Source organism: Bacillus sp. T-10(2022) (assembly GCF_056502895.1).
On the sequence record NZ_CP113518.1, the window covers coordinates 1,392,559 to 1,450,229 of the forward strand.

Sequence of the window (57,671 nt, forward strand, 5' to 3'; positions counted from 1 at the left end):
ATGGACTAGGAATCAGTATATTACCAGAATTGATTTTACAGCGTATTCCTCACAAAATTATAGCGAAAGAGCTTGAAGTTCCTGCTTTTAGAAATATTGGCATTGCAACGAGAGAGCAAAAATCACTTTCCCTTGCGTCCAAGAGATTTTTAGAATATTTATCATATAGGAACAGTGAGTGAAAAAGTATGATGGAGAAATCATTTAATTACATTGTTAAAACACCACATCATTTTAATCCTGATTTCTGTTTCCAATTACTTAAACACACATGACAGTCTGTTTGAAAATCTCAAATCAGTGGTTCGTGCCTATAATCTGGTCCGAACTTTTTATGATACTGAAGAAAATGTTCAGACAGGCAACAATGCGTGTTTTTAAAATAGACCTCACTAGAACCTTAGCAAACGAAAGTATAAATAACTATCCTAATTGTTTCAGTAATCCTTCTTGCACTAAACTGCCCCTTTAGTTCTATAAGAAAATCAATAATCACCTTTTCTGAGATTAATTATGGTTGTCCATAAAATCTGCATCAAAGTAAAGATTATTCATAAGTTTGTTTACAATGCCGTTGAAGTAAGCAAATTGCCCTTTATGCATCTTAACTCCACTCTTAATCTTCATAGCAAATTTCTTGAATGCTTTGGTGCCGATTTCTATTTCCTGTTTCCTTGTAAATGCCCGTTTGTTAGTCGAATAATCCACCACTCTATTACATTGCTTAATTACCTTCCAGAATTCCTGTATAGTTTCAGCTTTTTCGTAGAATGAACCAACTAGGTTACTAAATACACCTGGAACCCAATGGGCTACGAAATTTGCTTGTTTCAAAGAGTTTTCTGGAGAATTATCCACATGAGAGAATTGAGCAACATCTTTACGTTTATTGTTTTTAATATTTTGTTTTAAGAAAGAAGTATTTGTTTTAATGGCCGGACACTTCTTGACCTCTTTCGCAGGGGTCTTGCCGGTCATATCATCTTTCACAGGCTGAATAATGATGGCATTGGCTGTTTGCATCATATCCTTTTTTCTCTTCATGGGTACCTGGCGGATCATGCCGAGGTCTTCAAGTTTTTTCATTAAACGTTGAACAGTTTTATAAGAGACTTCAAGCTTAGCTGCAATGGTATTCTTACACATATAGCTCACACCTATTTGTTTGCAACTGTGACGCTTTAAAATCTCTAACAACTTAATTAATCTAGCTTGTACATCTACACGTTTTACAGACACTCTAATGAAGTCTCGGTAAACTCGTACATTCTTATTTAATTCTTCTACGTCAATGAAAGATGATAGGTTGTTATATGCTTCTTCATTTGCGATTACATCAATACGTTTCTTCATAAACTATGTCTCCTCTTTGGAAACAAAAAAGCAACAGATTGCCAAATGTAAGCAAACTGTTGCTTTCAACTCTAAACATGATATAAAATACTTGCATAGAGTACAGCAAATGTTTGCCTATCGTGAGTAGGCGGACGGTTTAAGGGATGTTTCCAGCATCATTTAAACACGCTGTGCTTTTTTGTTTTTAATTTTCAAGAGGTTATTTTTAGTACTTTCATAATCTATGAAGGACGCAAGCAAGGCACAAAACAGCTTATAAACATCACACATAAAGCGCCTATTGCGATCGATCCGACCAGTTCGATTTTCTTCTTTCCCACTACATCTCCGTTGCGTCCTCAATGCATCTGGTTATCACATGAGCATGTGGTATCCTATGACCGCCTGGATTCCAAACATACTACCATCACATTCAGGAATAGACAAACCATCGATATAGCAGTATCATGCAGTTCTTTCGAAAACCAGCTGCACCGGACTTCTTTTTTAAAAACGAAATTGATCCAGAGGATTGAGGAAACAAAGAGGAAATCATTCTATCTGTTCACCGAAGCAAATGGGGTCAAGGCTTCAGAGGTACTGTCAAAGTATATACCGCGTTAAACAGTCAAACCAAAGCAAGCCCTTCTTATTAAAGAAGGGCCCAGGAATTAATCTTCAAATAATTCATCCATTAGATCGTCAATTTCTTTTCTTAACTTCTCAGTGCCCTCTTTGGAAATGGTGATGGTATCACCATCGATAATCAGCATATCTCCTACTTTTGCTCCCTTTGGGAGAGCGCTTTTAGGAAAATCCTTCATGTCACCACCATCGATTTCAACGACAGCGATCTTTCCTTCGAAGCGGTCAATAATTCCTTGTACCATTTATTTCACCGTCTTTACAGTAATTTTCTGACCTGTAGAAGTAAAAATAATGTTACCTGATTTATCTGTGCGATAAGTTTTGGCCTTCACTGAATTCAACCGTTTTATAACAGTGGAAGTAGGATGCCCATAGCCATTTTTTCCTACACTGATTACAGCGTATTTCGGTTTTGTTTTGTTAATGAATGCTGAACTAGTTGATGTTTTTGCACCATGATGGCCGACTTTAAGTACATCCACACTTGGTACCAGTTTTTTAGCCAGCATATCTGTCTCTGATTTTTCTTCAGCATCACCTGTAAACAAGAATGTTTTTTTGTCGTGTTTAAGTAAAAGGACTGCACTCCAATTATTTAAGTCAGACTTGGCATATTCTTTAACAGGTGCAATGAATTTAAGGGAATTATCCTTAGCTTTAGTGTTGATTTCCACGCCAGTCTGAGCTTTTTTTATTGTAAGCTTCTTCTGCTTAACAGCCGTTAAAAAGTCTTTATATGCCTGGGTAGTATGAGAAACTTTAGGGGCATACACAGATTTTACATTAAGCGATTTAACCACATAAGCCAGACCGCCCACATGATCCGCATCTGGGTGAGTGGATACTAATGCATTAAGTGTTTTCACCTTTTGTTTTTTTAGGTAGGCTACAACTTCGTCGCCCTTTCCTTTACCGCCGCCATCAATTAAAACGTTTTCGTTACCGGTTTGAATAAGGATGGAATCTCCTTGTCCAACATTGATGAAATGTACCTTTACATTTGAGGCTGCCTCAGTTGTTTTAAGTCCAGTAAATAAAGACAAAACAAGAACAGCAACCAGTAGAATATTTATTTTTTTCATTTTTCCCCTCCAAATAATAATTTACCATGTGTAATTCGAAAAATGGGGATTTGGACATAATTTTCTTTGTGATAAAAAAATGAAGCGGGTGTCAGAATTGTGGTTAGGTAAAATGGTCCTGGGTATTTATGGTGAATTGTCACTGGTGAAGAAGGGGAATGTACCTGAGTTTTCAATATGGAGAAGATGATATTCTACAGGCGGATAATGGAATGATTCTTTCATACGATCATTCATATCAATGTTTACTTTAGCAAAAGTCACAACCAAAAGCCCTTCTCATATGAGAAGGGCATCAGAATTAATCTTCAAATAACTCATCCATTAAATCTTAAGTTTCTTTTTTATGTTTCAGAGCCTTCTTTGAAAAACCATCGATATACAAACAGTTCCTCTTTTGCTTCCTTAGGATAGAGCATTTTTACAGTAATTTTCTAATTTGTAGAAGTTAGCTGCACACAGTTTAAGTGTAGGTATCATAAAGTTACTGAAATGTGTACAGCCTTCTTCTCTCAAATGGTTCAGAAATAGAGGGGGGGAGAATGCTGAATTTCAAATCACTTCTAAAATGAAACTACCTATTAAAGTGATAAAAAAACATGCTCTCCCAATAAAAAGTGCCTTTTTGGGGACCTTTAATTGCTTCTCAAGGTAATATATGTATCCAAAAATGAAAGACGTTCCTAATGTAAGAATAATGTAATCTACTTCAAAACCTAGAATTATATAGTTATATACCGGTATACTTCTAATATAACCAATAACGAATACTCCTATTGCAATATATCCAAGAATAGAATTCATTATAAGGCTGCTCTTTTTCATAATTTCCCCCGTCTTTATTTGGACTGCACTTCACAGCACCCGTATATCATTATTTAAAGCGTATTGCCGTAAATCAATATAAGGGTACGAAGATTTATATGTATAATTTCTGTCTCTATGTAACCCTTATTATCTCTTTCCGCTAACTCTTCGGGAGGCCTGTACTTTCCGTCTTCTTTGTTATGTGTTTCTTCTGGATAAATCCCTTTAACAAAAGTTTTGAAAATGAAAATCGGTGCAATATACTGTGTTTAGACAAAATACTTTCTGCTATTCCAATTAGATCTAATAGATTGTACACCATATATTAGTGAAATGTTGCTATGATTGGATATAATTAAATATGTTTAGCAATTAATCAAGAAGCATTTACAGAGTGTAGTTCAATCAGAAAATCAAATTCACTCGATGGAATATCATTTGCTGATAAAGTTTTAAATAAAAAACATTATCAGCTTATTCTTAACCGAAACATTCCGTTACGATAATTCCTATATTGACTGATTAAGCGTAACTTTCTCATATAAGATATTGGATGATCTAAGGCTCCAAACATCCACATTCATGGACACAAACATTTACGGAGGTTGCCTGTACCCGCTAATTCCTTGAACGGTGGTTTTTTTCGAAAAAGTAATGACATAACAAGTCTTCTGTTTTGTTGCGAAGGCGGGGATTGAAATAATTATGATGTTCCTCGTATCCTTTATATAAAAAACAATACATCGTGAAGGATTCATCGCGTTTGATTTCACTAACCTTAATATTCTCCTTGCGCAAATAGCGCCGTACCTCGGCAAGTTCGTCTTGAACCACTTTTAAAATATGTTCGACTAGCTCCGAATAGGGCCTTTTTAATTTAAACGGACTAATTTCGATGACCTTGAGATCCCGGTTTAAGACTGTAATAACCATAGGGAGGTAGATGGCTTTTTCAATCATATTTCGGTCATCTTCTGGAATGCGGGTCATCATGACCGCCCCTTTCTAAAATAGCGCGTTTTTAATAATAGTATGTATATTCCGTAAAATAAGAACGTGCGTTCTATTTTTATCCTAATGTATTTTCAGTGTATTTGCAAGCAGTTTTGATAAATCAAGAAATATTCGTTAACAAGATTATGTTTTCCGGAGATAGGGAAAGTATGAAGATATATGGATAATAATTCTTGCAATTTCAGGGGAAAGTGATATATCTAAAATAAACAGTTTTTAATAAGTTTATGCTGCAATGATGGCAGCATGTCGAGGGAGATAATTATGGATTTGGATACTATACGTGAGTGGTTTACACTTGATCATATATCGGCACTTATTCAGCAATATCGCTCATTCGGTCCAATTCCTGGGATCTTGCTGCCGATGCTGGAAGCTTTTTTGCCTTTTTTGCCCTTAGTGGTGTTCGTGCTTGCTAATGCAACGGCTTTTGGTCTCTGGTGGGGATTTTTATTTTCTTGGATTGGTGCGGTAGCAGGGTCTTTTTTGATCTTTTGGATTATTAGAAGATATGGTCAAATGAGGTTTTTCCGATTTTTGCAAAAGCATAAACAGGTGCAGAGGCTGATGGTTTGGGTTGAGAGCCATGGATTCGGTCCTTTGTTCATATTACTCTGCTTCCCTTTTACACCTTCGGCTATCGTTAATATCGTGGCAGGACTTTCAAAAGTCAGTATGCTGCAATATGGACTTGCAGTAGTGGGTGGGAAAGCGGTGATGATTTTTACGATTAGCTTCGTAGGTTACGATTTAGTATCATTGATTCATAAACCTGTGCGAACGATCATTATCGGAATCGTCATCTTTATCCTATGGTATGTAGGGAAAAGACTGGAAGTCAGGTTAAATAAAAGCATGAAGAGAGAAGAAGGACAATAAATTAATATATAAATGCAGTAGGGGTTGAACTAGATGGAAAAAACAAACAAGAATTCTTTATCCGATTGGATAAAACCAGCGATGATAGCTTTTGTTATTTACATCTTAATCCGTACATTTCTCTTTTCAAGCTATGATGTTGAAGGGAAGTCGATGCAGCCGACCCTTGAAGATGGAAATAAACTTGTCGTGAATAAAATCAATTACCAGATTCATGATATCAACCGTTTTGACATTATTGTTTTTCATGCGAATTCACAAGAGGATTATGTTAAGCGAGTTATAGGGATTGCAGGTGACCGAATTCGTTATAAAGATGATTGGCTTTACGTAAATGGTGAGAAAGTGGATGAGCCTTATCTTGAGAAATTCAAGGAAGGTTTCCCAGAACAGGATTTTACGGGTGATTTTACATTAAAAGAATTGACGGACATGACCAAAGTTCCGGAGGGCAAGCTTTTTGTCATGGGTGATAACCGTCTTGAAAGTGCTGACAGCCGTCACTTTGGTTATATACCGGTTGAAAATGTTGTCGGTAAAGTGGATGTTCGATATTGGCCGGTCAATGATTTCAATTTTAAATTTACAGGTGAATGATTGTGGAAGCCCAAAAATTATGTGGGCTTTTTCTTTTGGGGGAAAAATACGAACGTACGATTGGTGTTTTTTGAAGGGAAACGGTAAAATAATAGAAAGTAAATCTAATTGGAAACAGAAACCTAGTCATAGAGACGAAAGTATTTCTGGTATGATGGGTCTAGATATTATGTTGTAAGGGGGAAAAAGAGATGTCACTCCGTTTTTTACTGGGAAGATCGGGTGCAGGGAAAACTTCGAATATATTGGACGAAATCCGCTCCAAATTGACAGAAGATCCCGAAGGTAATCCAATTATCTACCTCGTTCCTGATCAGATGACGTTTCTATCTGAATATAAACTAATTAAAACACCAGGCCTTGCCGGAATGATCCGGACACAGGTTTTCAGTTTTAGCAGGCTTGCATGGCGAGTCCTTCAGGAAACCGGGGGGATGAGCCGGCTGCATTTGGACAGTGTCGGCGTCAATATGTTGATACGGAAGATCATGGATGATAAAAAGGAAGAGTTAAAGATGTTTCGTCGATCTGCTGATAAGCAGGGGTTCATTGCACAGATGGAGCTAATGCTGGCTGAATTCAAGCAGTATTGCATCCAGCCTGATGACATTCAAAACTATTTGGCAGAAACCTCACAGGCCGGCAGCGGCATTCAGGATAAACTGCATGATCTTGAATTGGTCTATCAGGCTTTTGAGGATGAAATGGTCAACAAATATTTAGACTCCGAAGACTACTTCACTTTGCTGATCGAGAAAATGCCAGAGTCTTCATATATAAGGAATGCGGATATATACATCGATGGTTTTTATAGCTTGACTCCACAGGAATTATTGATTGTGGAAGAAATGATGAAGTTGTGCAGGAGTGTAACGATCTCACTGACGTTAGATCAGCCCTACAGGCAATATGCACCGGATGATTTGCAGCTGTTCAGGCAAACGGGAAATCTTTATCATCACCTTTATCAGGCTGGATTGAGGAATGGCATACCGATTTCAGAAGATCGAATCTTAAAAGGGACGGAAAGGTTTGGAAAGAGTCCAGGGCTGAATCATCTGGAAACTTATTTTGCCATTCGTCCTGCACAAACGTTTGAGCAGTCACCTGATGTAACGATCGCCCAGGCAGTTAACCGCAGAGCTGAGATTGAGGGAGTTGCCCGGGACATCTTGTCGCTGGTCAGACAGAAACAGCACCGCTTCCGTGATATTGCGATTTTAGTCCGTAATGGGGAAGCATACGCAGATATTTTACAAACCGTTTTTCGGGATTATCAAATACCCTTGTTCGTCGATTCCAAACGGACGATGCTGAATCATCCTCTGATTGAACTGATTCGTTCCACTTTGGAGATCATCAATGGCTATTGGCGTTATGAGCCGGTATTTCGTGCAATCAAGACGGAGCTTCTATTTCCGCTGCAAAAAAATCACGATAGGATGCGCGAACAGGTAGATAAGCTGGAGAACTATGTGCTGGCCCGCGGCATTAAAGGAAGCAGGTGGACGTCCAAAGATCGTTGGACCTACAGGCGATTCCGCGGCCTGGAACTCGAGGACCGGAACCAAACGGATAAGGAAATGAAGCTTGAGCAAGAGTTGAATGAGATGAAGCAATTATTTACCGAGCCCATCTTGAAGCTCTCAAAACGTGTTAAAAAAGCTGCTAATGGCAGGGAATTGTGTGAAGCCCTTTATCTATATCTTGAAGAATTGCATGTACCTGAAAAATTGGAAAAGCTGAAACTGGAGGCAGAAGAAGCAGGTGATTTGGTATCGGCAAGAGAGCATGAGCAAACTTGGAATGCGGTTGTCGACCTATTGGACCAATTCGTTGAACTGCTGAGCGGGGAAGAGCTTTCCATGAAACAGTTTGCGGTAATCATTGAAGCTGGTCTGGAATCTCTTGAATTTTCTTTGGTACCGCCGGCAATTGACCAAGTATTGGTCGCCAGCCTAGATTTATCCCGCCTGGATGATGTGAAGACAGCTTTTGTTATCGGCCTGAACGAAGGGGTTCTGCCAGGAAAAGCTGTATCTGACGGAATATTTTCAGATAGTGATCGTGATGTGCTGCTGGCTGGTGGACTTGATGTTGCCCCAAGTTCAAAAGTGCGCCTGCTGGATGAGGAGTTTACAGCGTACAAAGCATTCACTACGCCTGCTGAGGCCCTTTATCTATCATATCCGCTTGCCGATGAGGAAGGAAAGGCACTTTTACCCTCATCCTATTTAAAACGGGTAAGGGACGTATTGCCTAACGTTTCCGAAGTGTATTATATGAACGATCCGTCCGATCTGCCTGCTGAGGAACAGGTGAAATATGCTGCGAATCATGATGTGGCCCTATCGTACCTGGCTGCCCAATTGCAGTTGAAAAAAAGGAACTATCCAATCCATTCACTATGGTGGGATGTATATAATGCCATTATTGATGATGAAAAGGCCGGTCCTTCAGCAACTAAGGTTTTATCGAGCCTTTTTTATCAAAATAGGACAAAGAAATTATCTGAGGAAACAAGTAAGCAATTATACGGTGAGAGCATTCTTACGAGTGTATCCAGGATGGAAATGTTCAATAGCTGCCCGTTTTCCCATTATGCCGCTCATGGCTTGAAATTGAGGGAACGGCAAATTTTCCGTTTGGATGCGCCGGATATAGGCGAGATGTTCCATGGAGCGTTGAAAATGATTTCCGATTACTTAAAGGAACATGATATTCCTTGGTCTACATTGACTTCGGAACAATGCTTGGAGCTGGCCAGAATTGCTGTGGAGAGACTTGCTCCTAAACTCCAAAATCAGATTTTGTTAAGTACGAATCGCCATCACTATTTACGCAGGAAACTGGAACACGTGATTGGACGGGCCTCGATCGTATTAAGTGAACATGCAAAGGTGAGCGGTTTTGCTCCAATCGGATTAGAACTCGGATTCGGAAAAAATGGCGAGCTGCCGCCACTTTCTTTCACATTGAAAAACGGTACGAAGATGGAATTGATCGGGCGGATCGACCGCGTGGATAAAGCGGAAGAAGATGAGGGTGTCTATTTGCGTGTGCTCGATTATAAGTCGAGTGAAAAGGAACTGAACATGAGTGAAGTATATTATGGACTCGCGCTGCAGATGTTGACATACCTTGATATCGTCGTCACCCATTCCAAGTCGCTTATTGGAAAAGAAGCGATCCCTGCCGGGGTTTTATATTTTCATGTGCATAATCCTGTTGTCAAATCAAAGGGAATGCTCAGCTTGGATAAAATTGAAGAAGAAATTTATAAAAGTTTTAAAATGAATGGACTTGTACTGGATCATTCAAATGTCATTCAAATGATGGATACCTCACTTGATATTGAAAATCCTGGTAAGTCGGATATCATTCCAGCTGGATTTAAAAAGGACGGATCGCTCCTTAAGGCTTCCAAAGTTGCCAGCAGGGAAGAGTTTTCGCTTCTGAATCATCATGTGCGCCGTATTTATCAGGAGGCTGGTGATCGAATGGTCGATGGTGATGTCGATATAACGCCATACAAACTAAAGGAAAAAACGCCGTGTACCTTCTGTTCCTTTAAATCTGTATGCCAATTCGACCAGTCACTGGAGGAGAACCAATTCAGGAATTTGGCACAGAAAAAACAAAATGATGTTCTTAAGCTATTAAGGGGGGAGGGTGAGAGCGATGAGTAAAACGAAAATTCCTGCTCTGCCAGGAGACGTGACTTGGACGGAAGATCAATGGAAGGCGATATGGGCTAAAGATCAGGACATTCTGGTTGCGGCCGCAGCAGGCTCAGGGAAAACAGCGGTGCTGGTCAACCGGATCATTCAAAAAGTCATTTCAGAAGAAGATCCAATCGATGTTGATGAACTGCTTGTCGTTACATTCACCAATGCCTCAGCTGCCGAGATGCGTCATCGGATAAGTGAGGCATTAGAAAAAGCGATCAATGATAATCCGCATTCACAGCATTTGCGTAAGCAGTTGAGCTTGATTAATCGTGCTTCGATTTCCACGCTTCATTCCTTTTGTTTAGAGGTGATCAGGAAGTATTATTATCTGACGGATATCGACCCGGGCTTCCGGATTGCAGATTCTACGGAGATCCAATTGCTTCGTGATGAAGTGATGGAAGAGCTTTTCGAGGAGCAGTATGGGCAAAGTGATAATGAAGAGTTCTTTAATTTGGTTGATGCTTTCACTAGCGATCGAAACGATGATGCACTTCAGAATATCGTTCGATCGCTGCATGATTTTTCACAATCGAATCCAGACCCGGACCGATGGCTTGATGGTGCCGCCAGCATGTATGAGCTGGCAGATGATGATGGGATTGATGATCTTTCGTTTATCGATTCATTGAAGTTCGATATCGGTTTACAATTGGACACCTCCAGGGATTTATTGGAACGCTCGCTTGCGTTGACAAAAATCCCTGGGGGGCCGGCACCAAGGGCTGAAAACTATATAGCCGATCTTGCCATGGTTGCTAAACTTTCAGAGTTGAAGGACCAATCCTGGAATGCTCTTTATGAAGAAATCCAAAACGTGAAATTTGGGACGGCAAAACGCCTTTCTGGTGCGGAGTTTATCAAAGAAATTACGGATGAGGCTACCAAGTACCGTGATAAGGCGAAGAAAATCATCAAATCGTTACAGGAAGAGTTATTTACCCGTAAACCGGAAAGCTACTTGAGGGATATAAGGGAGCTCAAGGGATATGTCGATACACTTGTAATGCTTGTTAAACGGTTTGACGAAAGATTCTTTGCTGCAAAAGCAGAAAAGAACTTGGTGGATTTCGCCGATTTGGAACATTATTGTCTTCAAATTTTGACAGGGGAAACGGTGGATGGTGAACGAAAACCTTCAGCGGCAGCCATTGAATACAGGAACCAGTTCAAAGAGGTGCTAGTGGATGAGTACCAGGATACTAACCTGGTTCAGGAATCCATTTTAAAACTTGTGACGGCAGACGGCGAATATGATGGGAATCTTTTCATGGTAGGCGATGTCAAGCAGTCCATTTACCGGTTCAGGCTTGCGGAACCGAATCTCTTCCTTGGAAAATACACACGTTTTACCCATGATGGTGTTGATTCCGGACTGAAAATTGATTTAAACCGCAATTTCCGGAGCCGAAAAGAAGTTCTCGATGGGACCAATTTCTTGTTTCAACAGTTGATGGGCATTACTGTCGGTGAGATTGATTATGATGAAGATGCCCAATTGAAAAAAGGCGCCCCATATCCCGAAGACGATCCAAACCCGATCGAACTCCATTTAATTGACGGAACAGCCGATCCGGAAGCACATTCGGAAATGGAAGGATCGGATGGCGGGTTTGAGGCCGAGGAGCTTGAAAAAGCGCAGCTCGAAGCAAGGCAGATGGCAAAGCTCATTAAAAAGGCTATAAGCGAAAAGCAACGGATATATGATACGAAAACCAAAAAGTACCGATCTGCCACCTATCGGGACATGGTCATTCTTCTTCGTTCGATGCCATGGGCACCGCAAATCATGGAGGAATTTAAAAAACAAGGGATTCCAGTCTATGCCAATTTATCAACAGGGTATTTTGAAGCGACCGAAGTGGCCATCATGATTTCCCTATTGAAGGTGATTGATAATCCGCAACAGGATATCCCATTGGCATCCGTTCTCCGTTCACCCATCGTCGGACTGGATGAAGAAGAGATGTCACAGGTGCGTTTATTCCATACAGGGAGCTACTACGAAGCGCTAGCTGATTTTTACAGAAAGAGTGACCCGGAAGAACATCCGGGGCTTTATGAAAAGGCTACTGCTTTTTATAAAAAACTAGTGAAGTGGAGGAAGCTTGCCAGGCAGGAGGCATTATCAGATTTGATCTGGCTGCTATACCGCGAAACGCAGTTTTATGATTTTGCAGGTGGGATGCCGGGCGGCAAACAGCGTCAGGCCAATTTAAGAGCGCTGTATGACAGGGCAAGGCAATATGAAGCAAGTTCATTCCGCGGTCTGTTCCGTTTCTTGCGTTTCATAGAAAGGATGCAAGAACGCGGAGATGATTTAGGGGCAGCTCGTGCTTTAGGAGAACAGGAAGATGTAGTCCGGCTGATGACGATTCACTCGTCAAAGGGGCTTGAGTTCCCGATCGTGTTCATTGCCGGTCTTTCCAAGCAATTCAATATGATGGATTTACGCAAGCCCTATTTACTGGATAAGGATTATGGCTTTGCGGCAAAGTATGTTAATTCCGAATTACGGATAACTTATCCATCCCTCCCTCAATTGGCTTTTAAGAAAAAAAAGCAGCTTGAATTAATTGCCGAGGAGATGCGTGTCCTCTACGTGGCTCTAACGAGGGCTAAGGAAAAGCTTTATTTGATTGCCAGTATCAATGATGCAGAAAAAACGCAGCAGAACTGGGAAAGTAATGCGGCACATGGAGATTGGCTATTGAAGGACTATGTACGGGCAGGTGCAAAAAGTTATCTTGATTGGATTGGTCCATCCCTTGTCCGCCATCGGGATTCTCTTGGGGCTGCAGGTCTTGGCTTGGAAATGGAGTCACACCCATCGAATTGGTCCATTTCCGTCATTCCAAGTGAAGAGCTTGCTGTTCTGGATGAGGAAGAGGCACTGGTTCAAGAGCAAATGCTTGAACATGTCCAGAAATCGGAGAAGGTCAGTATCGTTTCCGAGTTTTATGATGATATCAAGAAACAGCTTGAGTGGGAGTACCCCGAGCATGAGGCGACGGTGTATCGTTCCAAGCAATCCGTTTCTGAACTAAAACGTCAATATGAACTAAAGGACGAGCAAAGCTCCACAGAGCTATTGCGTAAATTTAAGCGGCCTATCACGAAGCGGCCGACTTTCATGCAAGAAAAGTCACTGACTCCTGCTGAAAGGGGTACGATTACACATTTAGTCATGCAGCATATTGATTTATCTAAAGAGATTACCATTCAGTCGATTCAGGAACTGATGGTTGACTTGATTCAACGTGAGCTGTTGACGGAGGAACAGAAAGAAGCTGTGGACCCTGAGACGATCGTCGATTTCTTTGACAGTGAAATCGGACAAAGAATGCTAGAGGCCGTGAACCTTCGCCGTGAAGTGCCATTTACGATGTCGCTGCCTGCAAAGGAAGCTTACAGCGATTGGGCAGCTGGAGATGAAGAGATACTAATCCAAGGTGTTATTGATTGTATCTTTGAGGATGAACAAGGTCTTGTGCTTCTCGATTATAAAACGGATACAATCACCGGACGTTTTGCCAGCGGGTATGAAGGGGCAAAAGAGATTCTTGCCGATCGATACCGGATGCAGCTTCAGCTTTATACGCGGGCTGTTGAAGGGATCATGAATAAGAAGGTAACCGGCCGTTACTTGTTTTTCTTTGACGGCTCGCATTTATTGGAAGTAAAAGAGTGAAGGAGTGTCCCATAAGTGGGACGCTTCTTTTTGGATAAATAAACAGAATAGTTTGAAAAGATATAAATGCTTACTATATACTAGTGGAGAAAAATACCTTTTTAAAGGAGTAGAGAAGAGTATGACGAGTGAGATCAAGAGCAAGGGATATTTTGGTGAGTTCGGCGGAAGCTTTGTACCGGGTGAACTTCAGGAAGTTATGGATATTTTAGAAACGGAATTCCTGAAATATAAGGATGACCCGGAATTCATTGAGGAGTTTCAATATTATTTGAAAGAATATGTCGGACGCGAAAACCCGTTAACACTTGCAAAGAATTTAACGAAAAAGGTTGGCGGGGCAAAAATATACTTGAAGCGTGAAGACCTGAATCATACAGGTGCTCACAAAATTAATAATGCGATCGGACAAATCCTGCTCGCTAAACGGATGGGTGCTAAACGCATCATCGCAGAAACTGGCGCTGGACAGCATGGTGTGGCGACTGCGACTGCATGTGCGATGTTTGGCATGGAGTGTGTGATTTATATGGGTAAGCTGGATACGGAGAGGCAGGCATTGAATGTCTTTCGGATGGAATTGCTGGGGGCAAAAGTCGTAGCGGTCGAAAAGGGACAGGGTCGATTGAAGGATGCCGTTGATGAGGCATTGAATGATTTGGTGCAAAACTATGAAAATACTTTTTACTTGCTTGGTTCAGCAGTGGGACCACACCCATATCCAACGATCGTTAAACATTTCCAATCAATCATAAGTGAAGAATCGAAGCGCCAGATCCATGAAAAGGAAGGAAAACTGCCAACTGCCATCATTGCTTGTGCAGGAGGGGGAAGTAATGCGATCGGTGCTTTTGCTCATTATATTGATGAAGACAATGTCCGTTTAATTGGTGTAGAGCCAATTGAAGCCCCAAGTATTTCTCAAGGTGTCCCGGCAGTATTGCACGGATTCAAAAGTTTGACGTTAGTGGACGAACAAGGGGAACCAAAACCGACATTCTCCATAGCTGCAGGTTTGGATTACCCGAGCGTGGGACCCGAGCATAGTTTTTTGAAAGAAAGCGGACGAGCGGAGTATGTGACGGTAAAAGGGGAAGAAGCTCTTGAAGCTTTTCAGGTATTATCCAAAACAGAGGGCATCATTCCGGCTCTCGAAAGCTCACATGCTCTAGCTCACGCCATGAAGCTCGCAAAAGAGTTAACAAGAGATGATATACTGATCGTTAATTTATCAGGCAGGGGAGACAAAGATGTTGAGCAAGTATTTAACATGTTAGAGAAATAAGCCGAATTTAAAAGCCTCCTGGAAATGGGAGGCTTTTTCTATGACTAATTATTCCCTGTAATGGGTTGGTCGACCCCATTGACATCAAGGACGTTGCTTCCATTCAGGCCATTGGCCGTAAAAACGATTGCAGCCGTGTTCCCTGAGCCGGATCCGCTAACGGATTTGGAGGAAGACTTAGGGGAAATGACGGCGCAATCACCGAATAACAGATTTCCTTGAGCGACATTAAATACTTGAACTGGGCCGATAATGGCGGGCATATGAACCCCTCCTTTTAAAATTTAAGTGTTGTTGGTTGAATCATCGATTGGTGTCTCTTCGGGTTTTTTAGGAACATCCCGAATATGCTTCACTCTTGATTCCATACGTGCATGGCCTACGTTCCCCACACCAACGACAGATGAGGCTGATATCCCGATTATATTGATATTGCCGACCCGTATGAAGGGATTAGGATTTGAAAAACTTGATATGACTGGTTCATTCAATCTCGGGATATAAAGTGGTTTCTTAAAAATGTCATAGTTCTCGAAATGAATATCCGCTGAATCGAAAGTTTCACTTTTCTTCTGAACGGCTATAGCCAGGGCATTTCCATCTATATATGAAGTATCCCCAATTTGCAGGGTGGAGCTGAATGATACCGTGTCGGATAATAAAGATTTTACTTTTGATATTCTAGAAAACATGTTATTTATCCTTCTGGAGAAAGAGGCACGAATGGCCCGATGATAAGGGATTCCGGCGGGGTATCGAATGCGGAAGATAATTGGACCGTTTGTACATCCCCTATGAGAAATAAAGCAGAGCTTGCTACACCGGTAATTTTTATATCACCTACACAAAGCTGGTGATTGGTTACATTAAACTCCATTTGGATTTCCTCCTGTCTCGGCTTGTGAATGGGTAATGAATTGGAATAATGCAGTTTGAATATCGGATTTCACCTTTTCCCTGATCTTTTCCTTGATATTATCCCGTTGCTGCGGTGCACGTTCGGCGTAAGAAAGATTATCGAAATACATATTGATTCGTTGATGAAGCTGGCGCTCGACGTCTTGCTTAATGAAGTCATGATAAGAGGGTTCCAATGATATTTTCAGCTGGGTTTCCGCATCGTTGATCATATTTTCCAAGTCTGAAAGTATATCGTTGTGAATTTCCTGGACGACGATTTCCCTGCCTGGAAATAGGTTAGGTGCTGGTTGGATGGGTTGGTTGTTGACGGCAAATTCATCAATGTTGTTAAGGTCAGTTGGATTTAAACCGATATTCAATGTTCCATCTAAAGATTCGACCTTTAACTGATCGAATTTATATTCAATTTTATCCACATGGATTGGCGGTTTATTTTTCAGCTCGGCAATTTCATCTGTCAGGCGTTTGAGTTCGTGTTCAAGTTTCATGATCCGTTTATCCTGGGCTTCAAGGAAACGCTGCATTTGTATGGAATATGAATAGAGATCCTGATTCACGATTCAACACCCCACCTTCACAATAAGTTAATCTCATATAAGACAGTATATGAAAAAGTTGGAGGTAGGTGAATGCCTATGAACTAGGAGGGTGTAAACGGGACGAAACTGGTTAATGGGATTACATCGGCTTCAATTGCGGGAGCAGGCTCAGTGAATCCACCGGTATTGGCCAATGTGGAATATGGTTTGATCACCCCGGCACTTCCTATTTGAAAAACGGATGAATTGGCGATGCTTTCAATTTTTATCATATTAATTTGTATGGTCTGGTGAATATTGAAGATCATACTGACTCCTTTCTTAAAACATTAGAGATTTAAGACCAGTGGCTGATCAACACCATCTGTATCATTTGTATTCGTGGTGCTATAGGCATTATAAAGGGATATGGATTCACCCGTATTAAACGAGCCAGCACCTGCAAACGTTTTTGAGGTGGAATAGGGACTAATTTTAAAGACGTCACCAATATGGACAATTCCACTGCTACCGACGTTGATGACTTGAACGACTCCTACGATGGCCGGCAAGAAAATCACCCTTTTTTTATTCTGGTTTTCCCCTGAATCTCAGGCCATGAGCCTATCACTGAAGGGAGTTTCAATGTATTGTATGTTGACTGATGATTGATGTGATTCATCTGCCTATTAATATGTTGTTATATAACACTGGTGGATATTATTGAAATGTTATAAACAGATATGGTAATATAATACTAATTCAGAATTTTCAAATAAAACTAGAGGTGAGGAAATGAATGTACCATTAGTATTATCGCATTTCTTAGATCGAGCAGCCTTACTATATGGCGATAAGAAAGCCATCATTGGAGATGACAAGGTATTAACCTACGCAGAATTGAACGGCCGTGTAAACCAGCTTTCAAATGGTTTAAGGGATCTTGGAGTCAAAAAGGGTGATAAGGTGGCATATTTGGCACCTAACTCAATTGAAATGCTTGAAGGCTTTTATGGGGTATTTCAGCTTGGGGCAGTAATCGTTCCCTTGAATATCCGCTTGAAGCCTGCCGACTATGTATTCATTTTGAACCATAGCGAGTCAAAGGTCCTTTTTGTAGATCAGGAATTGTATCATCTAATTTCCCCTGTCAAGGATGAATTGGAATCGGTGGAGCACATTATCGTTCATTATAAAGATGAAGAGATAAGTGAAACCGATTACAACAATTGGCTGGAACGTTATGATGACAAGTGCTTTAACCGGGAGACCGTGGATGAAAATGATGTTTCGAGCCTCCTTTATACTAGCGGGACCACAGGGAATCCTAAAGGGGTGATGCTGACTCACCGCAACAACTACTTACATGCCCTGGGTGCGATGCATCATTTCAGGGTCAATGACCGCGATACATATTTGCATGTACTGCCGATGTTCCACGTGAATGGGTGGGGTGCCCCATTTTATTATACGGCAAATGGTGCCACTCAAGTTTGTTTGAGGAAAACCAGCCCTGAAAGGATATTTGATGCATTACAAAAGCATAAGGTTTCCATCATGCATATGGCACCAACGGTTCTGAATTCTTTGTTTCAATATTATGAACGGAATGTTCCGAATCTCGAGCAGGATATTCGAATCGTTGTTGCGGGTTCCGCTCCGCCTCCTGCATTCGTTACAAGGGTGGAAAAAGAGTTAGGCTGGGAATTCATTCAAATTTACGGAATGACTGAATCGACACCGGTTAGTCTGATATCGCTGATTCGTTCTGAATTCGACGATCTTTCGGAAAAAGAAAAATACAGAATGAAGGCGAAAGCTGGGTATCCCATCATAGGCAGTGAGGTAAAGGTCATCCATGAAAATGGTGAGGAAGTGGCCCATGATGGCGTGGATATCGGGGAGCTCATTGTCCGGAGTCATGGAGTGATGTTAGGTTATTGGAAAAATGAAGAAGCGACCAGCCAGACATTGAGAAATGGATGGCTGCATACAGGGGATATGGCCACCATCGATGAAAATGGCAATGTGGATATCGTTGACCGCAAAAAGGATATCATCATTAGTGGCGGAGAAAATATCTCTTCCATAGAAGTGGAAGGAGTGCTCTACGAACATTCGGACATTCTTGAAGCGGCAGTCATTGCCGTTCCCCATGAAAAGTGGGGAGAGACGCCGCATGCCTTCATTGTGCCAAAAAGGGGCGTGGATTTAACGGAGGATGATATAAAGGCCTTCACACGGGAAAAACTAGCTCACTTCAAATCAGTTACCAGTGTGTCGTTCGTCGATGAGCTTCCGAAAACGGCATCGGGGAAAATACAAAAAATCCATCTCCGTAATGATTACTGGGAATCTAAGGGGAAAACAGGCAGATTCGTCAATTGAAGCTCGCTAACGCTGTTCAGAAATGATCAGCGTTTTTTTCTGTTTGCCCGTTCGATGGGATTCATATTAAGCTATGAAGATATCGGATCGGATAAATGAAGATTGCGGGGGCGATATTTTTGCATTCGTAAATAAGCCGCAGTAACTCATGCCATTGTTGGATAAGGATGGTCATTCAAGAGATTGGAATTTGTTTCGGTAAAAAGCATCCTGTTTAACGAGAAAGTGTTATTATTATAAAATATTTCAAATTATCATAATTTTCATTTTTTCATCATTTATTGTAAGAGTCTTGGATTGTGGGGGAGAGCATTGAAACGTATTCATTATAGCTGGGTTATTTTAATCATAACATTCTTCTCGATTATTGTAGCCGGAATCGTTAGGTCATCATCGGGAGTATTCATCGTTCCATTTGAAAATGAGTTCGGGTGGGACCGGTCCGTCATTTCTTTAGCCTTCGCCATAAGTTTGTTTCTATATGGATTATCGGGTCCATTCATGGCCGCTCTAATTGAAGTGCTTGGATTGAAGAAAATGATGGTATTGGCCATGTCCACTTTATTGGCAGGGATTTTACTCACTTTTTTCATGGAGCATGAGTGGCAGCTCATTCTTATTTGGGGAATTATCATTGGATTGGGTTCTGGAGTGTTTTTAACGGTATTGAGCCCATATGTGGCAAATCGTTGGTTCGAGAAGAGGCGGGGACTGGCGGTCGGGATACTCACGGCAAGTACGGCCACAGGTCAGCTCATTTTACTTCCGGTTTTAGCCATCATCATTGAGAATTACTCGTGGAGATGGGCGATTGGATTAATTTTGGTCCTTAGCTTGATCATGCTGGCAATCATCCTTTTGTTCATGAAAAACAATCCGAAGGAAGTGGGCACTCTTCCATATGGATTAGAAGAGGAAAATCTGGAGGCTGTTACAGCCCAAAAGAAGAACCCCATCGCCATGGCCTTTCAGTCGTTGATTGAAGCAGTGAGAGTGAAGGAATTCTGGTTATTGGCAGGAAGCTTTTTTATATGCGGACTTTCAACGAGCGGGTTGATCGGCACACATTTCATTTCTTACTGCATTAGTTTTGGTTTACCGGTTGTGACGGCTGCATCACTGCTATCTTTCATGGGAATCTTTGATTTGATTGGTACGACTGTATCCGGGTGGTTATCAGATCGTTTTGATAACCGTTGGCTTTTGTTTTGGTATTACGCTCTAAGGGGTGCTTCCCTCGTATTACTTCCTTTTGCGCTAAATGAAGGCTCAATCGGCCTATTGATCATTTTTTCCGTTTTTTATGGGTTGGATTGGATTGCCACCGTTCCTCCGACCATAAGCATTTCAAGGCAAGTCTTTGGCATGGAGAAAAGCGGGATCGTATACGGGTGGATATTCGCGGCCCATCAGGTCGGTGCAGCAGTGGCGGCGTACGGTGGAGGGCTTATCTTCAAAATATTCAACTCCTATACATGGGCATTCTTCCTTGCAGGAATCTTTTGCTTATTGGGCAGCTTGTTTGTCATACTGATAAAAAAGCAAAAAGCGGTCACGAAAGTTAAAGATGGTGCAATGGAGTTATAGAAAAATCTGTATGGATGAAAGAGGGTGTACCTATGAAGGACACGATGGTACCATTGCAGGAAAGTAAACGGATCGTAAGCATCGATATTTTACGTGGATTAGCCATTTTAGGGATTTTTTTAGTGAATATGCCTTCATTCCACTCTCCGCTTTTGTACATAGACGGTGCCGAGCGGTGGTCCGGAGGATGGGACAGGATTTTGTACAGATTCAGTGATATCGTCGCACAGGCCAGCTTTTATCCGTTATTTGCCTTTCTGTTCGGTTTCGGGGCAATCATTTTGGCAGTAAGGAGTGAAGAAAAGGGTATTTCATTTCCGTTACTATATATGAAAAGGCTAAGTTTCCTGCTGATACTTGGATGCATTCATGCTTTCTTCATCTGGCATGGGGACATCCTCATTAATTATGCTGTATTTGGGTTTGCACTTTTGTTTTTTTATAAGATGAAGGGCAGGAATTTAATTCTGCTAGGCTCGGTTTGTTATGTCCTACCATTTGCGATATTGGGTTCTCTATTTCTTATAATGGGCATTTTTGATAGTGAAGGGATGGCGGTTACGACTGATTCGGCGATGATGAAACAGTCTTTGGAAGTTTATCAATCTGGTACATTTACGGAACTGATGAGTCAAAGGGCGCTGGATTGGTATATGGTGAACAACCCTTTTAATGCCATTATCCTTTTTTTATCGATTTTTCCGTTTTTTTTAATGGGAGCAGGTGTTGCAAAACAAGGCTTTCTCCAAAATCCAGCCCAATATAAACGACAATTGAAAGCGATATCGATTGTAAGCTTGCTATTGGGCATGTCAATAAAGATTCTGCCATATGTGACGGTATACCATTTTGGTACGATATTCGTGCAGGATTATTTGGGAGGACCGTTACTTACGATTTTTTATATCACGGCAATCGCGCTTTTGGCGGAGCGGGCAGGGGCTTCCCGCCTGTTATACCCGCTTTCGTATATCGGAAGGATGTCGATGAGCAATTACTTGTTCCAATCGATGGTATGTACGGCCATTTTTTATTCATATGGGCTTGGTTTATATGGATCAGTCTCTTATACGACAGGTTTTGTTTTCCTAATAGCCCTGTTTTGCCTGCAAATTCTGCTTTCCTTATTGTGGATGGGTCTGTTTAATTACGGACCGGTTGAATATATATGGCGTTTTTTTACATATGGTAAAAAGCCGGTTATGCGCCGTTGAGGACCAGTTAAGAAGAAATGTAAATGATGTTCATTAAATTGTTGGTTTTACCCATTCAGGTGGATCCTTAGTTTTGTTTTTTTGTAAAAGCCTATGATATGATGAAATGGAAACTGAACGAGGGGGCAAAAAAATGACACATATGCATATTACAGCTTGGGTTATCGGAATCATTCTTTTCTTTGTCACATATTCGATGCTTAAAGGTGAAAACCCGAAAGCGAAAATGCTACATATGATAACACGGTTGTTCTATCTATTGATTTTCCTTACTGGCGGCATGCTGATCACTGATTTTGGTGCTTACGCAGTGAAAATGATTGTCGGAATCATCGTGATTGCGGCGATGGAAATGGTGCTGGTCCGTACGAAAAAAGGAAAAAGCACAGGTGCCATGTGGATATTGTTCATCGTAGCGCTTGTATTCGTCCTTTATTTAGGGCTTTCCTTGCCACAAGGATTGTATATTTTTAAATAAATAAATGAAAAACGGGTAAATGAGGAAATCTCATTTACCCGTTTTCTTTTACCCGTTATTGTGAATTCACTTTCTCAATGACGATCCTTTTTCCGGTGTTCAGGGTGAATTCAAAACGATCATGATCCTTCTTCCCATAAGAAAAGTGGTGCTGAACGAGGCATATTTGGCTCTCGTTATCAAAGGTGAAGAAATTCACGCCGGACTGGTTAGGGACGGCCCTTAAAAAAGTGAGCTGGTTATAGCTATATATACAATCATAAATAGAAAAATCAAGTGAATTCAATGTCGTTACAAATTGGAAAAAAGAATCGTCGTTCAATTCTTCCAATAAACGTTCAAAAGAGTAGAGCAGTTTTTTGCGTATCCGAATGGGCTCATTTTCCCTTAAGAAGGTGATTTCCCGATGAAGCAGGATTTTTCCCTCTTCTTCAATTACTCCTTGCTGCCAGCGCCCACCCCTGTACACTTCGATGATGCTGTCAACGTGGTCTTCAATGGAGCAGGCCTCATCTGTTTCATCATCAAAAAAAATCCATTGTTGATTGATATTTTCCACTGTTCCTTCGGTAAAAGCTCTTGTTTGCCTGTTCATTAACTTAGTTCGTTGTTGCTGACTCATACATATACCTCCAATAGTGGAATCCTCACCTACTTTTTAGTCAAAATCCAATGAAAATATAACTGTATATTTTAAAATATTATGGACAAATAACCATCTTTCCGTCTTTGCATAGGCTATGTTTAAACACGGGACGCTTTGCTCAACAATTCATTAACGACGCCGGGCGTTGTGGGCAGGGGGTCCTACGGATGATGCTAAAGCGATACTTAGGGACTGTAAATCTTTTTAAGACAGGGAGCCAATATATTTTTGATAGTCCGGATAGAAAGGATGAAGTGTAAAATGTGTGGGATAACAGGCTGGGTGCATTTTCAAAAAGATTTACGGACAAAAACGAAAACGCTGGAAAACATGACAAAAACGTTGGCAAAGCGGGGGCCAGACGAAGAAAATGTTTGGAGCGAAGCCCATGTTGCCTTTGGTCATAAACGGTTAACGGTTGTCGATGCGGAAGGCGGAAAACAGCCGATGACGAAAAATCACGAAAACGGCAGATATACGCTTTGTTATAATGGTGAGCTATATAACACCGAGGATATTCGTAAACAGCTATTATTAAAAGGATATTCCTTTAACGGTCATTCTGATACAGAAGTTTTGCTAACTTCTTATATAGAATGGAAAGAAAAATGCATTGACCTGTTCAATGGGATTTTTGCGTTTGCGATTTGGGATGAAGAGGAACAGAAATTATTCGTTGGAAGAGATCGCATGGGGGTAAAACCATTCTTTTATGCGGAAAGGGACGGCGGGTTCATTTTCGGATCGGAGCTGAAGGCGATTCTGGCCCATCCGGATGTTAAAACGGAGATTGACCGCGAAGGGCTGTCTGAGGTTTTTGGTGTTGGTCCATCCCGGAAGCCAGGTTCAGGCGTATTTCATAATATCCAGGAATTAAGGCCTGCCCATGCGCTTACCTTATCAAGGAAAGGCCTCCGGATTTGGAGATATTGGAATGTGAAAAGCGAAGAACACCGGGATACGCTTGATGAGACGGCCGAGAAGGTTCGCTTCCTTGTCGAAGATGCAGTGACACGGCAACTTGTATCAGATGTTCCGCTTTGTACCTTCTTATCAGGAGGGCTTGACTCAAGCGCAATAACGGCCATTGCTGCAAACGCCTATCAAAAAGAAGGGAAAGGGCCGCTTCATACGTATTCCATTGATTATGAGGATAATGAGCGCTATTTTGAAGCAAATGATTTTCAGCCTAACTCTGATGGGTATTGGATTAAAAAGATGTCGGATAGTTTTAACACGGTTCACCATTCATCGATCATCTCTCAAGAGCAGTTGACAAATTATTTAACGGAAGCTGTCCTTGTAAGGGACCTCCCAGGCATGGCGGATGTCGATTCTTCCTTACTTTGGTTTTGTAAGGAAATCAAGCGGGATTTTGTCGTAGGCTTGTCCGGTGAATGTGCGGACGAAATTTTTGGCGGTTACCCATGGTTTCATCGTGAAGATGATTTGAATCGTGCTGGTTTTCCATGGATGAGATCTACGGATGAGCGGGTATCTTTATTGAAAAAGGGATGGCGCGAGAAATTGAGGCTTGAGGAATATGCGCAGGAAGCTTATTTGACCACCCTTGCCGAAACGCCTAAATTGGAAGGGGAAAGCGGTGTAGCGGCAAAGCGGAGAGAGCTTTTCTATGTGAATTTATTATGGTTCATGACGACTCTCCTTGACCGGAAGGACCGGATGAGTATGGGTGCAAGTTTAGAGGTGCGCGTGCCATTTGCGGATCATCGCCTTGTTGAATATGCATGGAACATTCCTTGGGAAATGAAAATGGAAGGCAACCGTGAAAAGGGTATTCTAAGGAAGGCTTTGGAGGGGCTGTTACCGGATGAAGTATTATATCGTAAAAAAAGTCCATATCCAAAAACCCATAACCCTATATATACAGACCGTGTGCAGGCGTGGTTGAAAGACTTACTGATGGATAAAAATTCGGTCCTGCATGAGTTTTTCGATAAGCAAAAGCTAACCGATATAGTAGATTCCAAGGGTGCCGCTTTTAAAGTGCCGTGGTTCGGGCAATTGATGTCAGGTCCACAGCTGCTCGCTCACTTGGCACAAACCCATGTATGGTTCAAAGAATATGAAATCCAAATAATCGAATGAAAAAAACGGGGCGAATGATTTTCATTGCCCCGTTTTTTTCATTGCCTCAATGATTGATTGCGAGAATTTTATATTGATAACCGCTCAATTCAAATTTGCCAACTTGTGTGGTTTCTTTTGTTCTTAAATCCGTTAGTGTACGTCCTTCCAAATCCAAAGGGAGGGTAAAGGTTTGTTGGACATCCGTCGGATTGATGAGGATCACGACAGAACGTTTTTCATTATACTTTTGGTAGGCCACGATATTTTCGTTTCCGGCTGTATCAAGGAATTTGAACTTCCCGTCATTGGCAAGTAATCTTTCTTCTTTTCGCAAGAAGATCAATGCCTTAATTTCATTGAGCAGCTCGGTGTTTTGTTTTTCCTCTTCCCAGACCATGCATTTTCGGCACCCTGGATCCATGCCACCGGTTAAGCCGATTTCATCGCCATAGTATATACAAGGGCTGCCATTGAATGTCAGCAGGATTGCGTGGATGAGCTTGGCTCGAGCTAGATCTTCCCCGCAATCCGTGAAAATCCGCGGTGTATCATGGCTTCCAAGAAGATTGAATGTCACATCAAAAACATTGGTCGGATAACTGTGATAGATGGCTGTCATTTCTTCTGTGAACTCGCGTGCATTGATGGTTTGTGAGGCGATCAGGCGAAAAACTTGGTTGGTGAAAGGGTAATTCATGACGGCATCGAACTGATCGCCGCGAAGCCATGGCATTGAGTCATGCCAAATTTCCCCAAGAACATAAAGGTCAGGCTTTATATTTTTCACCGTTGTTCGAAATTCACGCCAGAATGGCTGATCAACTTCATTTGCCACATCGAGCCGCCAGGCGTCTATATCGAACTCCTTGATCCAATAAGCCGAGACTTCGAGCAGATATTCTTTCACCTCCGGATTTGCCGTATTCAATTTTGGCATCGATTCAAAAAAACCGAATGTTTCATAATTGGGCCTTTCCCCTCCCTTAAGTGGGAAGCTATGTGGGTGGAACCAATCCTTATATTTCGATTTCTCTCCTTTTTCGAGCAGATCCTGAAAAGGGGGGAAATAGTAGCCGCTATGGTTAAAAACGGCATCCAGCATGACCCGGATATTCCGTTTGTGACATTCGGTTATGAGCGTTTTCAATGTTTCCTTCGTTCCGAATTGCGGATCGATACTCCGATAATCAATCGTATCGTATTTATGATTGGAGTAAGCATGGAAGATTGGCGTGAAATAGATTCCGTTGATGCCGAGATTCTCTAGGTAATCCAAATGTTCAATGATTCCTTCAAAGTCCCCGCCAAAAAAATTATCCACCGCCGGGTCTTCACTTCCCCAGGGTTTCACACCTTCCGGATCGTTGTCGGGGTTTCCGTTCGCAAAACGTTCAGGGAAAATTTGGTACCAAATTGTATCCTTGACCCATTCCGGTGCCCCGAAAACTTCATTTTGGTGCAGATAGGGAATCGCGAAATAGCATCCGGGATCTCGGGGGGCTTCTTTAAAGAAGCCTTTTTCCGTGTAAAAAGCACTTTCATCTTCTGAGGTTACCTTGAACCCATAACGAATTCTTCGGTAGGGAGGCTTCACATAAATATGCCAATAATCATAACGGTTATCGCTGCCTGACAAACTCATGGGAAGCTCTTCGTACTGCCATTGACCATTATCTGATATGTATGGATCACCAAAAATCAATCCAACTGAGGAGATATCTTGTTTTTTCGTACGTAGGCGGATATGTAGGGTTTCAGTGTTGATGGGATAGCCGTAATTGTCATTAGGTCTATGGTGTATGGATGAAAATTCCATTTTAAACCACTCCAATTCTATAAGTATTTGAGGATGTGAAAAAGGAAACTTCCAGCTGTTTATGAGGGAGATCTCTATGAAGCTGCACTAGCCAGGTTAAGTGTTTTTTCAATATGGTTATATACCCTATTTCAATTAAAAGAAGCACTTATTAACTAAAAAATAACAAAAAGTGTTCATCACTACAAGGAAATAAATACGCCAAGGAAAATGTTGTAAAAACCAAAGCCGTTCATATAATGATAACAATAGCATTGGCACCGCTTTCATTAAGTCGCTTTATTTGAAGTACTGAACTGAAAAAACAGTATTATTTGGTGCTTTTGGACATGATAGAATAAACATTTTAAAAAGGAGAATCAAAGTGAAGAAGCTGATTTTTCATTTGTTCATGTCCATGTTTTTGATCGTTAGTGTAAGTGCTTGTGGTTCCAGTTCAGATTTGGAAAATGAAGCAGTGAAAGAAAATAAGAAAAAAGAAGACGAAGCCAGTAATGAAGCGAAGCCGGAAAAATTGATCATTTGGGAGGAAAAAGGTAGAGCGGAGGCCCTAAAGCCGGTGATTGAAGCTTTTGAAAAAGAATATGGAATCAACGTTGAGCATGAAGAGCTTGAAATGGCTACCGAGATGTATGAGCGGCTTCGTCGTGATGGGCCAATCGGAAACGGAAAGGCCCCGGATGTCGTAACTTTTTCTCATGAAAGAGTCGGGCAAATCGTGAAGGAAGGCTTAATTCAGGAAGTGAAGGTGAAAGATGAGGTATTGAATGCCTTCATTGAACCTTCAATTAGGGGGGAAATGTATCAAGATAAGGTATTTGGATTGCCGAAATCCGTAAACACATCCGTTTTCTTTTATAATAAAAAATTGATGACTAAGGCACCTGAGACGATGAATGACCTTTATAAAATGGCGAAGGAATTAAGAAAGGGTAACGTTCATGGTTACTACGCCAAATGGAATGATTTCCATGATTCGTATGGAGTGATCGCTGGAATGGGAGGTTATATATTTAAAGATAAGAATGGAAAACTAGACCCTTCCGACATTGGTTTGAATAATAAGGGTGCCATAAAAGGGGCTGCATACATCCAAAAATGGTATAGGGCGGGTTTGATTCCAAAAGGCGACAAGGCAGCGATCGAAAAGTTGTTCATACAAGGGAATTTGGCATCTATCATGAGTGACGGGAACTCATTTACCGAGCGGAAGGATATAGGAATTGCCCCCATGCCTGAATTACCCAATGGCCAGCCAATGAAAACGTTCATGGAAATCAAAGGCTGGCATGTAACAGCATTCACAAAACATCCTTATTGGTCTACGAAGTTAGTTGAATATTTGACTAATGATGATAATGCAATGCAGCGTTATGATTTAACAGGGGAAATCCCTCCGAATAAATCAATCAAACACAATGCCGCAATCAATGAAAATGAAAGGGCACAAGCCTTAAGCATACAATTACAATACGCTGAACCAGTACCGAATATTCCGGAAATGAATAAGGTATGGGGACCGATGAATTCAGCCATGGATGAAATGACCACTCAAAAAGCAAAACCAAAAAGGGCTTTGGATAAAGCGGTCAAGACGATAAAAAAAGAACGTTAATCATGTTCTGCTCTTTTTCGATTCAGAAACCATAACCAGTATCCCCAATTTGTCCCTTTAGTGTAAAGTTTTTTATAAATTGGATTTGACGTTAAGGGGTCAAAAGGCTAATCTTAAAGGCGTAAAGAGATAGCTAGGAGGAGAGCGGATATGAGAAAAAGAGTGTTATCACTCGCTTTAATTCCGTTGCTTCTTTTTTACGCCATTCCAGTAGGAGCAGCTGAAAAAGAACAACGAACTTGGAAGGATGAAATCGTATATTCATTATTGGTCGACAGATTTTTCGATGGAAATACTCAAAATAATGGAGATGCGAACGTGAATGACCCTTCCGCGTTTAATGGTGGGGATTTCGAAGGTGTCACGAAGAAACTTAATTATTTAAAAGATATGGGTTATACCGCTATCATCCTTTCACCGATTTTCGCAAATGATGAAAATGGCTATCATGGCGATTGGGTGGCCGATTTTTATAAAACGGATAAACACTATGGGACAATGAAAGAGTTTAAAAAACTCGTGTATGAGGCACATAAACGCGATATGAAGGTGATCATTGATTTTCAAGCAAATAATGTGGGTCCTGACTCCACTTGGCTGACCGATCCCCAAAAACAAGGTTGGTTCCATGAAGAAAAAAAGATTTCAAAGGACGGCAGCCAAACGGATTTGGAAACAGGCTGGGTCGATGGTCTTCCCGATTTGAATCAAGATAATGAGGAAACAAGAAAATATTTACTGGATGCTGCCAAATGGTGGATAACGGAAACCGATATTGATGGATACCGTATAAATAAAGTCCAATACGTAGCGAAGGATTTTTGGAAGGAATTTGTGGATGCAGTTAAATCTGAAAAATCAAATTTCTATACAATCGGCGATGTACAAGGTGATGCCGAATTGATTTCAAGCTACAAGGAGACGGGTATCGATGCTTTTATGGCTTATCCGCAAAATTCAGAGCTACGGGAAGCATTTGCTGCCCCCGATAAAGAATTGAAACCTGTTTTTGATGCGTTTGCGAAAAGCGAAGATGAATTAGGGGGCAATGCCCATCAGGCTTTGTTCATGGATACGGAGGGAATGCCCCGGTTTACAAAGGATGCAGCCGACCATAACGAAAATCCAGGTTCCAGATGGAGAATGGCGCTGTCGTATCTATATACGATGCCAGGGGTGCCAATCGTATTTTATGGATCGGAAATTGCCTTAAACGGCGATATTGCCCCGGATAATCATAAGTTGATGAATTTTAAGACAGAACAGGAATTGGTGGAATATATAACAAAGCTTTCTGACCTCAGAGACATGTACCCAGCATTGAAAAAAGGGAATATGGAGCTTTTATATGAAAAAGGAGGAGCTTCGGTATTCAAGCTTGTATATGGTGAAGAAACGATTGTCGTCGCCATGAACAATACGACTGAAACTCAAACGATAAACCTTACTGATAAGGAACTTGAAAGCAATAAAGAGTTGAGAGGTATGCTGAATGGGGATCTGGTCCGCAGTAAGGACAACAGTTACTCTATCGTAATCGACAGGGAGACGACAGAAGTCTACACGCTGTCACCTAAGTCGATTATTAATATTCCTTACCTGTTAGTTATAGGATTGGTTCTTCTTATTTTTGGTATATTCATTGCTTTGGTTATTAAGCGTTCAAAACGGAACCAACCAAAATAATCATATGCCTCTCGATTGTCGGTAGCCGCCAAACATTGTCCCTAAGGCTTTGTGGAAAACAGGATCGGGAGGTTACAGCATGAATAAGACCTGGTGGAAAGAAGCGGTTTGCTATCAAATATACCCGCGCAGTTTCATGGATAGTAATGGTGATGGAATCGGGGATATAAAAGGATTGATATCTAAGCTTGACTACCTGCAGGATTTGGGGATAGATGTTATTTGGATTTGTCCATTTTATAAATCGCCCAATGCGGATAATGGCTATGATATTAGTGATTATCAAGCAGTTTCCGATGAATTCGGTTCAATCGAAGATATTGATCTGTTATTGAAAGATGTTCACGGACGTGGGATGAAGGTGATACTCGATCTTGTTTTGAATCATACAAGTGATGAGCACCCCTGGTTCGTCGAGTCACGTTCTTCCCGCGATAATCCGAAACGGGATTGGTATATATGGAGGGATGGGCAGGACGGCCGTGAGCCCAATAATTGGGAAAGCATCTTTTCCGGAAGTGCCTGGAAATTCGATGAAAGGACCAATCAATACTATTTACATTTATTTGCCGAAAAGCAGCCAGACTTAAACTGGAAAAATACTGATGTGCGAAAGGCATTATATGAAATGGTCAATTGGTGGCTCGATAAGGGAATCGATGGCTTCCGGATTGATGCGATCACGCATATTCATAAGCGTGAAGGCCTTCCGGATATGCCCAATCCTTATTGGCATCAGTATGTACCTGCGTTTGAAATGCATACTAATCAGGACGGGATTCTGGATTACCTTCAGGAGTTGAAAGAAGAGACTTTCTCTAATTATGATATCATGACGGTCGGTGAGGCCAATGGCGTCAGGATTGAGCAGGCGGAAGAATGGGTCGGGGAATCGAATGGGAAGTTCAATATGATCTTTCAATTTGAACATCTTGGGCTTTGGAATAGGGGACAGAATCACGATGTTGATGTTCAAGGGTTAAAGCGCACAATGACCAAATGGCAAAAGGGGCTGAAAAACAAAGGATGGAATGCCTTGTTTTTTGAAAATCATGACCAGCCGAGAAGTGTATCCACCTGGGGAAATGATCATCAATATTGGTTGGAAAGCGCAAAAATGATAGGGGCCCTATACTTTTTCATGCAAGGGACACCTTTTATTTATCAAGGTCAGGAAATTGGCATGACGAATGTCCAATTTGATTCGATTGATGATTATGATGATGTCGGAATGAAAAACTTTTACCGGATAGAGACCTCGAAAGGTCGTCCTCATGATGAAATCATGAACATTATATGGCATAGCGGCCGTGATAATTCACGAACACCGATGCAATGGAACGATATTGAAAATGGCGGATTCACCCATGGAACACCTTGGATGAGGGCTAATCCAAATTATCGCGCCATTAATGTAGAACAGCAGAAAAATGACCCGTCATCCATTTATCATTTTTATAAAAAGATGATTGAACTTCGAAAAAAACATCAGGTCCTCGTTTATGGGGAATATGAATTGTTATGGGAAGATCACCCTGAACTTTATATTTATACAAGAAATATGAATGATAATTCAGTCATGGTAGTTTGTAATTTTAGTATGAATCACCATCAAATCGACCTTTCTTATTGGGGAAAAATGGAACTTTTACTAGCTAATTATGATGATTGCCCTGAGGTGCCCCTTATTGATTTACGTCCATATGAAACGAGGATTTATCGTTATTGATTGCTATGGACTTGATTGGAAATTAGCTTAAAACCTATGTAGTTAGTCGTCTGACTTCTTATTTTCCAATACACCTGTCGTTTTTTAGGAAGCTGATCATACATCAGCTTCTTTTTGAATTTTAAAACATAGATGAAAAAAACGGAAAAGTAAGTATTTTCTGAAAAATTGAACAAACATTAAAAAAAGTATGGATATAACTATTGAACTGAGTGTATTATGAATACATACAAAATGTATAAATATAAAACAAATATTAAAGAAGTGTTTATTGGTATTCACCTTTTTTAAAAATGAAGTCAATAAAGGCTAAGAGGGGAGAGGGGAAATGCATGGCCATCACAATAAAAGATGTGGCACAGCTAGCGAATGTTGCTCCTTCAACAGTTTCTCGAGTGATTGCAAACAATCCTCGGATAAGTGAAAAAACAAAGGTACGGGTACGTAAGGCGATGACTAAATTAGGATACCATCCAAACTTCATTGCACGTAGTCTTGCCAATCAATCGACCAGGATCATAGGTTTGGTAATGCCAAGTTCGTCAAATGATTATTATCAAAATCCCTTTTTTCCGACGATCCTCCAGGGTCTAAGTGAGGGAGCCCAGGAAAACCACTATTCCCTGTTGCTAAGCACGGGAAAAACCGAAGATGAAATCTACGAAGGAGTAGTGAATATGGTGCAGGGGGGGATGGTGGATGGAATAATCCTGATGTATTCAAGGATGAACGATCACATTCTGACCTATTTGAGAGAAAGGGCTTTTCCATTTGTAATCATTGGGAAGCCCTATGATTACATCGAGGAGATAACATATGTTGATAATGATAATGTCTTGGCAGCCGAACAGGCAACGGATTACCTCATACAGCTAGGACATGAAAGGATTGGATTCATCGGAGGTGATGTAACCCTTGTGATGACCCTTGATCGCTTATCAGGATATGAACGGGCATTGGAGAGGGCTGGAATCGATCGAAGGAGGGAATATACCCTGCATGAAGATTTTTTGCATGAAGGGGGACAAGCCGCTGCAAAAAGGTTACTATCCATCGATGAACCGCCTACCGCTTTGGTGGTCAGTGATGATCTCATGGCACTTGGCATCGTGCATTCACTTCGCGAGATGGGCGTGCGCACTCCTGAAGAAATGTCAATCGTCAGCTTCAATAACGTTCTTTTCTCTGAACTGTCATTACCGGCCCTGACTTCCGTAGATATTAATATTTTTGATTTGGGATATCAGGCCGCTAAGGGCATCATTGACATGCTGCAGACTGGGGATGCTCCTGCCGGGACCATCATTCCACATCATTTCGTGGAAAGGCATTCCTGCAGATCGAGATCGATCAAGCAAGGTGCAATGGCCATGACTTATTGACGAAAAGGGCATTGCAAGAGCAATGCCTTTTTTTTGCTAGAAATGAACGCTGAAACTTTTGAATGCATGTACACCCGTTCCGTGCCTGACTAATTTATTTTCTTTAAGATATTGAATGGCTGCAAGGACTTCTTCAAGGATCTTTGGTTCGAGGCCGAGTTGGTTGTGTCCGCCATAGATTTTGGAGACTGCCTTGATCTTTGCGATTTTTTCTAACGAATTCACAAGGTCTTCAGGGCTTGTCGAGGGATAAAATGCATAAACGGGAGTATCTGAATAAAGCAGGTCGCCAGTGAATAAATAACCTGTTTCATTATCCAAAATTGAAATGTGGCCAGGTGAATGCCCTGGTGTATGATAAATGCCTAAACTGCGGTTGCCCAGATCAATCGTGTCACCATCCGATAAGAGCCTATCAGGGTAACCCTGATATGGCTTGTATGTAAAAGGGTCGAATGATTCGGGTATGGGTATAGTGATATCCCGTGCAATGTTCTTTCTTATTTGTTCCAAGGACAAACCTTCAATGCCGTTGATCAGCCAATTGGCATCATCACCATGAACATAAATGGTATCATAATCACCGTGACCGCCAATATGATCCGCATGAACGTGTGTGGTCAGGACGATAATCGGAAGATCGGTAAGCTGGTCTGTAATCCGCTTAATCGAATCGATGCCTAAACCTGTGTCGATTAACGCAGCCCGGGTCTCCCCAAGTAATAAAAAGGAATGAACTTTCTCCCAATGACCATATTCACTGATTGAAAAAGTTTTTGAGTCCAATTCCTGAACGGTGAACCATGGATCTACAATATTTTTCAAAAATGACTCCACTCCTCTCATTCATATATTCCGCGTTAACCGGAAATATCCTGCTTGAAAGAGTAAAAGCAGCGGATTTGTGAAATCCACTGCTTTTGGAAAGGGAAGGCTTATCCGTTTACAACGGTCCCGCCGTTTACATGGATGACTTGTCCGCTGACATAGGATGAATCATCACTTGCCAAATATACATAGGCTGGTGCCAATTCCTCTGGCTGCCCTGCACGGCCCATTGGAGTATCCTGTCCGAATTTGGCAACATCCTCTTCACCGAATGAGGCAGGAATCAGCGGTGTCCAGATCGGGCCTGGAGCCACACCGTTCACTCTGATGCCATCTTTTGAAATGGAGTTCGACAGGGCTCTTGTAAATGCAAGTATTGCACCTTTTGTTGAAGAGTAATCGATTAGTTTTGGGTTGCCCTGATAGGCTGTGATAGAGGTTGTATTAATGATGCTGCTTCCTTTTTTAAGATGCTTCAATGCAGCTTTAGTTAAGTGGAACATCGAAAAAATATTCGTGCGGAACGTTTTTTCCAATTGTTCAGCTGAAATGTCCAGGATACTTGTCTGCACATGCTGTTCTCCGGCGTTGTTGACTAGAATGTCTAAACCGCCAAATTCATCAACCGTTTTTTTGACGACTTCCTGGCAGAAGGCTTCATCACCGATATCACCGGAAATGAGTAAACATTTCTGGCCTTCTTTTTCAATCAATTCTTTTGTCGCTTTGGCATCCTCATGTTCATCCAAGTATGCAACTGTCACATTCGCTCCTTCTTTAGCGTAGTAAATGGCAACTGATTTACCGATTCCGCTGTCTCCTCCTGTTATGATTGCCGTTTTACCTTTTAATTTGCCGCTTCCTTTGTAGGCAGCTTTAACTGAATCAGGGTTCGGTTCCATTTTTGTTTCCAATCCAGGTTGATGCTGCTGATGTTGAGGTGGAAATCCTTGTTTGTTCTGATTTTGGTTTTGAGTAGTCAAGATATAAACGCCTCCCATTTAATTATCTACGCTTTTTCTATTCCTTCTTTTAGGAAAAAGAAAACATGGAAAAAATGCCCAAAGTAAGTCTTGTTTAATGTTTTAACTCCAAGGGAACATGACTAGTCTTTCCATGTTCCATGAAGGCGATTCATTTGAAGAAAAGGGGGGATGAAGTTGATGGAGGCAGTTGCAATAAATAAAAAAAGACCCACCCAAAGCAGGTGAGGCCTTCATACTTAGCGGTAATTTAGGAATTGTACATCAATGGACAGATCAGCGCCCCGGATCGCGGAGATGATTCCTTGTAAATCATCCCGGTTCTTACCGGTAACCCGGATTTGATCATCCTGGATTTGGCTTTTCACTTTAAGACCGCTATTTTTAATGATTGTATTGATTTTTTTTGCTTGCTCCTTATCGATGCCTTGAATTAACTTGGCCCGTTGGCGAACGGTTCCGCCAGAAGCTCCTTCTAATTTGCCATAATCCAGGTTCTTGACGGGTACGTCACGTTTAATGAGCTTACTGATGAGAACATCCTTCAGCTGTTCGAGCTTATATTCATCGTCGGATACTAGAACCAGGTCTTCTTTTTCAATGGTGATGCTGCTTATGCTCCCTTTAAAATCATAGCGAGTCTGTATTTCCTTCATAGCCATGGTAACTGCATTCGTTACCTCTGAAAAGTCTACTTTCGAAACAATATCAAATGAATTTTCCTTTGCCATCACTTACCTCCAGCAGGGTTTATTTCCTTTATTATAGAGAAAGTGTGATAGGAAGACAACTATATAAACGATATTAAAAAAGCGAGGGGACAAGCCCCGCGCTTCATTTATGGTCCGTTTTCTTCGAATAGGAGTGCTTACCTGCAGTAAGGTTTTCCTGATAAGCGATATTTTTTTCAGCATTTCTCGCTTGGTTATCTTTTGGCCTTTTATTGTCATCGGTTGTTTTGGACATAGTGAAAACTCCCTTCCATTATCTGATCAATATATATTGTTCACAATTATGGAAGGGAGTATGTATGTTTATGATTTCTCAGGGGTATCGTTTAAGAAGAAGAGGGCAATTGTGCCAGGACCGGCATGTGCACCGATGACGGAACCAATTGTATGGATCATGAAGTCGGTTGTCCCGAATTCATTTTGGATGGCTTCCTTCCATTCCAGGGCCGTTGCTTCATCATCACCATGACTGATGGCAATCGTTTGGGTTGTTAAGTTTTTGCCTCTATCGTGCATTAATTCGATTACACGTTTAATCAATTTCTTTTTGCCGCGTATCTTTTCAAGCGGAACAAGCTTTCCATCTTCAACATGCAATAACGGTTTAATGTTTAATAAACCGCCAACAAGGGCAGATGTCTTGGAGATGCGGCCGCCACGGGCCAGGTATTCTAGGTTATCTACAGTGAATAGATGCTCCATATGACGCGTTTGGAATTCGATGGCAGCCAGGATTTCTTCTTTAGTGGCACCGTTTGCTGCCAGATCGGCTGCTTTCTTTACAATTAAACCGACGCCCATCGAAGCACATTTCGTATTGACGATTTCAATGTCAAGGTCAGGGTACTCTTCCTTCACCTGATTAAGGATCATCACTGCCGTTTGATATGTTCCTGATAACTCAGAGGAAAAGGCAATATATATCCCTTGTTTTTTCTCCTTGGCAAACTGTGTGAAAAGTTCTATAAAGTATTCTGGGGAAGCTTGCGATGTTTTCGGGGCTTTTCCTTCCAGCATCGCCTGATAGACTTCGTGAGAATTAATAGTAAGTAAATCTTCATAATTTTCCCCGTCAAGATGGACTTGTAAAGGGATTAATGAAACATTGTTTTCCTTATAGAAAGACAACGGCAAATCACATGCACTATCTGCAAGAATTGTGATAGCCATAATACACCTGCTTTCTTTTTACAATTTTTAGAAAATGAGTGGTCACTCTACTTTTTAGTGTAGCACGTAACGGTAAAAATTCAATCTCTACGTAAATAGAATAAATAATTAAGGGTAAAAAGATAATAGAATAAGGGTGAAATGGAGGTTTTTAGGATGTACAGTGGTGAAATGAAGAAAATTATCATAGTTGTGGTCGGAGCATTGCTTAATGCCATCGCAATGAACTTTTTTCTAATACCGGCAAACGTATATGCAAGCGGCTTTACGGGAGTGGCCCAGCTTCTATCGAGGATGATTGGTTCTTTTGCTCCTTTTAATGTATCGACAGGTATTCTATTGCTTTTATTGAACATTCCAGTAACGATCATTGCTTGGCGAAAGGTTGGAAAGTCTTTCACTTTTTATAGTTTCCTCAGTGTTGCCTTGATGTCCTTCTTTATGGAAATCATTCCGATTACACGCTGGTCACCTGACATATTATTGAATGCGGTATTTGGCGGGGTCATTGCTGCAGTAGGTGTGGGGATCACATTGAAATACGGTGCATCGACTGGAGGAATGGATATTATCGCCATGCTTCTTTCACGGAAGAAAGATAAACCTGTAGGTACTTATTTATTTCTGCTGAATGGCGTGATCATTGTAACGGCAGGTGCTGTTTATGGACCGGAAAAAGCTTTGTATACACTTGTTACCCTTTATACATCGACCCGTGTCGTGGACGCGATACATACGCGTCATGAAAAGCTTACGGCCATGATCATTACAAAGAAAAGCGAAGAACTTAAACAGGCAATCCATGCTAAGTTAGTTCGCGGAATTACAAGGGTTCCCGCAAAAGGGGCGTTCACCAACGAAACTAAGGAAATGTTGTTGATTGTCATTACAAGGTATGAACTGTATGACCTTGAACGGATCATCAAGGAAGTGGATCCACACGCTTTCACAAACATCATAGAAACGTCAGGCATTGTTGGAACTTTCCGCAGGGAATGATATTAACAAAAAATCAAGGCCATTACACTTCTATTACAAAAGGAAGTATTTGGGCGTTTTAAGTTTATTGCCTGTACAAAACGGCTAATTCTTATAATGTAGCGCCAATTTAAAATCTTATGAAGGAGTGATGAAAATGGCTAACGACGAAAAAATGAGCAGACAGGAAGCGGGCCGTAAAGGCGGGGAAGCCACTTCTAAAAATCACGACAAGGATTTTTACCGGGAAATTGGGCAAAAGGGCGGAGAAGCCACATCGGATAATCATGATAAGGAATTCTATCAAGAAATTGGACAAAAGGGCGGAGAAGCCACTGCTGATTCCCATGGTAAAGACTTTTATAAAGAAATCGGTGAAAAAGGCGGTAAGGCACGAAATAACAATTGATGAAAACAAAGCGAAAGCCTCCAGGAAATCTGGAGGCTTTCACTTTATTTAGAGTGGTTTTCCAGCTCTTCCTGGAGTTCCCGCAGTTGTTCTTTTTCGGCCTCGGTCGTATTGGCAAAGGCTGATGAAAGAGCGTTTTTAGCGATTTCCTCTGTCTTTTGCTGGTCACCGTCATGCTCAGAGTGGAGAGCTTCTTCAACAAATTCCCTAGCCTTCTGGAATAATTTGTTTCCCATTAGAAGCCACCATAGCTTTGTTCAGACATAATTCTTAACCTGTCCTTTTCAGCCTCTTCAAACGTAGTGTGATAAGGGATTTTTTCGGCATGCCTGGCAACACTTTCTTTGCCCTGCTGTACAAATCGTTTAGATTTACTGCTTTTACCCATTCTTATCTCCTCCGATTCTGAGCGTTGTTGACAACGGAATTGATATGTTGTCCATATTAGTTTGGCTTGAAAGGTCGATATTATGAAGGTAAAAAATGACGTATTAGGCTTTTATATTGAATTTTTCTTCGAGGAAGACGGCTATACCATCTTCTTCATTTGTCAATGTAGTCGTATTTGCTACCGTTTTTACTGGTGAGATCGCATTTCCCATGGCCACCCCGGTTCCCGCGTATTCGAGCATTTCCAAATCATTATCTTCATCACCGAAAGCGATTATCCTGTTTTGAGGAATTTCCAGATAGTTGGATACACGTTTTAGCCCTACGGCTTTACTTAACCCGCTTTTTATTATTTCGATGATATGAAAAGGCTCTGCCCAGCGGCGATGATCGACCAATTCTGCATGAACATCGGATAGATGCTGGCGAATCTGTCCTACGAATTCACTATCTGTGTGAATTAGCATCGAAGTTGGGGAATCCTGAAGGTAATTGCGCAAGTCACCTGTCTTCATGATCGGATTTCCTACATTGAACATGTTCATCAATTTTTCATCATGATAATGGACATAAACTTCATCCCGGACTTCTGCGATGATGTTGTGATATTTAAACTGATCACACGCTTCGACAATATCTTTCGCAACATTTATATCCAGTGGAGAGTGGTATACCCCCCAATTTGTATGTAATGGGTGATGGACGAAAGCGCCATTGAAATTAACGATTGGTGTAGTCAACCCCAATTCCCGGTAATAAAGTTCACTTGAGCGAAAGGGACGCCCGGTGGCGATCATAATTTCGTGTCCATCTTCTTTTAGTTTCAGGAGTGTTTTCTTAGTCCTTGAAGAAATTGTTTTGTTATCTGTAAGTAAGGTACCATCAAGATCCAATACGATCAAATGTTTCTCAGCCATGTACACACCTTCTGTTCTTTTTGATTTCATTATATGCGAATATTGTTAAGCCTATTTTAAAGTAAATGTAAATCTTTTTCATTCTTTATGCATTCCTGTATGATATTACTATATCCAGGATTATGATAATTAAAGCGAAGCTCAGGTTTAAAGGAATGAAATGATGGATTCCATGCCATTTTGATAATGGTATTGGAAATGGTATTGGAAAGACCGGAACAAATTATTCGGAGGGGTTAACTTGATAATAATTGAAAAAGAACTAATTGGACATATTCCTGTATTGCACCTAGGTGAAGAAACCACTTTCAAACAGGAATTGCCGCTTATTATTTTTATACATGGTTTTCAAAGTGCAAAAGAACACAATCTACACTATGCTTATTTATTGGCTGAAAAGGGGTTTCGTGTGCTTCTACCTGATGTGATTCATCATGGGGAAAGGGAAGCCGGTTTAAGTGATTCTCAAATGATTCCCCGTTTTTGGGAAATGGTTTTACAGACAATCCAGGATTTACCTTTGCTGAAGGATGATCTATTATCCCGAAAATTAATTGATCCCGACAGAATTGGCGTAGCAGGTACCTCCATGGGGGGAATAGTGACTAATGGGGCCCTGGCTGCTTATGAATGGATTTCCGCCGGAGTCAGTTTAATGGGTAACCCATCATATGTCGCGTATGCAGAGCTCCAAATGGTGGAGATTAAGAAAAGGGAAGTTAATTTCCCAGCTACTGATGAGGAAGTTGCCAAGGTGATTGAACAGCTCAAGCCATTTGATTTGAGTCTTAATCAGGATAAGCTTTCCAACCGTCCGCTTCTTTTTTGGCATGGTGCCAAAGATCCGGTTGTTCCTTATCAACATGCATACCGTTTTTATGAAGGGGTCAAAGCAGGGTATGATGAGGCAGATGAAAAAATTGATTTTATCCTTGACCCTAAGGCTGGACATAAGGTCAGTAGAGAAGGAGTGCTTAAGACAGCAGACTGGTTCGCGAAACATTTACTGTCAGCTGTGCAAAATGCTTAAGTACTTACACAAAATCTGTTATGATGCTTATACGGACATAATGATGAAACCGATAATCTAAAACGAAGAGATTATCCATAAAAGGAGTGATCGAAGTGGATCAAGATACAAAAGACATTATTTTTGGAGCTTTGGAGCAGGTCATTGACCCTGAGCTTGGTATAGATATCGTTAATTTAGGCTTGGTATATGATGTGGATATGGATGAGGAAGGTCTGACTACGGTGACGATGACATTGACAGCAATGGGCTGTCCGATGGCTGGGACGATCGTCGATCAAGTTAAATTGGTTCTGGAAGATATCCCCGAGGTCAAGGAAACGGATGTGAAGATTGTCTGGAGTCCGCCATGGACGAAAGACAAAATGTCCAGATATGCTAAAATTGCATTAGGTATCAAATAATAACTCTGTAATAGAAATGAAAAGCCAGTCAAAAAAAGTGAATCCATTCAAGGAGTCACTTTTTATGGTCTGGTTTTTTCTAATACTTTCGGCTAGGAGTGGTTAATTGAACAGTCAAATTAAAGATTCATTGGACAGGCCACTAAGGGATTTAAGGATTTCAGTCATAGATCGCTGTAACTTTCGCTGCCAGTATTGCATGCCTGCTGAAATTTTTCATGAGAATTTTCAGTTCCTGCCTAAAAGTGAGCTATTATCTTATGAGGAAATTGTAAGGCTTTCTAAAATATTCGCAGGCTTAGGGGTAAAAAAACTAAGGTTAACTGGCGGGGAACCATTACTACGGAGAGATCTTACCACTCTGATTTCAAATCTCGTTAAAATTGAAGGTATTGAAGATATTGGATTGACCACGAATGGTGTCTTCTTGAAAAAGCATGCCATGAATTTGAGGGAAGCCGGTTTGCAGAGGGTGAATATCAGCTTGGACAGCCTCGATGACGAACTTTTCAAGAAGATGAACGGCAGGGATATCGGCATAAAGCCCGTTATTGAAGGCATCGCTGCTGCCAAGGAAGCAGGGCTTGGCGTTAAAGTGAATATGGTTGTGAAAAAAGAAACCAATGAATCCCAAATCCTGCCGATGGCCCGATTTTGTAAAGATGAGGGCATTCAATTACGCTATATAGAATTCATGGATGTCGGACATACAAATGGCTGGCAGTTGAAGAATGTCATTACGAAAAAAGAACTGCTTGCGATGCTCCAAACCGAATTCGATCTTGAACCGGTTGAAGAAGATTATTTTGGAGAGGTGGCAAAACGCTTCCGTTATAAGGGCACTAATGCAGAAGTGGGCTTCATAACCTCGGTATCCGAGTCTTTTTGTTCAAGTTGTACACGTGCACGTCTTTCTGCTAATGGAAGTTTATATACATGCCTGTTTAATGGAAAGGGACATGACTTGAAGTCATTGCTCCGTTCCGACATGACAGATGAAGAATTGACCGGGTTCATCATATCACTTTGGAACCGTAGGGACGACCGCTATTCGGATGAGCGGGCAGCGGGAACGGTGAAGAAGCAGGAAAAAATCGAAATGTCATTCATTGGCGGGTAATCCGTCCGAATGAGTGAAAATTAAGGGATGGCAGCTATGCCATCCCTTTTTTGTTTGTCAGGAACTGATGTCAGTCATGGACGAATTCGATTTTTATACTTTTTTTATGCATTTTTATATAGGACACAAGGTAATGAAAATAATTCAATGGTCCTAGGGGTGGATTTAGCCTGAAATAAACTCCAATCATTTTAAGATTAGTAAGGCATTATGTATTGCTGCTTTTTATGGGAGGGATTCAATCGATGGTACAGATTTCTATTGGACAGTTTTCACAGTCGATTTCCTGTTTCAAATAATCAAAGTCAAGAATCGTAATGCGTCCCTTTTTAATGGAGATGACATTGTTTTTCCTTAATTGAGCAAGCATTCGATTGACCACCTCGCGGGATGTGCCGCAAAAATTGGCGAGTTCTTGGTTTGTAAATGGAAGATTGATAACTTTACCGTCTTCTGCTTCAGTGCCATAGCTATTTGATAAACGGATGAGGGTGGAGTAAAATGCACCTTTCTTACCGTGCAGGAGCATATCGCGGAATTTAGCCTGATTTTTACGGTTTTGAGCGGATAACCATGTCATCATCTCGACTGCAAGATGGCTATCTGAGGCGATTTTTTCTTCTAATGCTTCTTTGGAAATAACTGCAACAGTTCCATCTTCCATCATTTTTGCATTCATCATATATTTAGGATTTTGAGAAAACAAGACGGTTTCCCCAACCAAATCATTCTCTGAACTAATGCGTATAGTTAATTCCCGACCGTCGGGAACAACCTTGCTCACTTCCACTTTCCCTTTAATAATGTAATACAAATCACTTGCTGGGGTGCTCTCCTGAAAAAGGTAGCGTCCTTTTTCCATATGTTTAACTTGTTGTTTATTATGTAAAATTGCATGCATCCGATTAGATAACGATAATTCATTCATGCATATGACCACCTTTCAGATAGCGTCATTACTCGATTACTACCTTTGATTTAAACGGAAAAAACCCTAGTAGTCAACAAGTTTGGATAATTCTAGGATTTTTGGTGGATAATTTTTCATGTAAAATTTATGTTTTAAATTTTATAAAAATACATTTGATTTTATTTTTATTCAGTCATATAATAATAGAATCAAAGAATGGCAGGGACCTGAAAATTATAGGAGATGGTTTTATGAACGTATCAATAGTAGGTGCAACGGGTTATGGAGGTATGGAACTAATAAGATTTTTGAATAATCATCCGCAATTTAAAATAAAATCATTGCATACTTCATCCCAATTTGGTCGAAGTTTATATGAAGATAATGCACATTTAATGCATATGAAAGATACATTAGAAAAAATTGATCCGGAAGCGATTGCAAAAAAATCCGATATTGTATTTCTTGCAACTCCTTCCGGTGTTTCCTCGCAATTGATTTCGGAATTTTCTGACCTTGACATTAAAGTGATCGACCTATCAGGAGACCTCAGGCTTCAAACTCCAGGTGAATACGAGCACTGGTATAAAAAGCCGGCTGCGCCTCAGCATATTATTGAAGAGGCCGTATACGGATTGGCTGAATGGAATGCCGAAGCAATAAAAACAACGACGATTATTGCAAATCCTGGGTGCTATCCAACCGCTTCACTATTAGGTCTTGCCCCTTTATTCACTGAAGGATTGGCGGGAGCGGCTGCCGATGTGATCATCGATGCAAAATCCGGGGTTTCAGGGGCGGGTAAATCACTTTCGGCAGTTACCCATTATAGTGAAATGAATGAGAACTTTAAGATATATAAGGTAAATCAACATCAACACATACCGGAAATCGAACAACAGCTTGGGAGATGGTCATCAGGTTTACAGCCTATTACCTTTAATACACATCTTGTTCCAATGACGAGAGGGATTATGGCAACGATGTATATTAAGGTAAATCGGAAAACCTCAAATGTTGAATTAAAGGATTTATACGAAACCGTATACGAGAACCACCCATTTGTCCGGGTACAGCCCCTTGATCGCTTTCCATCCACGAAACAGGTATATGGATCGAACTTTTGCGACATTGGCGTCGATTATGATGAAAGGACAGGTAAGGTAACGGTGGTTTCAGTAATTGATAATTTAGTGAAGGGTGCTGCAGGGCAGGCCATTCAAAATGCAAATATATTAATGGGACTAGAAGAAACGGCAGGACTATGGAACAGTCCGCTATATCCGTAAACTTTGGAGGGAAACAATGAATACACTACAGCAAGTTGAAGAAATCAAACATATTCAAGATGGAAACATTTTAATGCCCCAAGGGTTCAAAGCGTCAGGTGTCCATGCAGGATTACGCTATTCTAAAAAGGACGTTGGCATCATTTTTACCGATGTCCCAGCATCAGCCGCGGCCGTTTATACACAAAATATAGTTCAAGCAGCTCCAATCAATGTAACGAAAGACAGCATTGCCGTTACTGGGAAACTACACGGCATTGTAGTGAATAGTGCTTGTGCGAATGCTTGTACAGGTGAACAGGGTTTAAAAGATGCAAAGGAAATGAGGAAGCTTGCTGCTCAAAAGTTCGGTTTGGAGGACCATTCATTTGCAGTGGCTTCAACGGGAGTCATAGGGGAATTCATGGAAATGGAAAAGGTAAGGAAGGGCATAGAGTCATTGCAGCCAGAAAATACACCTGAAGCTGCTGAAGCTTTTGGTACAGCCATTTTAACAACGGATATCGTAACGAAGAGCTGTGGTTATGAAACAATCATTGACGGTAAAACCGTGAAAATGGGCGGTGCTGCAAAGGGATCGGGAATGATTCATCCAAACATGGCCACAATGCTCGGCTTCATTACGACGGATGCTGTAATTGAACCGGCTGATTTACAGCAAGCACTATCCTCGATTACAAATGATACATTCAATCAAATCACGGTTGACGGCGACTGTTCAACGAACGACATGGTGTTGGTACTCGCGAATGGAGAAGCGAACAATGAGCCTTTGACGCCTGACCATCCGGAATGGTTCATCTTCCTGGAATTATTAAAGCAAACTTCGGAAAATCTCGCCAAACAAATTGCGAAAGACGGAGAAGGTGCCACAAAACTGATAGAAGTGAATGTTCATGGCATGAATACGAAGCAAGATTCACAGATGATGGCGAAGACGATCGTTGGGTCAAATCTAGTGAAAACGGCAGCTTTTGGAGCGGATGCAAACTGGGGACGAATCATTGCTGCGATGGGAAGAAGCGGAGTGGTATTCAATCCGGATCAAACAACGATCGTTTTTGGTGACATTGTCGTACTTAAAGATGGTGAGCCAATCATGTTTTCTGAGGAAGATGCCAAAGCATACTTGGAAAATGAAAGTATCATCATTCATGTTTATTTGAAAGATGGTAATGAATCAGGCACGGCATGGGGCTGCGATTTAACCTATGATTATGTGAAAATAAACGGAAGCTATCGTTCGTAAGAGGTGAAAAGTATGGACATATTAGTCATTAAGTGCGGCGGCAGCATCATTAACGAGTTATCGGAGTCGTTTTTCAATAGTGTTAAAGAGTTACAAAACCGCGGCTACCATATCGTCTTTGTGCATGGAGGCGGCCCTGATATAAATTCAATGCTTGAAAAATTTGAAATTGAACCTGTATTTGAAGATGGGTTAAGGAAAACGACCACTGAAGTGTTGGAAATTGTGGAACTTATGCTGGCAGGCAAATCAAACCGCAGCCTCGTTCATAAATTGGAAGCTCATGGCATCAAGGCAGTCGGTTTAAATGGCTCTGATGGCGGAATTCTCACAGGTGATTATATCGATGAACAGAAACTTGGAGCTGTTGGTGAAATACAACAAGTCAATACGGAATTATTCGGCCTTTTATTCGAAAAAGGTTATTGTCCGGTATTGACGCCCATATCAACTACCGAAGAAGGCACTAAATTAAATGTGAATGCCGATATGGCTGCAGGATCTGTAGCGAAGGCACTATCGGCCGATATGTGTTTATTTGTGACCGATGTTAAAGGGGTCTTGAAGAACGGGCAGATCATTGAGAAATTGAATGAAACGGAAACGAAGAATATGATCATGGATGGAAGTATCCATGGGGGAATGATCCCGAAGGTCAATACAGCGTTGTCGGTGCTGAATAAAGGGATTGAAGAAGTGATGATCGTTAGTGGGAAAGATCATTTTTATCAAGGCGGTCAATTCATCGGTACGAAATTTCTTCAGGAGGAAGGGGTATTACAATGAGTTCTTTATTTCCAACATATGCGAGATGGAACATTGAGCCGAGAAAAGCGTCAGGATTGAAGATTACGAGTGTAACAGGTAAAGAGTATTTGGATTTCACATCCGGAATCGGGGTACTGAATCTTGGACATTGTCATGAGAAGGTAAAAATGGCCGTCACGGAACAGCTTGATAAATATTGGCATGTATCGAATATGTTTCAAAGTTCCATACAGGAACGGACAGCAAAAATGCTGGCTGATGCCTCTGGTTTAAGTCAGGTGTTCTTTGCCAACAGTGGCGCCGAGGCGAATGAGGCAGCTATCAAACTAGCACGTAAAGCTACCGGGAAAAGCAAAATTGTCACATGTCAGCAGTCTTTCCATGGCCGTACGTTTGCAACGATGGCTGCAACCGGGCAGGAAAAAATCAAGACTGGTTTCGGACCGATGCTAGCTTCGTTCGAATATGTTCCATTTAATGATAATGATGCCATGACAGCAGCCATCGATGAAAATACGGCAGCTGTAATGATTGAAATCGTTCAAGGAGAAGGCGGCATCCATGTTGTACAGCAATCATATCTGGACGCGATTCAAACTAAATGCCAAGAACACGATGTTCTCATTATCATAGATGAAATTCAGACTGGGATAGGGCGTACAGGGAAACCATTCGCATTCCAGCATTTCAATATTCAACCGGACATCATCACTTCTGCAAAAGGACTGGGAAATGGCCTGCCAATCGGGGCGATGATTGGGAAGGAAGCGCTGGCTGAGTTCTTTAACCCTGGAAGTCATGGATCCACTTTTGGAGGTAATCCCGTCAGTGTCTCGGCAGCCGAAGCCGTGTTAAAGGAAATTTTCCATTCAGGGTTTTTAAAAGAAACCGTTAAAAAGGCTGAATATCTTAAAAGCGAGTTGGCAAAAGCATTGAAGGGCATGGAAGAAGTGAAAGAGATTCGCGGTCTGGGAATGATGGTCGGAATTGAGTGTAAACAAGATGTTCAGGTGTTTTTAATGGAACTGCAAGAAGAGGGCTTACTTGTATTGAGTGCAGGTCCTAAAGTACTTCGTTTACTCCCATCCCTGACAGTTACCGAAGCGGAGATCGATAGGGCGATAAATAAAATTAAAAAAGTATTGGCAATAAAACAAACTGTCTAAATTTATTGAATTTTTATAGAACAAAATGAATAATTATGCTATTGTATATATAAATATACATCATCTAAAGAGGTGAAGATCATGAAAAGCTATCTATATTTAGAGAATGGTTCCGTCTTTGAAGGGGAACTGCTGACTAAATCGACTGAAAAAACAATCACTGGAGAGATTGTCTTTTTCACAGGAATGACCGGATATCAAGAAGTGTTGACAGATCCTTCATATAAGGACCAGATTGTCATCTTCACATACCCGCTAATCGGAAATTACGGAATCAATGAACATGATTTTGAAAGCAAGAAGCCGCATGTTGCCGGTGTGATTGTATATGAAGGAAATATGAGCCATTCCCATTATCAGGCTGAATATTCACTTGGTGAATATTTAGACAAGTGGAACATCCCTCTTTTAAGCCATGTTGACACAAGAGCGGTCGTTAAGAATATAAGACAGGAAGGTTCCATGCAGGCAGTCATCACAGCAGAAGAAAAATACACTGTCGTACCCGGCCTGAATGGTTTATCAGCCCATGTAGCTGAGGTATCCACAAAGGTTGTCGAGAGCTTTGGGGAAGGCGACAAGCACGTTGTGATGATGGATTTCGGCTATAAAAAATCCATATTGGATTCATTGGTCGAGCAAGGCTGCCGAGTCTCTGTCGTACCATTCGATACGGAATTCGAGCAAATCAAGGACTTGAAGCCAGATGGTATTTTGCTTTCAAATGGGCCTGGGGATCCAAAACAGCTTGAATACCTCTTAGGAAACATTAAAAAGATCATTACGAATTTTCCAACGATGGGCATCTGCCTCGGTCATCAATTAACGGCCCTTGCCTTAGGCGGAAATACTAAAAAAATGCTGTTTGGACATCGCGGTGCGAATCAGCCCGTGGTCGATTTGAAAACGAAAAAGGTGTATATGAGTTCGCAGAATCATAGTTATGAGGTTGATGAACCGAGCTTGCAAGGAACATCACTGCAAGTGAGATTCAGAAACGTGAATGATAACACGGTTGAGGGGCTCATGCATGAAGACTTGCCAATCTTCACTACCCAGTACCACCCAGAGGCAAATCCAGGACCTGTCGAGAGTTCATTACTATTCAACGACTTTTTACAAATGATAAATGATTATAGCGGGAGAGAAAAAGCTTATGCCTAAGGACGATACGATACAGACCATTTTAGTGATTGGTTCGGGGCCGATTGTCATTGGGCAGGCCGCCGAATTCGATTATGCAGGTACACAGGCCTGCCTTGCTTTAAAAGAAGAAGGATATAAAGTCATACTGGTCAACAACAATCCAGCAACGATCATGACTGATGATATGAATGCGGATGCTGTCTATTTCGAACCTTTAACAGTTGATGTACTGGAAAAGATCATTTCCAAAGAAAAGCCGGATGGCCTGCTCGCTACATTAGGCGGTCAAACAGGATTGAATCTTGCTTATCAATTGGATGATGCTGGAGTACTTGAAAAATATAATGTCAAATTATTGGGAACTCCGATCGACTCCATCAAAAAAGGGGAGGATCGTGAACTGTTCCGTGAGTTGATGTTTGAAATAGGTGAACCCGTTCCCGACAGTACGATTGTCCATACCCTTGAAGAAGCGCTGGCTTTTGCCGACAAAATCGGTTTCCCCATCATCGTTCGTCCCGCTTATACACTCGGCGGAACTGGCGGTGGTATTGCCGATTCACTGGACACCTTTAAGGAACTTGTACGGGGAGGACTTCAAGAAAGCCCGATTACACAATGCTTGATTGAAAGAAGCATAGCTGGTTATAAGGAAGTCGAATATGAGGTTATGCGAGATGGCAACAATACGTGCATCACCATCTGTAATATGGAAAATATCGATCCGGTGGGGATCCATACAGGTGATTCGATCGTCGTGGCACCATCACAGACTTTATCGGACGATGAGTTTCAGATGCTGCGTGCCGCATCCATTAAAATCATTTCTGCTTTAGGTATCATAGGCGGATGTAACATTCAATTTGCCCTTGATCCGAATAGCAAGCAATATTATTTAATAGAAGTAAACCCGCGCGTCAGCCGTTCATCGGCACTGGCTTCCAAAGCGACAGGTTATCCAATAGCACGCATAGCCGCAAAGCTCGCTGTCGGCTACGATTTATCGGAGCTCATAAATCCAGTAACGAAAAGCACATATTCAAGCTTCGAACCTGCTCTTGACTACGTAGCGGTGAAGTTCCCGAGGTGGCCATTCGATAAATTCACGACCGCCAACCGAAAATTGGGAACACAGATGAAGGCGACTGGTGAAGTGATGGCTTTACACCGCAGCTTTGAAGGGGGAGTCCAAAAGGCCGTCGATTCTTTGGAATTGAAAACGATTGGGCTGCAGCTATTATCGCTGAAAAATAAAACGGTTCCTGAACTTTGGGGAAAGCTTGCCGAAAAATCTGATGAACGAATATTTGTCATTTTTGAAATGCTTAGAAAAGGCGTGACGATTAAAGAAATCCATGAAGCGACAGCCATAGATTATTTCTTCCTTAAATCCTTTGCGTCATTGATCCAGTACGAATTGGGGATTGAATCTAAGGCAATCGATCAGGTAACAAAGGAAGAACTGCAGACATACAAGGAAAAGGGCTTTTCCGACCGCTATCTTGCTTCCGTATGGAAAGTAAGTGAGATGGAAGTGAGAGCACACCGCAAATCACTGGGTCTTACGGCTGTCTACAAAACGGTTGATACATGTGCAGCCGAGTTCGAATCACATACGAACTATCACTATTCAACATATTTTGGTGAGAACGAACAGAAAAAAACTGATAAAAAGAAAGTCTTGATGATTGGCAGCGGTCCGATCCGCATAGGACAGGGAATAGAATTTGATTACTGTTCGGTTCACGGTGTTTATGCACTCCAGGCTGAAAATGTTGAAACGATCATGATCAATAATAATCCGGAAACGGTAAGCACGGATTTTGCGACGGCGGATCGCCTTTATTTCGAACCGTTGACTCTTGAATATGTTCTTAATGTAATAGAAGCGGAAGATATTAAAGATGTTATCGTCCAATTTGGTGGGCAGACTGCGATAAACCTGGCAAAAGGCCTGGAAGAATACGGTGTCAATTTGTTGGGGACTTCCTTCGATACACTTGATCAATTAGAAGATCGTGATCGTTTTTATCAGCTTCTTCAAAAACTGGATATCCCGCATGTACCGGGTTCAATGGCTAATGGTGAACAACAATTAATTGCAAGTGCAGAGGCAATCGGCTTTCCGGTGCTCTTACGCCCATCCTATGTAATTGGCGGCCAGGGAATGGAAATCATCCGCTCCAAGGAAAGCTTGTTGAATAGAATGGCAAATGGAACGGCACTTGTCTATCCAGTGTTGATCGATTCCTATATTCCAGGGAAGGAAACCGAAATCGATTTGATTGCGGATGGAAATGATGTATACATTCCCATCATTGCCGAACATATAGAGAAAGCAGGCGTCCATTCAGGGGATAGCATGGCATTATTGCCAGCTCAATCCTTAACGGATGATATCAAAGATAAAATGACCCTTTATGCTAAAAAACTAGTTAGTGAACTTGGTTATAAAGGACTTATGAACATCCAATTCGTGATTGAGGGAAATAGTGTATATGTATTGGAAGTGAATCCTCGTGCAAGCCGGACAATCCCAATCATCAGTAAAGTGACCGATGTATCCTTGGTGCAAATAGCGACAAAAATATTGCTTGGGAAATATTCATTGTCGAATGCGTTCGAAAAAACGGGCTTAATGGATGAAATTCCATATGCAGTCGTCAAATATCCAGTATTCTCTACATTTGCACTAAGCGGACTTGATTCGAAGGTAGGTCCGGAAATGAAATCAACAGGTGAAGGAATAGCTATCGGGGAAACGGTAAATGAAGCGTTGACAAAAGTATTCCATGCTCAAAAAGCTAAACATACTACTGGTGTTTATCAATCAGAATCTGTCCAATTAAGTGAAGATTTGTTAGCTCAAATCAAAGAAGCAGGTTTGATATTGGGGAATTCGGATTTTGATAAATGGTTAAATGAAGGAAATGCAGCGGTCGTTTTGGCATATGGAACAACGGAGGAAGATAAGAAGCTAAGGTTACTTGCAGCGAAATACCGACTGCTTGCATTTACGGAAGAAGAGACGTTCAAGGCCTATCTACAATCGGTAGAAAATGCTGATCCAGGGGTGAATTCGCTTCAGGAATGGCTTGTACCATATTCGAAAGGAGTGTCACACGTATGAGTTCAATGACGGCACCGACACAAGCGAAGATTTTAAATGGAAAAGATTTTTTGACCATGAAGGAGTCTACACCAACGGCAATTGCAGATTTGTTAAAACTGGCGCAGACCATTAAAGGCAAATTGCAAGCTGGTGAAGAATATACGCCTTTAAAAGGGAAAACGCTGGGGATGATCTTTGAAAAATCGTCTACCCGTACCCGTGTTTCTTTTGAAGTGGGCATGATGCAGCTTGGCGGACACGCTTTGTTCCTAAGTGGCAATGACTTGCAAATTGGACGTGGTGAAACTATTTCCGATACTGCAAAAGTCCTTTCTGAATATATTGATGGCATCATGATTCGTACCTTCGAGCATGAAAAAATCCTGGAATTGTCAGAAAATGCTTCTATCCCAGTCATCAATGGGTTAACAGATCTTGCCCATCCTTGTCAGGTGCTTGCTGACTTCTTGACGATCATCGAGATAAAAGGGCAGCTAAAAGGCTTGAAGATGAGTTATATCGGTGATGGCAATAATGTTGCCAATTCATTGATGGTAGGCTGTGCAAAAATGGGAATGGATTTTTCCATTGGATGTCCTGACGCCTACAAACCTGATGAAAAGGTCGTCGCCTATGCTAAAAAAGTGGCAGAAGAGACTGGCAGTGAAATTTTGGTGACAACCTCAGCTTCGGAAGCCATAAAAGATGCGGATATCGTCTATTCCGATGTTTGGACCTCCATGGGGCAGGAAATCGAGAATGGTATCCGCTTAGAAGCTTTTAAAGATTATCAAATCAATGGTGAGCTAGTAAAACTTGCTAAAGAAGATTATTTATTCATGCATTGCCTGCCTGCACATCGGGAGGAAGAGGTTACGGCTGAAGTCATCGATGGACCTAATTCAGTCGTTTTCCACCAAGCCGGAAATCGTCTGCATGCCCAAAAGGCGGTCCTAGTGGACTTAATGTCTTAATCAAAAAAGGCGTCTGCTCTATGAGCGGACGCTTTTTTGATTCAAGCCGCTTTCCTAATTTTTCTGACATGAAAGGAAGGAACCTGGTAATAATAACAGGGAAAGCATGTAAAGGGGTGAAATCTATGGGGCAAAATCGTCAATTTAAGCCAGGTCAAAAGGCACCAAATAATGGGACCTACGTAGAAATCGGTGAAACGGGCAGCACGGTAGTGAATCCGAAAATGGTAAAGCTTGATGCAGGGGATTCTTTTCCTGAAACATCCAATCATAACCGGATATGGACATATAAGCGGAAGCCATGAAACATCTAAAAGCAGGAAAAAGGAATGATCGCCATCCTTCTTCCTGCTTTTTTCTATTCAGCGGAATAACCGAATATATTCGAGATTTCCAAACAGCACTTCCTTAAATAATGGCTTAAAGGATCTTCATGATGATCAGGAATGCTCTCGGTGAACCCAACGGCAGTGATCGCTCCCAATAATTCCGAATTATAATTAAAAACCGGAATGGACATGGAGGAAACGGATGGTACAAGAGGCTCTTTGGCAAAAGCTATTTTGTATTTCCGAATTTCATCATACTCATTTGTTTCTTTAAGGAACGAACCTGTAACATTACGATCTTTTTCAATCCATTCCGCCGTCAATGAAGGATCCTGAAATACAGTGAATACCTTTCCGGAAGAGGATGATGGCGGAAGTCGCGTACCTAACTGTGCCCCGATGTTTAAGTTTTGGTTGGAATTCCATATTTTTGCAGTGATTGGTCCATCATATGTCCAAACGGAAAAAAGGACCGTGCAAGAAGTATGGTGACTGATTTCCTGTAAATAAGGAGTTATTCTGCTCGTTACATCCTCATTTCCTATCGCTGCCATTCCGTATTGAATCAATTTGCTCCCAAGGTGATACATACCGGTTGTCTTATCGCGATATAGTAGCTCCAGTTGAGTCAAAGTATTCAAATACTTATAGAGGTTACTTTTCGTTATTTCCGTTAATTCCTGTATATCAGAGAATCTTAAAGGAGTTCTTTGGGAAGCAAGTAAATCTATGATGCTCATCCCTATTTGTAATGATTGAATCGTCGAACCGGATTTTACGATTTCCATAAATCAATCTCCCTAATCTGTTTTAATTTAGGTCTAGTATATCAGAATCTGTAAAATATAAATGAAATTTAGCAGAAAAACCGCCGGCTGCTTGAAGCTATCAATATTCTTTCCTATTAAAAAAATAACTTTAGCGCAGTTTTTATTGATTCCGAAGTGCTGTTATTCGTGTAGATGATAACATTTGCACAAAAATTCTCAATACTTTCTTGACAATATTCCGAAAATTGAGTTATTATTTATATAAATAGTGAACAGTGTTATCTATAAATGGAATTGATAAGATGTACAGTCATTCAAATACTGGTATGCGAAGCGAATCCAGCAGAATCAGGATGGTGGCATCAAAAAGAGGTATTAAAAAAATCCAGATAAATAAAGGAGAATGAAAAATGAAATTAGTAACGTTCAGCAGTCAAGGATTTAAACGTATTGGTGCAATTTATCCGAATAATGTAGTAGTTGACTTGAACTATGCCTATCAAGCGCTTCTTGAAAGCGAAGGGAAACTTCGCAGTGAACAAATCGCTGAGGCGTATGTACCTGCAACAATGGAGGAGTTTTTACAGGGAGGGAATGAAAGCCTTTCCATCGCGCAAAAGGCTGCGGACTACGCTATTAACAATCGTGATTCCTTCAGACATAAATTGGTACATGAAATTGAAAATATAAAGCTTGAGGCCCCTGTCCAAAAGCCAAGCAAAATTATTTGTGTCGGACATAACTACCGTGAGCATATTGCTGAAATGGGTCGTGAACTGCCGCCATTCCCTGTGGTATTCGCAAAGTTCGCCAATACAGTAATCGGTCCCCAGGATGATATACCGTTTTTCCCAATCTCTGAACAACTGGATTATGAAGCGGAATTCGCTTTTGTAGTCGGACAAAGGGCACGTAATGTTTCTAAAGAAGATGCTCTTGATTATGTAGCTGGTTATACAATTGCGAATGATGTCACTTACCGTGATATCCAACGGCGTACACTTGAGTGGCTCCAAGGGAAAACGGTTGAAGGAAGCGCTCCGATGGGGCCTTGGTTAGTCACTGCCGATGAACTTTCCGATCCATCTGGCTTAAATGTCCGATTAACGGTAAATGGTGAAGAACGCCAAAAAACGAATACATCCAACTTCGTATTCGATGTGAAGTATCTAGTTGAATTCTTATCGAACTTAATGACTCTTGAACCAGGTGACATCGTCCTCACAGGAACACCGGGTGGGGTAGGGGTAGCCCGTGATCCACAAGTGTTCTTAAAAGATGGTGACGTTGTCAAAATCGAAATAGACAAAATAGGTTATCTTGAAAACCGTGTGCGACGTGTCGGGGAGGGAAAATAAAATGGCTTATCAGGAAATCGGGACATCAATCCAATCGGTTCAACAATCAATCGACCACATTCTTGAGACAGCGGCAAACCTACCGGAAGAAACGATCCGATTTAAACCAGCAGAGGATGAATGGTCAATCATGCAGATACTTTCCCATTTAGCTGAAGCCATTCCTTATTGGTTAGGTGAAGTGGAAACTGTAATAGCAATGCCTGGAGCCGAATGGGGGCGTGGATTGCAAGATCCAGCCCGATTGGCAGCAGTTACCGATACAGACAAACTTGCTGTTGAAGATGTCATGAAGCAAGTGGAGGAGCTTAAATATAAAGTGGAGAGCAGTCTCGGGAATTTAGATGAAGAAACACTATCCAAAGAATCGCCACACCGGAATTTCTCTAAATTCGGAAACAAACCAGTTTCTTATATTGTCGATCACTTCATCGATGAGCATGTTTCAGGACACTATGATCAAATAAAGCGAAATCTTTCTAAAATCCAGTGAGACAAGATAAATAAGAAAGTAGGGATTAATATGGCTGAAAAATCGGAATACATGAATAGTACAATCGTAAAAGATTTTACAAAGGATATTCAGCAGTATAACCTTGGGCCGCTGTGGGAAGCCATTCCCGCTCTGATGGACCATGAACCTAAACCTCATGCGCATGCTTATTTATGGAAAGAAGAGCTTTTGACAAAAAAATTGATGGAAGCAGCTGAAATCTTCACACCTGACCGAGGCGGGGAGCGCAGGGCCATTTATTTTCAGAACCCTGGACTCACTTATCGTCAGCCTTGGGGATGGGCTTCGACAACGCAAACGCTATATGCAGCGGTCCAGCTATTGCTGCCAGGTGAAGTGGCCCCTTCCCACCGTCACTCCCAAAGTGCACTTCGTTTCATTACGAATGGTGAAGGTGCCTACTCCATCGTGCAGGGAGAAAGAATCTTCATGGAAGAAGGAGATTTCTTGATCACGCCTAAAAACCTATGGCATGGTCATGGACATGTTGGCGATAAACCGATGATTTGGATGGATGCCCTTGATATCCCAACCATCTATTCCATAGGCGGCACTTTCTTTGAACCATATCCTGATCGGATTGAAACGCCTAAACGGCCAGATAATTTTTCAGAGCTCCGTTATCAAGGCGGAATGGTTCGTCCAGTATCCGACCGTTATTCACAAGTGGCACCGCTTGCCAACTACAAGTGGAAAGGCACCAAAGCAGCGATAGAAGGATTAATGAATTTCGAACCGGACCCATATGATGGTTTCGCCGTGGAATATATCAATCCATCAAATGGCCAAACGGCCAATCCGACGATGGGGGCATGGATGCAGAAACTTCCGAAAGGTTTCCATACGAAAGCACATCGCCATACCCATTCCACAATTTATCAAGTGCACCAAGGATCAGGCTTTACGGTCATTAATGGAGTGCGTTTTGACTGGTCCAAGGGAGATTATTTCGTCGTTCCGAATTGGGCATGGCATGAGCACGTTGCAGAAGCGGATTCTTACTTATTCTCGGTAAACGACCTACCAATAATGGAAAGATTCGATTTGGAACAGCAACAAGCATTAGACACAAACAATGGGTACCAAAAGGTTGAAAGTGAATTCAAGCCTGTTTTGGTTTGAAATCTTCAGCTAAGATCTCTGTGAATATATGAATGCCAGTCGAATGAAAACGCTTACTGTGGTAGTGGTCCGCAACATTGGCTAAAAGCAACTAGTATAGGGGGAATTGATGATGAACACAGAAAAAAAACCATTCATCGTTATCGGTGGGGGAATTGGCGGTTTGGCAACTGCTTTAGGAATTGCAGAAACAAAACAGTATGTAAAAGTCCTTGAACAAGCACCCGAGTTTGGCGAAATCGGTGCAGGGATTCAGCTTGCAGCAAATGCCACCAACGTCTTGCAGCGTTTAGGCGTCATGGATAAAATCAATGAAATTGCAGTATTTCCAAAAAGATTGGTGCTGATGGATGCCTTTTCCGGAAAAGAGCTTTCCGCTTTGGATTTAGGTGATGTTTACAAAGAAAGATATGGAGCTCCATATGTTGTTTTGCATCGTTCCGATTTGCATAAAGTACTGGCTGAAGCATGTGAAAAGAACCCGTATATCGAACTGGTTACGAATCAAACCATTATTGAGACAGTAGAAAATGAAGGTGAAGTGACGGTTACTTCTGCCAACGGGTCCCAACATTCAGGAACTGCTGTCATTGGAGCCGATGGATTATGGTCCAAGGCACGGAAACTTTTTGTGGAAGATCAGCCGGTCTGCTCTCAATATGTTGCATACAGGGGAGCGATCCCGATGGAAGAGGTTACGAGCCATGGAGATTTAGATGATGTTTATATGTGGATTGGGCCAGACCTTCATCTTGTTCAATATCCGGTTAGAAGGGGAGAACTATACAACCAAGTAGTTGTCTTCAAAAGTTCTCAATATACGGAAGAAAACGAAAAAACAGATCAATGGGGAACCCCGGAAGA

At 41.4% G+C, this 57,671-nt stretch carries 54 protein-coding genes and 1 pseudogene (2 of these 55 only partly in view); 33 read left to right on the forward strand and 22 right to left on the reverse strand.

What is annotated here, in order from left to right; genetic code table 11:
• A protein-coding gene (locus OSJ91_RS06840; protein ID WP_350300576.1) for a LysR family transcriptional regulator crosses the window boundary here: on the forward strand, positions 1-182 show its end. Its footprint begins 688 nt before the window's first position; only the last 182 of its 870 coding nucleotides appear in the window; the start codon falls outside the window, past its left edge; its stop codon occupies positions 180-182.
• A gap of 325 nt (positions 183-507) precedes the next feature.
• Here OSJ91_RS06840 and OSJ91_RS06845 read toward each other — a convergent pair whose 3' ends face one another.
• Positions 508-1,353, reverse strand: a complete 846-nt coding sequence (locus tag OSJ91_RS06845; RefSeq protein WP_485891275.1) for a helix-turn-helix domain-containing protein — start codon at positions 1,351-1,353, stop codon at positions 508-510.
• A gap of 222 nt (positions 1,354-1,575) precedes the next feature.
• On the opposite strand from OSJ91_RS06845, the gene OSJ91_RS06850 reads away from it, so the two are divergent.
• Entirely contained in the window at positions 1,576-1,959 is a 384-nt protein-coding gene (locus tag OSJ91_RS06850) for a competence protein ComK (RefSeq protein WP_485891862.1), read from the forward strand.
• Positions 1,960-2,006: 47 nt separating this feature from the next.
• Here the strand turns inward: OSJ91_RS06850 and OSJ91_RS06855 are convergent, their stop codons facing one another.
• From OSJ91_RS06855 to OSJ91_RS06865, 3 genes are all read right to left on the reverse strand, one after another.
• Complete coding sequence (locus tag OSJ91_RS06855) at positions 2,007-2,225, reverse strand: DUF3006 domain-containing protein (protein WP_057275817.1); 219 nt, start codon at positions 2,223-2,225, stop codon at positions 2,007-2,009.
• On the reverse strand, positions 2,226-3,065 hold the full coding sequence (locus OSJ91_RS06860; protein ID WP_485891276.1) for a ComEC/Rec2 family competence protein: 840 nt from the start codon (positions 3,063-3,065) through the stop codon (positions 2,226-2,228). It lies immediately after the preceding gene.
• 1,425 nt (positions 3,066-4,490) lie between these two features.
• Positions 4,491-4,862: a YhjD family protein gene (locus OSJ91_RS06865; protein ID WP_350302809.1), complete on the reverse strand. Its 372-nt coding sequence runs from the start codon at positions 4,860-4,862 to the stop codon at positions 4,491-4,493.
• 288 nt (positions 4,863-5,150) lie between these two features.
• Here OSJ91_RS06865 and OSJ91_RS06870 point away from each other — a divergent pair, with 288 nt between their 5' ends.
• The 5 genes from OSJ91_RS06870 to trpB all read left to right on the forward strand — a co-directional run bounded on the left by OSJ91_RS06870 (position 5,151) and on the right by trpB (position 15,069).
• Positions 5,151-5,765 carry a TVP38/TMEM64 family protein gene (locus OSJ91_RS06870; protein WP_350301700.1) on the forward strand — a complete coding sequence of 205 codons (615 nt, stop codon included), beginning with the start codon at positions 5,151-5,153 and terminating at the stop codon, positions 5,763-5,765.
• A gap of 33 nt (positions 5,766-5,798) precedes the next feature.
• A complete protein-coding gene (gene lepB / locus OSJ91_RS06875; protein ID WP_350301701.1) occupies positions 5,799-6,362 on the forward strand; it encodes a signal peptidase I in 564 nt (187 codons plus the stop codon).
• 191 nt (positions 6,363-6,553) lie between these two features.
• A complete protein-coding gene (gene addB, locus OSJ91_RS06880) occupies positions 6,554-10,051 on the forward strand; it encodes a helicase-exonuclease AddAB subunit AddB (RefSeq protein ID WP_485891277.1) in 3,498 nt (1,165 codons plus the stop codon).
• The gene (addA, locus tag OSJ91_RS06885) at positions 10,044-13,784 is read left to right on the forward strand and encodes a helicase-exonuclease AddAB subunit AddA (RefSeq protein WP_350301703.1); all 3,741 of its coding nucleotides are present in this window, start codon (positions 10,044-10,046) and stop codon (positions 13,782-13,784) included. Before addB ends, addA begins: the two co-directional genes overlap by 8 nt.
• A gap of 121 nt (positions 13,785-13,905) precedes the next feature.
• Complete coding sequence (trpB, locus tag OSJ91_RS06890) at positions 13,906-15,069, forward strand: tryptophan synthase subunit beta (RefSeq protein WP_350301704.1); 1,164 nt, start codon at positions 13,906-13,908, stop codon at positions 15,067-15,069.
• Between the two features lie 44 nt (positions 15,070-15,113).
• Here the strand turns inward: trpB and OSJ91_RS06895 are convergent, their stop codons facing one another.
• The 6 genes from OSJ91_RS06895 to OSJ91_RS06920 all read right to left on the reverse strand — a co-directional run bounded on the left by OSJ91_RS06895 (position 15,114) and on the right by OSJ91_RS06920 (position 17,080).
• On the reverse strand, positions 15,114-15,332 hold the full coding sequence (locus OSJ91_RS06895; protein ID WP_095391926.1) for a spore germination protein: 219 nt from the start codon (positions 15,330-15,332) through the stop codon (positions 15,114-15,116).
• Positions 15,333-15,353: 21 nt separating this feature from the next.
• A complete protein-coding gene (locus OSJ91_RS06900) occupies positions 15,354-15,761 on the reverse strand; it encodes a spore germination protein GerPE (RefSeq protein ID WP_350301705.1) in 408 nt (135 codons plus the stop codon).
• Between the two features lie 5 nt (positions 15,762-15,766).
• A complete protein-coding gene (locus tag OSJ91_RS06905; protein WP_034314611.1) occupies positions 15,767-15,946 on the reverse strand; it encodes a hypothetical protein in 180 nt (59 codons plus the stop codon).
• Positions 15,936-16,547: a spore germination protein GerPC gene (gerPC, locus tag OSJ91_RS06910; RefSeq protein ID WP_350301706.1), complete on the reverse strand. Its 612-nt coding sequence runs from the start codon at positions 16,545-16,547 to the stop codon at positions 15,936-15,938. The genes OSJ91_RS06905 and gerPC overlap by 11 nt, the downstream gene beginning before the upstream one ends.
• 83 nt (positions 16,548-16,630) lie before the next feature.
• Positions 16,631-16,837: a spore germination protein GerPB gene (locus OSJ91_RS06915; RefSeq protein WP_350301707.1), complete on the reverse strand. Its 207-nt coding sequence runs from the start codon at positions 16,835-16,837 to the stop codon at positions 16,631-16,633.
• A 21-nt stretch (positions 16,838-16,858) separates the two neighbouring features.
• Positions 16,859-17,080: a spore germination protein gene (locus OSJ91_RS06920; RefSeq protein ID WP_063577089.1), complete on the reverse strand. Its 222-nt coding sequence runs from the start codon at positions 17,078-17,080 to the stop codon at positions 16,859-16,861.
• A 223-nt stretch (positions 17,081-17,303) separates the two neighbouring features.
• Between OSJ91_RS06920 and OSJ91_RS06925 the strand changes: the two genes are divergently transcribed.
• The 4 genes from OSJ91_RS06925 to OSJ91_RS06940 all read left to right on the forward strand — a co-directional run bounded on the left by OSJ91_RS06925 (position 17,304) and on the right by OSJ91_RS06940 (position 22,175).
• Complete coding sequence (locus OSJ91_RS06925; protein WP_485891278.1) at positions 17,304-18,896, forward strand: long-chain-fatty-acid--CoA ligase; 1,593 nt, start codon at positions 17,304-17,306, stop codon at positions 18,894-18,896.
• 312 nt (positions 18,897-19,208) lie between these two features.
• Complete coding sequence (locus OSJ91_RS06930) at positions 19,209-20,483, forward strand: MFS transporter (RefSeq protein WP_350301708.1); 1,275 nt, start codon at positions 19,209-19,211, stop codon at positions 20,481-20,483.
• Positions 20,484-20,515: 32 nt separating this feature from the next.
• Positions 20,516-21,697 carry a DUF418 domain-containing protein gene (locus tag OSJ91_RS06935; protein ID WP_350301709.1) on the forward strand — a complete coding sequence of 394 codons (1,182 nt, stop codon included), beginning with the start codon at positions 20,516-20,518 and terminating at the stop codon, positions 21,695-21,697.
• Positions 21,698-21,830: 133 nt separating this feature from the next.
• On the forward strand, positions 21,831-22,175 hold the full coding sequence (locus OSJ91_RS06940) for a YisL family protein (RefSeq protein ID WP_350301710.1): 345 nt from the start codon (positions 21,831-21,833) through the stop codon (positions 22,173-22,175).
• A gap of 55 nt (positions 22,176-22,230) precedes the next feature.
• On the opposite strand, the gene OSJ91_RS06945 is transcribed toward OSJ91_RS06940, so the two are convergent.
• Positions 22,231-22,797, reverse strand: coding sequence for a DUF2777 domain-containing protein (locus tag OSJ91_RS06945; protein ID WP_020018810.1), 567 nt, complete (start codon positions 22,795-22,797; stop codon positions 22,231-22,233).
• Between the two features lie 285 nt (positions 22,798-23,082).
• Here OSJ91_RS06945 and asnB point away from each other — a divergent pair, with 285 nt between their 5' ends.
• Positions 23,083-24,930 (forward strand): asparagine synthase (glutamine-hydrolyzing), encoded by a 1,848-nt coding sequence (gene asnB, locus OSJ91_RS06950; protein WP_485891279.1) that lies wholly within the window; start codon positions 23,083-23,085, stop codon positions 24,928-24,930.
• Between the two features lie 46 nt (positions 24,931-24,976).
• Here the strand turns inward: asnB and OSJ91_RS06955 are convergent, their stop codons facing one another.
• Complete coding sequence (locus tag OSJ91_RS06955; RefSeq protein ID WP_485891280.1) at positions 24,977-26,728, reverse strand: glycoside hydrolase family 13 protein; 1,752 nt, start codon at positions 26,726-26,728, stop codon at positions 24,977-24,979.
• Positions 26,729-27,092: 364 nt separating this feature from the next.
• Between OSJ91_RS06955 and OSJ91_RS06960 the strand changes: the two genes are divergently transcribed.
• The 4 genes from OSJ91_RS06960 to OSJ91_RS06975 all read left to right on the forward strand — a co-directional run bounded on the left by OSJ91_RS06960 (position 27,093) and on the right by OSJ91_RS06975 (position 33,140).
• On the forward strand, positions 27,093-28,343 hold the full coding sequence (locus OSJ91_RS06960) for a sugar ABC transporter substrate-binding protein (protein ID WP_485891281.1): 1,251 nt from the start codon (positions 27,093-27,095) through the stop codon (positions 28,341-28,343).
• A 150-nt stretch (positions 28,344-28,493) separates the two neighbouring features.
• A complete protein-coding gene (locus tag OSJ91_RS06965) occupies positions 28,494-30,029 on the forward strand; it encodes an alpha-amylase family glycosyl hydrolase (protein WP_485891282.1) in 1,536 nt (511 codons plus the stop codon).
• A 79-nt stretch (positions 30,030-30,108) separates the two neighbouring features.
• A complete protein-coding gene (locus OSJ91_RS06970) occupies positions 30,109-31,758 on the forward strand; it encodes a glycoside hydrolase family 13 protein (RefSeq protein WP_485891283.1) in 1,650 nt (549 codons plus the stop codon).
• 332 nt (positions 31,759-32,090) lie between these two features.
• Positions 32,091-33,140 (forward strand): LacI family DNA-binding transcriptional regulator, encoded by a 1,050-nt coding sequence (locus tag OSJ91_RS06975; RefSeq protein ID WP_350301716.1) that lies wholly within the window; start codon positions 32,091-32,093, stop codon positions 33,138-33,140.
• 36 nt (positions 33,141-33,176) lie between these two features.
• Here OSJ91_RS06975 and OSJ91_RS06980 read toward each other — a convergent pair whose 3' ends face one another.
• From OSJ91_RS06980 to OSJ91_RS07000, 5 genes are all read right to left on the reverse strand, one after another.
• Entirely contained in the window at positions 33,177-33,956 is a 780-nt protein-coding gene (locus OSJ91_RS06980; RefSeq protein ID WP_413020269.1) for an MBL fold metallo-hydrolase, read from the reverse strand.
• Positions 33,957-34,075: 119 nt separating this feature from the next.
• The gene (locus OSJ91_RS06985; protein ID WP_048686877.1) at positions 34,076-34,951 is read right to left on the reverse strand and encodes an SDR family oxidoreductase; all 876 of its coding nucleotides are present in this window, start codon (positions 34,949-34,951) and stop codon (positions 34,076-34,078) included.
• Positions 34,952-35,190: 239 nt separating this feature from the next.
• The gene (locus OSJ91_RS06990) at positions 35,191-35,682 is read right to left on the reverse strand and encodes a YajQ family cyclic di-GMP-binding protein (RefSeq protein ID WP_063232211.1); all 492 of its coding nucleotides are present in this window, start codon (positions 35,680-35,682) and stop codon (positions 35,191-35,193) included.
• Positions 35,683-35,785: 103 nt separating this feature from the next.
• The gene (locus OSJ91_RS06995) at positions 35,786-35,917 is read right to left on the reverse strand and encodes a DUF3941 domain-containing protein (protein ID WP_082196697.1); all 132 of its coding nucleotides are present in this window, start codon (positions 35,915-35,917) and stop codon (positions 35,786-35,788) included.
• Positions 35,918-35,985: 68 nt separating this feature from the next.
• Complete coding sequence (locus OSJ91_RS07000; protein ID WP_350301719.1) at positions 35,986-36,852, reverse strand: DegV family protein; 867 nt, start codon at positions 36,850-36,852, stop codon at positions 35,986-35,988.
• A 156-nt stretch (positions 36,853-37,008) separates the two neighbouring features.
• On the opposite strand from OSJ91_RS07000, the gene OSJ91_RS07005 reads away from it, so the two are divergent.
• The gene (locus OSJ91_RS07005) at positions 37,009-37,851 is read left to right on the forward strand and encodes a YitT family protein (protein ID WP_137017165.1); all 843 of its coding nucleotides are present in this window, start codon (positions 37,009-37,011) and stop codon (positions 37,849-37,851) included.
• A gap of 136 nt (positions 37,852-37,987) precedes the next feature.
• Positions 37,988-38,236: pseudogene (locus OSJ91_RS07010) on the forward strand (KGG domain-containing protein); the annotation flags it as partial.
• Positions 38,237-38,283: 47 nt separating this feature from the next.
• Here OSJ91_RS07010 and OSJ91_RS07015 read toward each other — a convergent pair.
• The 3 genes from OSJ91_RS07015 to OSJ91_RS07025 all read right to left on the reverse strand — a co-directional run bounded on the left by OSJ91_RS07015 (position 38,284) and on the right by OSJ91_RS07025 (position 39,546).
• Positions 38,284-38,475: a DUF3813 domain-containing protein gene (locus OSJ91_RS07015; RefSeq protein ID WP_137017169.1), complete on the reverse strand. Its 192-nt coding sequence runs from the start codon at positions 38,473-38,475 to the stop codon at positions 38,284-38,286.
• Positions 38,475-38,627 carry a hypothetical protein gene (locus tag OSJ91_RS07020; protein WP_164468789.1) on the reverse strand — a complete coding sequence of 51 codons (153 nt, stop codon included), beginning with the start codon at positions 38,625-38,627 and terminating at the stop codon, positions 38,475-38,477. The genes OSJ91_RS07015 and OSJ91_RS07020 overlap by 1 nt, the downstream gene beginning before the upstream one ends.
• 103 nt (positions 38,628-38,730) lie before the next feature.
• Positions 38,731-39,546 carry a Cof-type HAD-IIB family hydrolase gene (locus OSJ91_RS07025; protein WP_241590635.1) on the reverse strand — a complete coding sequence of 272 codons (816 nt, stop codon included), beginning with the start codon at positions 39,544-39,546 and terminating at the stop codon, positions 38,731-38,733.
• Between the two features lie 241 nt (positions 39,547-39,787).
• On the opposite strand from OSJ91_RS07025, the gene OSJ91_RS07030 reads away from it, so the two are divergent.
• From OSJ91_RS07030 to moaA, 3 genes are all read left to right on the forward strand, one after another.
• Positions 39,788-40,576: a prolyl oligopeptidase family serine peptidase gene (locus tag OSJ91_RS07030; protein WP_485891284.1), complete on the forward strand. Its 789-nt coding sequence runs from the start codon at positions 39,788-39,790 to the stop codon at positions 40,574-40,576.
• 95 nt (positions 40,577-40,671) lie between these two features.
• Positions 40,672-40,980, forward strand: coding sequence for a metal-sulfur cluster assembly factor (locus tag OSJ91_RS07035; RefSeq protein WP_133348747.1), 309 nt, complete (start codon positions 40,672-40,674; stop codon positions 40,978-40,980).
• 106 nt (positions 40,981-41,086) lie between these two features.
• A complete protein-coding gene (gene moaA / locus OSJ91_RS07040) occupies positions 41,087-42,100 on the forward strand; it encodes a GTP 3',8-cyclase MoaA (protein ID WP_350301721.1) in 1,014 nt (337 codons plus the stop codon).
• Positions 42,101-42,338: 238 nt separating this feature from the next.
• On the opposite strand, the gene OSJ91_RS07045 is transcribed toward moaA, so the two are convergent.
• Positions 42,339-43,028, reverse strand: a complete 690-nt coding sequence (locus tag OSJ91_RS07045; RefSeq protein ID WP_350301722.1) for a Crp/Fnr family transcriptional regulator — start codon at positions 43,026-43,028, stop codon at positions 42,339-42,341.
• A gap of 233 nt (positions 43,029-43,261) precedes the next feature.
• Here OSJ91_RS07045 and argC point away from each other — a divergent pair, with 233 nt between their 5' ends.
• From argC to OSJ91_RS07085, 8 genes are all read left to right on the forward strand, one after another.
• Positions 43,262-44,299 (forward strand): N-acetyl-gamma-glutamyl-phosphate reductase, encoded by a 1,038-nt coding sequence (argC, locus tag OSJ91_RS07050; protein ID WP_485891285.1) that lies wholly within the window; start codon positions 43,262-43,264, stop codon positions 44,297-44,299.
• Between the two features lie 16 nt (positions 44,300-44,315).
• Positions 44,316-45,548: a bifunctional ornithine acetyltransferase/N-acetylglutamate synthase gene (gene argJ / locus OSJ91_RS07055; protein ID WP_485891286.1), complete on the forward strand. Its 1,233-nt coding sequence runs from the start codon at positions 44,316-44,318 to the stop codon at positions 45,546-45,548.
• A 12-nt stretch (positions 45,549-45,560) separates the two neighbouring features.
• Positions 45,561-46,334, forward strand: a complete 774-nt coding sequence (gene argB / locus OSJ91_RS07060) for an acetylglutamate kinase (RefSeq protein ID WP_350301725.1) — start codon at positions 45,561-45,563, stop codon at positions 46,332-46,334.
• Positions 46,331-47,482: an acetylornithine transaminase gene (gene argD / locus OSJ91_RS07065; RefSeq protein ID WP_350301726.1), complete on the forward strand. Its 1,152-nt coding sequence runs from the start codon at positions 46,331-46,333 to the stop codon at positions 47,480-47,482. The genes argB and argD overlap by 4 nt, the downstream gene beginning before the upstream one ends.
• An 81-nt stretch (positions 47,483-47,563) precedes the next feature.
• A complete protein-coding gene (locus OSJ91_RS07070; RefSeq protein WP_413016243.1) occupies positions 47,564-48,646 on the forward strand; it encodes a carbamoyl phosphate synthase small subunit in 1,083 nt (360 codons plus the stop codon).
• Complete coding sequence (gene carB / locus OSJ91_RS07075; protein WP_485891287.1) at positions 48,639-51,758, forward strand: carbamoyl-phosphate synthase (glutamine-hydrolyzing) large subunit; 3,120 nt, start codon at positions 48,639-48,641, stop codon at positions 51,756-51,758. Before OSJ91_RS07070 ends, carB begins: the two co-directional genes overlap by 8 nt.
• Positions 51,755-52,714, forward strand: a complete 960-nt coding sequence (gene argF / locus OSJ91_RS07080) for an ornithine carbamoyltransferase (RefSeq protein WP_048686903.1) — start codon at positions 51,755-51,757, stop codon at positions 52,712-52,714. Before carB ends, argF begins: the two co-directional genes overlap by 4 nt.
• A 125-nt stretch (positions 52,715-52,839) precedes the next feature.
• Positions 52,840-53,019: a YjzC family protein gene (locus OSJ91_RS07085; RefSeq protein ID WP_034314546.1), complete on the forward strand. Its 180-nt coding sequence runs from the start codon at positions 52,840-52,842 to the stop codon at positions 53,017-53,019.
• Between the two features lie 53 nt (positions 53,020-53,072).
• On the opposite strand, the gene OSJ91_RS07090 is transcribed toward OSJ91_RS07085, so the two are convergent.
• Positions 53,073-53,831: an IclR family transcriptional regulator gene (locus OSJ91_RS07090; protein WP_350301729.1), complete on the reverse strand. Its 759-nt coding sequence runs from the start codon at positions 53,829-53,831 to the stop codon at positions 53,073-53,075.
• A gap of 392 nt (positions 53,832-54,223) precedes the next feature.
• Between OSJ91_RS07090 and OSJ91_RS07095 the strand changes: the two genes are divergently transcribed.
• The 4 genes from OSJ91_RS07095 to OSJ91_RS07110 all read left to right on the forward strand — a co-directional run.
• Positions 54,224-55,171: a fumarylacetoacetate hydrolase family protein gene (locus OSJ91_RS07095; protein WP_485891288.1), complete on the forward strand. Its 948-nt coding sequence runs from the start codon at positions 54,224-54,226 to the stop codon at positions 55,169-55,171.
• A gap of 1 nt (position 55,172) precedes the next feature.
• Positions 55,173-55,664, forward strand: coding sequence for a DinB family protein (locus OSJ91_RS07100; protein ID WP_413016252.1), 492 nt, complete (start codon positions 55,173-55,175; stop codon positions 55,662-55,664).
• A gap of 30 nt (positions 55,665-55,694) precedes the next feature.
• Positions 55,695-56,807: a cupin domain-containing protein gene (locus OSJ91_RS07105; RefSeq protein WP_485891289.1), complete on the forward strand. Its 1,113-nt coding sequence runs from the start codon at positions 55,695-55,697 to the stop codon at positions 56,805-56,807.
• A gap of 109 nt (positions 56,808-56,916) precedes the next feature.
• Positions 56,917-57,671: the 5' portion of an FAD-dependent monooxygenase gene (locus tag OSJ91_RS07110; RefSeq protein ID WP_485891290.1), read on the forward strand. Its footprint extends 448 nt past the window's final position; 755 of the gene's 1,203 nt are visible here — the first part of the coding sequence; it begins with the start codon at positions 56,917-56,919; its stop codon lies off the right edge, out of view.

Coding starts and splice junctions, on each gene's coding strand:
- OSJ91_RS06995 (WP_082196697.1), bottom strand. CDS start 35,917: ATGTCCAAAACAACCGATGACAATAAAAGGCCAAAAGATAACCAAGCG.
- OSJ91_RS07045 (WP_350301722.1), bottom strand. CDS start 43,028: ATGAATGAATTATCGTTATCTAATCGGATGCATGCAATTTTACATAAT.
- argF (WP_048686903.1), top strand. CDS start 51,755: ATGAGTTCAATGACGGCACCGACACAAGCGAAGATTTTAAATGGAAAA.
- OSJ91_RS06895 (WP_095391926.1), bottom strand. CDS start 15,332: ATGCCCGCCATTATCGGCCCAGTTCAAGTATTTAATGTCGCTCAAGGA.
- asnB (WP_485891279.1), top strand. CDS start 23,083: ATGTGTGGGATAACAGGCTGGGTGCATTTTCAAAAAGATTTACGGACA.
- addA (WP_350301703.1), top strand. CDS start 10,044: ATGAGTAAAACGAAAATTCCTGCTCTGCCAGGAGACGTGACTTGGACG.
- OSJ91_RS07105 (WP_485891289.1), top strand. CDS start 55,695: ATGGCTGAAAAATCGGAATACATGAATAGTACAATCGTAAAAGATTTT.
- trpB (WP_350301704.1), top strand. CDS start 13,906: ATGACGAGTGAGATCAAGAGCAAGGGATATTTTGGTGAGTTCGGCGGA.
- OSJ91_RS07090 (WP_350301729.1), bottom strand. CDS start 53,831: ATGGAAATCGTAAAATCCGGTTCGACGATTCAATCATTACAAATAGGG.
- OSJ91_RS06965 (WP_485891282.1), top strand. CDS start 28,494: ATGAGAAAAAGAGTGTTATCACTCGCTTTAATTCCGTTGCTTCTTTTT.
- OSJ91_RS06845 (WP_485891275.1), bottom strand. CDS start 1,353: ATGAAGAAACGTATTGATGTAATCGCAAATGAAGAAGCATATAACAAC.
- OSJ91_RS07020 (WP_164468789.1), bottom strand. CDS start 38,627: ATGGGTAAAAGCAGTAAATCTAAACGATTTGTACAGCAGGGCAAAGAA.
- OSJ91_RS06940 (WP_350301710.1), top strand. CDS start 21,831: ATGACACATATGCATATTACAGCTTGGGTTATCGGAATCATTCTTTTC.
- OSJ91_RS07100 (WP_413016252.1), top strand. CDS start 55,173: ATGGCTTATCAGGAAATCGGGACATCAATCCAATCGGTTCAACAATCA.
- OSJ91_RS06905 (WP_034314611.1), bottom strand. CDS start 15,946: ATGGAGTTTAATGTAACCAATCACCAGCTTTGTGTAGGTGATATAAAA.
- OSJ91_RS06955 (WP_485891280.1), bottom strand. CDS start 26,728: ATGGAATTTTCATCCATACACCATAGACCTAATGACAATTACGGCTAT.
- carB (WP_485891287.1), top strand. CDS start 48,639: ATGCCTAAGGACGATACGATACAGACCATTTTAGTGATTGGTTCGGGG.
- OSJ91_RS07070 (WP_413016243.1), top strand. CDS start 47,564: ATGAAAAGCTATCTATATTTAGAGAATGGTTCCGTCTTTGAAGGGGAA.
- OSJ91_RS06870 (WP_350301700.1), top strand. CDS start 5,151: ATGGATTTGGATACTATACGTGAGTGGTTTACACTTGATCATATATCG.
- OSJ91_RS06990 (WP_063232211.1), bottom strand. CDS start 35,682: ATGGCAAAGGAAAATTCATTTGATATTGTTTCGAAAGTAGACTTTTCA.
- OSJ91_RS07015 (WP_137017169.1), bottom strand. CDS start 38,475: ATGGGAAACAAATTATTCCAGAAGGCTAGGGAATTTGTTGAAGAAGCT.
- argC (WP_485891285.1), top strand. CDS start 43,262: ATGAACGTATCAATAGTAGGTGCAACGGGTTATGGAGGTATGGAACTA.
- OSJ91_RS07095 (WP_485891288.1), top strand. CDS start 54,224: ATGAAATTAGTAACGTTCAGCAGTCAAGGATTTAAACGTATTGGTGCA.
- OSJ91_RS06860 (WP_485891276.1), bottom strand. CDS start 3,065: ATGAAAAAAATAAATATTCTACTGGTTGCTGTTCTTGTTTTGTCTTTA.
- OSJ91_RS06900 (WP_350301705.1), bottom strand. CDS start 15,761: ATGTTTTCTAGAATATCAAAAGTAAAATCTTTATTATCCGACACGGTA.
- OSJ91_RS06915 (WP_350301707.1), bottom strand. CDS start 16,837: ATGATCTTCAATATTCACCAGACCATACAAATTAATATGATAAAAATT.
- argB (WP_350301725.1), top strand. CDS start 45,561: ATGGACATATTAGTCATTAAGTGCGGCGGCAGCATCATTAACGAGTTA.
- OSJ91_RS06970 (WP_485891283.1), top strand. CDS start 30,109: ATGAATAAGACCTGGTGGAAAGAAGCGGTTTGCTATCAAATATACCCG.
- addB (WP_485891277.1), top strand. CDS start 6,554: ATGTCACTCCGTTTTTTACTGGGAAGATCGGGTGCAGGGAAAACTTCG.
- argD (WP_350301726.1), top strand. CDS start 46,331: ATGAGTTCTTTATTTCCAACATATGCGAGATGGAACATTGAGCCGAGA.
- lepB (WP_350301701.1), top strand. CDS start 5,799: ATGGAAAAAACAAACAAGAATTCTTTATCCGATTGGATAAAACCAGCG.
- OSJ91_RS07005 (WP_137017165.1), top strand. CDS start 37,009: ATGTACAGTGGTGAAATGAAGAAAATTATCATAGTTGTGGTCGGAGCA.
- OSJ91_RS06865 (WP_350302809.1), bottom strand. CDS start 4,862: ATGACCCGCATTCCAGAAGATGACCGAAATATGATTGAAAAAGCCATC.
- OSJ91_RS06935 (WP_350301709.1), top strand. CDS start 20,516: ATGAAGGACACGATGGTACCATTGCAGGAAAGTAAACGGATCGTAAGC.
- OSJ91_RS07085 (WP_034314546.1), top strand. CDS start 52,840: ATGGGGCAAAATCGTCAATTTAAGCCAGGTCAAAAGGCACCAAATAAT.
- argJ (WP_485891286.1), top strand. CDS start 44,316: ATGAATACACTACAGCAAGTTGAAGAAATCAAACATATTCAAGATGGA.
- OSJ91_RS07000 (WP_350301719.1), bottom strand. CDS start 36,852: ATGGCTATCACAATTCTTGCAGATAGTGCATGTGATTTGCCGTTGTCT.
- OSJ91_RS06945 (WP_020018810.1), bottom strand. CDS start 22,797: ATGAGTCAGCAACAACGAACTAAGTTAATGAACAGGCAAACAAGAGCT.
- OSJ91_RS06925 (WP_485891278.1), top strand. CDS start 17,304: ATGAATGTACCATTAGTATTATCGCATTTCTTAGATCGAGCAGCCTTA.
- OSJ91_RS06975 (WP_350301716.1), top strand. CDS start 32,091: ATGGCCATCACAATAAAAGATGTGGCACAGCTAGCGAATGTTGCTCCT.
- OSJ91_RS07025 (WP_241590635.1), bottom strand. CDS start 39,546: ATGGCTGAGAAACATTTGATCGTATTGGATCTTGATGGTACCTTACTT.
- OSJ91_RS06855 (WP_057275817.1), bottom strand. CDS start 2,225: ATGGTACAAGGAATTATTGACCGCTTCGAAGGAAAGATCGCTGTCGTT.